The 57671-nt window shown below is 44.7% G+C and carries 53 protein-coding genes and 2 tRNA genes (1 of these 55 running past the window's edge); 38 read left to right on the top strand and 17 right to left on the bottom strand.

Annotation, left to right across the window (positions count from 1 at the left end; genetic code table 11):
* The 5 genes from ICN21_RS06650 to ICN21_RS06630 form a co-directional block, all read left to right on the top strand.
* Positions 1 to 1097: the 3' portion of an NADH:flavin oxidoreductase/NADH oxidase gene (locus ICN21_RS06650; protein WP_216177750.1), read on the top strand. Its footprint begins 25 nt before the window's first position; only the last 1097 of its 1122 coding nucleotides appear in the window; its start codon lies off the left edge, out of view; the stop codon is at positions 1095 to 1097.
* 78 nt (positions 1098 to 1175) lie between these two features.
* Positions 1176 to 2105: a tripartite tricarboxylate transporter substrate binding protein gene (locus ICN21_RS06645; protein ID WP_251370100.1), complete on the top strand. Its 930-nt coding sequence runs from the start codon at positions 1176 to 1178 to the stop codon at positions 2103 to 2105.
* A gap of 167 nt (positions 2106 to 2272) precedes the next feature.
* Positions 2273 to 2935, top strand: coding sequence for a SprT family zinc-dependent metalloprotease (locus ICN21_RS06640; protein WP_216177748.1), 663 nt, complete (start codon positions 2273 to 2275; stop codon positions 2933 to 2935).
* A 75-nt stretch (positions 2936 to 3010) separates the two neighbouring features.
* Complete coding sequence (locus tag ICN21_RS06635) at positions 3011 to 4102, top strand: tartrate dehydrogenase (protein ID WP_216861665.1); 1092 nt, start codon at positions 3011 to 3013, stop codon at positions 4100 to 4102.
* A 19-nt stretch (positions 4103 to 4121) separates the two neighbouring features.
* Positions 4122 to 6185 (top strand): glycosyltransferase family 41 protein, encoded by a 2064-nt coding sequence (locus tag ICN21_RS06630; protein WP_216177746.1) that lies wholly within the window; start codon positions 4122 to 4124, stop codon positions 6183 to 6185.
* Here ICN21_RS06630 and dnaQ read toward each other — a convergent pair.
* The 5 genes from dnaQ to ICN21_RS06605 all read right to left on the bottom strand — a co-directional run bounded on the left by dnaQ (position 6182) and on the right by ICN21_RS06605 (position 12698).
* A complete protein-coding gene (dnaQ, locus tag ICN21_RS06625) occupies positions 6182 to 6892 on the bottom strand; it encodes a DNA polymerase III subunit epsilon (RefSeq protein WP_216177744.1) in 711 nt (236 codons plus the stop codon). The two genes, ICN21_RS06630 and dnaQ, sit on opposite strands and share 4 nt — an antisense overlap.
* A complete protein-coding gene (locus ICN21_RS06620; protein ID WP_216177742.1) occupies positions 6892 to 9990 on the bottom strand; it encodes an efflux RND transporter permease subunit in 3099 nt (1032 codons plus the stop codon). The genes dnaQ and ICN21_RS06620 overlap by 1 nt, the downstream gene beginning before the upstream one ends.
* Entirely contained in the window at positions 9987 to 11294 is a 1308-nt protein-coding gene (locus ICN21_RS06615; RefSeq protein ID WP_216177740.1) for an efflux RND transporter periplasmic adaptor subunit, read from the bottom strand. The genes ICN21_RS06620 and ICN21_RS06615 overlap by 4 nt, the downstream gene beginning before the upstream one ends.
* Positions 11295 to 11405: 111 nt before the next feature.
* Positions 11406 to 11870 carry a ribonuclease HI gene (gene rnhA / locus ICN21_RS06610; RefSeq protein ID WP_216177738.1) on the bottom strand — a complete coding sequence of 155 codons (465 nt, stop codon included), beginning with the start codon at positions 11868 to 11870 and terminating at the stop codon, positions 11406 to 11408.
* A 9-nt stretch (positions 11871 to 11879) separates the two neighbouring features.
* Positions 11880 to 12698 carry a class I SAM-dependent methyltransferase gene (locus ICN21_RS06605; RefSeq protein ID WP_216177735.1) on the bottom strand — a complete coding sequence of 273 codons (819 nt, stop codon included), beginning with the start codon at positions 12696 to 12698 and terminating at the stop codon, positions 11880 to 11882.
* 6 nt (positions 12699 to 12704) lie between these two features.
* On the opposite strand from ICN21_RS06605, the gene gloB reads away from it, so the two are divergent.
* The 7 genes from gloB (at position 12705) to ICN21_RS06570 (ending at position 22593) form a co-directional block, all read left to right on the top strand.
* Positions 12705 to 13514: a hydroxyacylglutathione hydrolase gene (gene gloB / locus ICN21_RS06600; protein WP_216177733.1), complete on the top strand. Its 810-nt coding sequence runs from the start codon at positions 12705 to 12707 to the stop codon at positions 13512 to 13514.
* Positions 13514 to 14947, top strand: coding sequence for a transglycosylase SLT domain-containing protein (locus tag ICN21_RS06595; protein WP_216177731.1), 1434 nt, complete (start codon positions 13514 to 13516; stop codon positions 14945 to 14947). The genes gloB and ICN21_RS06595 overlap by 1 nt, the downstream gene beginning before the upstream one ends.
* Before the next feature lie 28 nt (positions 14948 to 14975).
* Positions 14976 to 16859, top strand: a complete 1884-nt coding sequence (locus ICN21_RS06590) for a propionate--CoA ligase (protein ID WP_216177728.1) — start codon at positions 14976 to 14978, stop codon at positions 16857 to 16859.
* Positions 16860 to 17109: 250 nt separating this feature from the next.
* On the top strand, positions 17110 to 18297 hold the full coding sequence (gene carA / locus ICN21_RS06585) for a glutamine-hydrolyzing carbamoyl-phosphate synthase small subunit (RefSeq protein WP_216177991.1): 1188 nt from the start codon (positions 17110 to 17112) through the stop codon (positions 18295 to 18297).
* A complete protein-coding gene (carB, locus tag ICN21_RS06580; RefSeq protein ID WP_216177726.1) occupies positions 18297 to 21560 on the top strand; it encodes a carbamoyl-phosphate synthase large subunit in 3264 nt (1087 codons plus the stop codon). Before carA ends, carB begins: the two co-directional genes overlap by 1 nt.
* Before the next feature lie 56 nt (positions 21561 to 21616).
* The gene (gene greA / locus ICN21_RS06575; protein ID WP_215297019.1) at positions 21617 to 22093 is read left to right on the top strand and encodes a transcription elongation factor GreA; all 477 of its coding nucleotides are present in this window, start codon (positions 21617 to 21619) and stop codon (positions 22091 to 22093) included.
* Positions 22094 to 22101: 8 nt separating this feature from the next.
* Positions 22102 to 22593, top strand: a complete 492-nt coding sequence (locus ICN21_RS06570; protein WP_216177724.1) for a DUF4149 domain-containing protein — start codon at positions 22102 to 22104, stop codon at positions 22591 to 22593.
* A 52-nt stretch (positions 22594 to 22645) separates the two neighbouring features.
* Here the strand turns inward: ICN21_RS06570 and ICN21_RS06565 are convergent, their stop codons facing one another.
* Complete coding sequence (locus tag ICN21_RS06565) at positions 22646 to 23272, bottom strand: YhbY family RNA-binding protein (protein WP_216177723.1); 627 nt, start codon at positions 23270 to 23272, stop codon at positions 22646 to 22648.
* A gap of 126 nt (positions 23273 to 23398) precedes the next feature.
* Here ICN21_RS06565 and ICN21_RS06560 point away from each other — a divergent pair, with 126 nt between their 5' ends.
* The 4 genes from ICN21_RS06560 (at position 23399) to glmM (ending at position 28391) form a co-directional block, all read left to right on the top strand.
* Positions 23399 to 24073 carry an RlmE family RNA methyltransferase gene (locus ICN21_RS06560; RefSeq protein ID WP_216177722.1) on the top strand — a complete coding sequence of 225 codons (675 nt, stop codon included), beginning with the start codon at positions 23399 to 23401 and terminating at the stop codon, positions 24071 to 24073.
* Between the two features lie 158 nt (positions 24074 to 24231).
* Positions 24232 to 26109 carry an ATP-dependent zinc metalloprotease FtsH gene (gene ftsH, locus ICN21_RS06555; RefSeq protein ID WP_215297025.1) on the top strand — a complete coding sequence of 626 codons (1878 nt, stop codon included), beginning with the start codon at positions 24232 to 24234 and terminating at the stop codon, positions 26107 to 26109.
* A gap of 29 nt (positions 26110 to 26138) precedes the next feature.
* The gene (gene folP, locus ICN21_RS06550; RefSeq protein ID WP_370624069.1) at positions 26139 to 27008 is read left to right on the top strand and encodes a dihydropteroate synthase; all 870 of its coding nucleotides are present in this window, start codon (positions 26139 to 26141) and stop codon (positions 27006 to 27008) included.
* A 39-nt stretch (positions 27009 to 27047) separates the two neighbouring features.
* Positions 27048 to 28391 carry a phosphoglucosamine mutase gene (gene glmM / locus ICN21_RS06545; protein ID WP_216177721.1) on the top strand — a complete coding sequence of 448 codons (1344 nt, stop codon included), beginning with the start codon at positions 27048 to 27050 and terminating at the stop codon, positions 28389 to 28391.
* A gap of 216 nt (positions 28392 to 28607) precedes the next feature.
* Here the strand turns inward: glmM and ICN21_RS06540 are convergent, their stop codons facing one another.
* The 3 genes from ICN21_RS06540 to ICN21_RS06530 form a co-directional block, all read right to left on the bottom strand.
* On the bottom strand, positions 28608 to 29582 hold the full coding sequence (locus ICN21_RS06540; RefSeq protein ID WP_216177720.1) for a hypothetical protein: 975 nt from the start codon (positions 29580 to 29582) through the stop codon (positions 28608 to 28610).
* Between the two features lie 2 nt (positions 29583 to 29584).
* A complete protein-coding gene (locus ICN21_RS06535; protein ID WP_216177719.1) occupies positions 29585 to 30004 on the bottom strand; it encodes a hypothetical protein in 420 nt (139 codons plus the stop codon).
* Positions 30005 to 30097: 93 nt separating this feature from the next.
* Positions 30098 to 30892, bottom strand: coding sequence for a hypothetical protein (locus ICN21_RS06530; RefSeq protein WP_255534243.1), 795 nt, complete (start codon positions 30890 to 30892; stop codon positions 30098 to 30100).
* A 340-nt stretch (positions 30893 to 31232) separates the two neighbouring features.
* On the opposite strand from ICN21_RS06530, the gene pstS reads away from it, so the two are divergent.
* From pstS to phoR, 7 genes are all read left to right on the top strand, one after another.
* Positions 31233 to 32255, top strand: coding sequence for a phosphate ABC transporter substrate-binding protein PstS (pstS, locus tag ICN21_RS06525; protein WP_216177716.1), 1023 nt, complete (start codon positions 31233 to 31235; stop codon positions 32253 to 32255).
* 82 nt (positions 32256 to 32337) lie between these two features.
* Complete coding sequence (gene pstC / locus ICN21_RS06520; protein WP_216177714.1) at positions 32338 to 33327, top strand: phosphate ABC transporter permease subunit PstC; 990 nt, start codon at positions 32338 to 32340, stop codon at positions 33325 to 33327.
* Positions 33324 to 34190 (top strand): phosphate ABC transporter permease PstA, encoded by an 867-nt coding sequence (gene pstA, locus ICN21_RS06515; RefSeq protein WP_216177712.1) that lies wholly within the window; start codon positions 33324 to 33326, stop codon positions 34188 to 34190. Before pstC ends, pstA begins: the two co-directional genes overlap by 4 nt.
* Positions 34191 to 34198: 8 nt before the next feature.
* A complete protein-coding gene (gene pstB / locus ICN21_RS06510) occupies positions 34199 to 35035 on the top strand; it encodes a phosphate ABC transporter ATP-binding protein PstB (protein ID WP_216861664.1) in 837 nt (278 codons plus the stop codon).
* Positions 35036 to 35048: 13 nt separating this feature from the next.
* Positions 35049 to 35759, top strand: coding sequence for a phosphate signaling complex protein PhoU (gene phoU, locus ICN21_RS06505; protein WP_216177710.1), 711 nt, complete (start codon positions 35049 to 35051; stop codon positions 35757 to 35759).
* Between the two features lie 18 nt (positions 35760 to 35777).
* Complete coding sequence (phoB, locus tag ICN21_RS06500; protein ID WP_215320476.1) at positions 35778 to 36491, top strand: phosphate regulon transcriptional regulator PhoB; 714 nt, start codon at positions 35778 to 35780, stop codon at positions 36489 to 36491.
* 66 nt (positions 36492 to 36557) lie between these two features.
* Positions 36558 to 37856, top strand: coding sequence for a phosphate regulon sensor histidine kinase PhoR (gene phoR / locus ICN21_RS06495; protein ID WP_216177708.1), 1299 nt, complete (start codon positions 36558 to 36560; stop codon positions 37854 to 37856).
* A gap of 13 nt (positions 37857 to 37869) precedes the next feature.
* On the opposite strand, the gene ICN21_RS06490 is transcribed toward phoR, so the two are convergent.
* Both ICN21_RS06490 and ICN21_RS06485 read right to left on the bottom strand, forming a co-directional pair.
* On the bottom strand, positions 37870 to 38070 hold the full coding sequence (locus ICN21_RS06490; RefSeq protein ID WP_215297043.1) for a hypothetical protein: 201 nt from the start codon (positions 38068 to 38070) through the stop codon (positions 37870 to 37872).
* 84 nt (positions 38071 to 38154) lie between these two features.
* Positions 38155 to 38628, bottom strand: coding sequence for an MgtC/SapB family protein (locus ICN21_RS06485; RefSeq protein WP_216860792.1), 474 nt, complete (start codon positions 38626 to 38628; stop codon positions 38155 to 38157).
* Between the two features lie 447 nt (positions 38629 to 39075).
* Between ICN21_RS06485 and ICN21_RS06480 the strand changes: the two genes are divergently transcribed.
* The 7 genes from ICN21_RS06480 (at position 39076) to ppx (ending at position 45564) form a co-directional block, all read left to right on the top strand.
* Positions 39076 to 39249, top strand: coding sequence for a hypothetical protein (locus ICN21_RS06480; RefSeq protein WP_216123597.1), 174 nt, complete (start codon positions 39076 to 39078; stop codon positions 39247 to 39249).
* Between the two features lie 26 nt (positions 39250 to 39275).
* Complete coding sequence (locus ICN21_RS06475; RefSeq protein ID WP_216177706.1) at positions 39276 to 39773, top strand: arsenate reductase ArsC; 498 nt, start codon at positions 39276 to 39278, stop codon at positions 39771 to 39773.
* Positions 39774 to 39797: 24 nt separating this feature from the next.
* Entirely contained in the window at positions 39798 to 40238 is a 441-nt protein-coding gene (locus ICN21_RS06470) for a tautomerase family protein (protein ID WP_215320481.1), read from the top strand.
* A gap of 62 nt (positions 40239 to 40300) precedes the next feature.
* Positions 40301 to 41743, top strand: a complete 1443-nt coding sequence (locus ICN21_RS06465; protein ID WP_216177704.1) for a DUF2252 domain-containing protein — start codon at positions 40301 to 40303, stop codon at positions 41741 to 41743.
* Positions 41744 to 41823: 80 nt separating this feature from the next.
* A complete protein-coding gene (locus tag ICN21_RS06460) occupies positions 41824 to 43569 on the top strand; it encodes an alkaline phosphatase (RefSeq protein WP_216177702.1) in 1746 nt (581 codons plus the stop codon).
* Positions 43570 to 43676: 107 nt separating this feature from the next.
* On the top strand, positions 43677 to 43889 hold the full coding sequence (locus ICN21_RS11160; protein ID WP_370624068.1) for a GDCCVxC domain-containing (seleno)protein: 213 nt from the start codon (positions 43677 to 43679) through the stop codon (positions 43887 to 43889).
* 112 nt (positions 43890 to 44001) lie between these two features.
* Positions 44002 to 45564 carry an exopolyphosphatase gene (gene ppx / locus ICN21_RS06455; RefSeq protein WP_216177700.1) on the top strand — a complete coding sequence of 521 codons (1563 nt, stop codon included), beginning with the start codon at positions 44002 to 44004 and terminating at the stop codon, positions 45562 to 45564.
* 69 nt (positions 45565 to 45633) lie between these two features.
* Here ppx and ICN21_RS06450 read toward each other — a convergent pair whose 3' ends face one another.
* The 4 genes from ICN21_RS06450 to ICN21_RS06435 are packed head-to-tail and all read right to left on the bottom strand — an operon-like array spanning position 45634 to position 48855.
* The gene (locus ICN21_RS06450) at positions 45634 to 46560 is read right to left on the bottom strand and encodes a GNAT family N-acetyltransferase (RefSeq protein WP_255534242.1); all 927 of its coding nucleotides are present in this window, start codon (positions 46558 to 46560) and stop codon (positions 45634 to 45636) included.
* Positions 46561 to 46603: 43 nt separating this feature from the next.
* A complete protein-coding gene (locus ICN21_RS06445) occupies positions 46604 to 47008 on the bottom strand; it encodes a diacylglycerol kinase (protein WP_215297053.1) in 405 nt (134 codons plus the stop codon).
* 12 nt (positions 47009 to 47020) lie between these two features.
* Positions 47021 to 48049, bottom strand: coding sequence for a glycosyltransferase family 1 protein (locus tag ICN21_RS06440; protein WP_216177698.1), 1029 nt, complete (start codon positions 48047 to 48049; stop codon positions 47021 to 47023).
* Complete coding sequence (locus tag ICN21_RS06435) at positions 48046 to 48855, bottom strand: UDP-2,3-diacylglucosamine diphosphatase (protein ID WP_370624067.1); 810 nt, start codon at positions 48853 to 48855, stop codon at positions 48046 to 48048. Before ICN21_RS06435 ends, ICN21_RS06440 begins: the two co-directional genes overlap by 4 nt.
* A 93-nt stretch (positions 48856 to 48948) precedes the next feature.
* Between ICN21_RS06435 and ICN21_RS06430 the strand changes: the two genes are divergently transcribed.
* Genes ICN21_RS06430 through ICN21_RS06410 form a run of 5 tightly spaced genes read left to right on the top strand, consistent with a single transcriptional unit; the run spans position 48949 to position 52668 of the window.
* A complete protein-coding gene (locus tag ICN21_RS06430) occupies positions 48949 to 49740 on the top strand; it encodes a 1-acyl-sn-glycerol-3-phosphate acyltransferase (protein ID WP_216177697.1) in 792 nt (263 codons plus the stop codon).
* 59 nt (positions 49741 to 49799) lie between these two features.
* Positions 49800 to 50705: a polyphosphate kinase 2 gene (gene ppk2, locus ICN21_RS06425; RefSeq protein ID WP_215297058.1), complete on the top strand. Its 906-nt coding sequence runs from the start codon at positions 49800 to 49802 to the stop codon at positions 50703 to 50705.
* Between the two features lie 42 nt (positions 50706 to 50747).
* Positions 50748 to 51578, top strand: coding sequence for a hypothetical protein (locus ICN21_RS06420; RefSeq protein ID WP_216177695.1), 831 nt, complete (start codon positions 50748 to 50750; stop codon positions 51576 to 51578).
* The gene (locus ICN21_RS06415; RefSeq protein ID WP_216177693.1) at positions 51575 to 52141 is read left to right on the top strand and encodes a chromate transporter; all 567 of its coding nucleotides are present in this window, start codon (positions 51575 to 51577) and stop codon (positions 52139 to 52141) included. Before ICN21_RS06420 ends, ICN21_RS06415 begins: the two co-directional genes overlap by 4 nt.
* Positions 52138 to 52668: a chromate transporter gene (locus tag ICN21_RS06410; protein ID WP_216177691.1), complete on the top strand. Its 531-nt coding sequence runs from the start codon at positions 52138 to 52140 to the stop codon at positions 52666 to 52668. Before ICN21_RS06415 ends, ICN21_RS06410 begins: the two co-directional genes overlap by 4 nt.
* Before the next feature lies 1 nt (position 52669).
* Here ICN21_RS06410 and ICN21_RS06405 read toward each other — a convergent pair whose 3' ends face one another.
* Both ICN21_RS06405 and ICN21_RS06400 read right to left on the bottom strand, forming a co-directional pair.
* Complete coding sequence (locus ICN21_RS06405) at positions 52670 to 54757, bottom strand: TonB-dependent receptor (RefSeq protein WP_216177689.1); 2088 nt, start codon at positions 54755 to 54757, stop codon at positions 52670 to 52672.
* Positions 54758 to 54831: 74 nt separating this feature from the next.
* Entirely contained in the window at positions 54832 to 55212 is a 381-nt protein-coding gene (locus ICN21_RS06400) for a hypothetical protein (protein ID WP_216177687.1), read from the bottom strand.
* Between the two features lie 60 nt (positions 55213 to 55272).
* Between ICN21_RS06400 and ICN21_RS06395 the strand changes: the two genes are divergently transcribed.
* From ICN21_RS06395 to ICN21_RS06385, 3 genes are all read left to right on the top strand, one after another.
* Positions 55273 to 55349: transfer RNA gene (locus ICN21_RS06395), tRNA-Pro, on the top strand.
* A 36-nt stretch (positions 55350 to 55385) separates the two neighbouring features.
* Positions 55386 to 55462 (top strand) — tRNA-Arg (locus tag ICN21_RS06390).
* A gap of 132 nt (positions 55463 to 55594) precedes the next feature.
* The gene (locus ICN21_RS06385; protein ID WP_216177685.1) at positions 55595 to 57397 is read left to right on the top strand and encodes a sulfatase-like hydrolase/transferase; all 1803 of its coding nucleotides are present in this window, start codon (positions 55595 to 55597) and stop codon (positions 57395 to 57397) included.
* The last annotated feature ends 274 nt before the right edge of the window (positions 57398 to 57671 follow it).

Here is a 57671-nt window from a genome sequence, read left to right as displayed (position 1 = left end):
CCCTTCATTCTCCGCGTGGACCCCTGGCGCTGGCCAATCGCATTGTTGTCGCCCCCATGTGCCAATACTCAGCCTCCAATGGCGAGGCAACCGATTGGCATTTAATGCATTGGGGTAACCTGCTCAATAGCGGGGCAGCATTATTTATTATTGAAGCAACAGCGGTTACCCCAGAGGCTAGGATTACCCCGGCCTGTTTGGGATTGTGGGATGACCGCACTGAAGCAGCTCTAAAAGACAAGCTGAGCCGTGCACGTCAATTGGCCCCAGCAACCCCAGTGTTTATTCAGTTAGCTCATGCTGGCCGCAAAGCCTCGAGTGCAACACCTTGGCATGGTGGTCAGCTATTGCCAGTTGGTCAGGGTGGCTGGGAAACGGTAGCTCCTTCAGCGATCCCTCAGCTAGAGGGCGAGCGTTTGCCGCACGAACTCTCAAAAACAGAGCTTAAAGAATTAATTGATGCATTTGTGGTTGCGTCTAAACGCGCAGATCGCATAGGCCTTGATGGGATTGAGCTCCATGGCGCCCATGGTTATTTGCTCCATCAATTTTTATCGCCGATTGCCAATCAACGAACCGATGAATACGGTGGCTCTTTTGAGAATCGCATCCGTTTTCCCTTGGAATTGTTTGCAGCAGTAAGAGCTGCCTATTCAGGTGTATTGGGTATTCGTATTTCAGCCAGTGACTGGGTGGAGGGCGGCTGGACTCCTGAAGAGACTGCGAACTTTGCAAAGCAACTCAAACCTTTGGGTTGTGACTTTGTTCATATTTCTTCAGGTGGAATTTCGCCTAAACAAAAAATTGCCTTAGGACCAAACTATCAAGTGCCTTTTGCAAAGATCGTCAAAGATCAATCTGGTTTACCAACCATGACGGTTGGTCTAATCACTGACCCTCATCAAGCCGAAGCTATTTTGCAAGCTGGTGATGCTGATTTTATTGCCTTGGCTCGGGCTTTTTTATACAAACCGCGATGGGGCTGGGAAGCTGCAGCAGCTCTAGAAGGCACAGTGAATGCGAATGAGCGTTATTGGCGTTGTTTACCACGAGAGGCTCAAGCAGTTTTTGGTAACGTTAAGGTAGGCCAGAGATAAGCTTATTCAAGAAATGATCAGGAGATAGACATGAACACATACACTCTTACAAAAAAAGTATTGGCAATCTTCAGTTTTATGACGGCCACCAGTATTGCTAGCGCGCAATCCTATCCCGATAGGGCAATCACCTTGGTCGTACCAAATCCTCCAGGTGGTTTGGTTGATACCTCTGCCCGCTTACTTAGTGAGCCGCTTACAAGAGTGATTGGTCAAACTGTTGTAGTAGACAATAAACCAGGTGCCAGTGGAAATATTGCCTATCAATACGTGGCTAATGCAAAACCAGATGGCTACACATTATTAATTTCATACTCTGGTTATCACGTTGGTAATCCAGCCTTGATGGATAAATTGCCCTGGGATCCTGTTAAGGATTTTTCACCAATTGCTTTACTGACTGTGTCGACCAATGTGATCGCAGTTCACCCTTCAGTACCAGTCAATAATTTGAAAGAATTCATTGCCTACGCAAAAGCCAATCCAGGTAAGCTCAATTACGCCTCACAAGGTAACGGTTCTGTTTCTCATATTGGCACCGAAATGTTTAAGCAAACTACTGGTATTGATATGGTTCACGTTCCCTATAAGGGCTCTGGTCCAGCGATTCAGGATGTATTAGCAGGTCAGGTGCAGGTATTTATCTCTACGCCACCGTCAGTCATGCAACACGTTCAGAGCGGCAAGTTGAAGGGCTTAGCGGTTACTGGTAAGAATCGTCACCCTGGTATGCCTAATGTTCCAACGACTGCCGAAGCTGGTTTACCATCATTTCAGTTGGAATCATGGGTTGCATTATTTGCCCCTGCTGGAACTCCTGCTCCAATCGTGACAAAGCTCACTGATTCTGTCAAAAAAAGCTTAGCACTGCCTGAAGTGAAAGAGCGTGCGGATGCAGCAGGCGTGGAATTACGTTATCTCACTCCAGCTCAAACTGAAGCTTTGGTAAAGAAAGAATTGCCTTATTGGAGCAAAGTCATTAAGTCAGCGAATATCACCTTGGACTAAATCTTTAATAAATGAAGTCTGATCTCGTTCTTAGGATCCGGGATCAGGTAATGAAGAGGATTGGGTAACTTGTGATGTGCTTACCCTTTTCAGATCTTCCGCCCATTCTATTTTTGGTGGCGCATAATCGCCGCTTTCCTTTTTTCTTAATCTAAATCTTTATATAAATGAAGCAACATTCTGTTCGTGAAGCATGGTTGGAAGATGCCGTGAGACATCTTGAGCCAGTATTTTCTAAAGCCGGCTATATAATTCCTCCTGTCAGAGTGTCTTGTGGTTTTCCTGCGTCTAGTAGCCCCAGAACGACTTTAGGGCAATGTTGGCCGCGTGAGCGATCTGGTGGAGGAGTAAATGAGATTTTTATTTCCCCTAAAATTGATGATCCAGTTCAACTGCTTGATACCTTGGTGCATGAGCTTTGTCATGCGGTAGACGATTGTCTCAGTGGACATGGAGAAGATTTCAAGGGCATTGCCCAAACCGTTGGCCTTGAGGGTCCTGCCAGAATGGCGCATGCCACTGAAGAACTCACCGTCAAACTCATGATGATTAGCCAGGAGCTCGGTCCGTATCCTCATCAGGCCATCGTTTTCCCACCACCAAGGCCTAGCAATGCCAGTCGTAGCAAAGCGAAATGTGGTCAATGCGGTTACGAGGTCACATTATTAAAAAAATGGGCCAGTTATGGTGCGCCTATCTGCCCAAAAGACAATATTCGGATGCTAGAGGATGCTCCTGAAACAATTGAAAATACCAGTGATTACGACAGTGATTCTGTTGGTAAGAGTGGTAAAGCCCCGCCTGATGAGATCCGCCGCGCTATTAGCTAGTGATAGATAAGTGGGTAAAATTAAGGTTTTATGCCGATTATTCGGCCAACAATCATTACTTGAGACTACTAACAAATGAACGCCAAAAAAATATTTAAGAATCCTAAAATTGCAGTAATCCTGGGTGATGGAATTGGTAAAGAGGTTATACCGGAGGGTGTGCGTGCGCTGGAGGCTGCCAATCGTAAATTTGGTATTGGTATGCAGTTCGATCACTTTGATTTTGCAAGCTGCGATTACTACCTCAAGCACGGCAAGATGATGCCGGATGATTGGTTTGATACCTTAATGAAGTATGACGCTATTTTCTTTGGCGCAGTGGGTATGCCTGATATTTTGCCGGACCATGTTTCATTATGGGGTAGTTTGATTCAGTTCCGTCGCGGTTTCGATCAATACGTCAATTTACGTCCAGTGCGTTTATTGCCAGGAGTACCTTGCCCGCTTGCAAATCGTAAACCTGGGGATATTGATTTCTTCGTAGTACGTGAGAACACGGAGGGAGAGTATTCCAGCGTTGGTGGAAAAATGTTTCCAGATACTGACCGCGAGTTTGTGATTCAAGAATCGGTCTTTACAAGACAGGGCGTCGATCGTATTTTGCAATATGCCTATGATTTAGCCCAGAGTCGTCCTAAGAAACACCTCACTTCAGCTACCAAATCAAATGGTATTGCGATTACGATGCCTTATTGGGATGAGCGCGTGGAGGCGATGTCTAAAAAGTTTTCTGATGTAAGAACGGATAAGTACCATATCGATATCTTGGCAGCGCACTTCGTAATGAATCCTGATCGTTTTGATGTAGTTGTTGCTAGTAATTTATTCGGAGACATCTTGTCAGATTTAGGCCCTGCGTGTACTGGCACTATTGCGGTAGCTCCATCGGGAAGTATTAATCCAGAAGGCAAGTTTCCGTCACTATTTGAGCCGGTACATGGTTCAGCCCCCGATATTTACGGGAAGATGATTGCCAACCCCATTGGACAAATTTGGAGCGGTGCAATGATGCTCGATCACCTGGGATATCCAGAGGCGGGTAAGGCGATTTTTAACGCCATCGAAAAAGTCTTATCAGCAGGCTCAGGCCATGCACCATTAACCCCTGATCTTGGGGGTACTGCTAAAACGGATGATCTTGGTAAAGCGATTGCTGCAGCAATTTAATTGCTTGATGAATTAAGCCATGGCTCAGCCCTACGCGCCATTACTCCAGCAAATGATGCTGGAGTTTCAAAGCCAGCGGCTTGAGTCTGCAGAGAGAATAGCGCGCTCAATATTGCGCATTAATTCTAAAGATATCGTAGCTCTTCAAGTTCAAGGCCTATGCATGGCAATGCAAGGGCGAGTAGCAGAGTCTGTAGAGCCCTTTACTAGAGCTTCAGCATTAGACCCTAAAAATTCTGAGCTACTTACCAATCTAGCGAAGGCCCAGTATGGAGCCAATCTATTTGGTGAATCCGCCAAGACCTATGAGAAGTTGACTCGCCTGATTCCAAATAATGCTCAAATCCTGACGGACATGGGAACTTCCTATGCCAAGCTCAAAGACTATGACAAGGCTTTTTCACTGTATGACAAAGCAATTGAATTGCAGCCCCAATATTATTTGGTCTGGTCAAATCGAGGTAACTTACTTGCAGATTTAAGCTTTAGTTTAGAGGCCATCGACAACTATCAAAAGTCCCTAGAGTTAAATGCAAATTACCCAGAGGCCTGGACTAACTACGGCAATGCATTATTTGACTTGGGGCGTTTTGAGGAAGCAAGATTAGCTCATGAAAAAGCGTTAACGCTGAATCCAAATTATGCCGAAGCGTGGTCAAATCACGGAAACGCTTTGCTTGAGCTTAAATCTGGTGAAAACGCCTACGAGAGTTATAGAAATGCCTATGCGTTAAAGCCCTTGCACCCTTATTTAATTGGACAGCTGCTTTCTACAAAGTTAACGTCGTGTATTTGGGATGATGTTGATCCAACCGTTTCTCAGATGCTATCTTTATTAGCTGACAACAATGCTGTCACCATTCCCTTTGCCTTGTTACAAACTCCGGCAAGTCTTGAGCTCCAAAAACGTTGCGCACAAATTTTTGTTGCTGATCGCTATCCAGGAATTGATTCGCAACAGATTGAAAAACGTAGTAGGACTCCTGATGACATAATCAGAATTGGATACTTCTCTTCAGATTTTAAGAATCACCCGGTCGGTATCCTGATGCAAAATCTGATTCATTTTCATGATCGGTCAAAGTTTGAGGTGTTGGGCTTTTTCTTGAATCCCAAATCCAATGATGAGGTTGAGAGTGGGCTCATCTCAAGCTTTGATAGCGCCTTCGAGTTATTTGGACTGAATGATACTAGTGCAAAAAATCTCATTCTTGAGCAAGAGCTTGATATAGCGATTGATCTCAATGGCCACACTGCAGGTGCTAGAACGGGCTTATTTTCTAAAAAAATTGCACCCTTACAAGTTAATTACCTTGGTTATGCGGGAACATCTGGCTCTGATTTTTATGACTACTTAATTGCAGATGAAGTGTCCATTCCTGAGAGTGACCAAGACTTCTTCACGGAAAAAATAGCGCGTTTGCCGCATTCATTTTTCCCTGTAGATACAAGCATTTCGATTGCTGCACTTGGTGATTTACCAACAAGAGAGAGTCAAGGTTTGCCTGCAGCTGGATTTATCTTCTCATGCTTCAATAATTCTTACAAAATTAATCCAGATATCTTTGATCTGTGGATGAGATTGCTAAAACAGGTTCCAGCTAGCGTCCTTTGGCTATCAAAGACTTCTGAGAAGGCAATGAAGAACTTACAAAATGAGGCTATTGCACGTGGGGTTGATGTACGCAGGCTTGTGTTTGCGACCCGTGTGCCGGCAAGGAAAGACCATTTAAGTCGTCTTCGTTTAGCAGATCTTTTTTTGGATACTCCCAACTACAATGCACACGCTACGGCTGCTGATGCTTTATGGGCTGGAGTGCCTGTCTTAACGCAGTTAGGTCAGACCTTTGCAGGCAGGATAGCAGCTAGTCAGGTGTCTTCATTAGGTATGCCTGAATTGATTGTGAATACCCCAGAAGAGTATTATGCAAAAGCTCTAGAGCTTGCTACTCAACCGCAACTAATAAAAGATTTACGCATGAAACATGAGGCTAATCGCTTAACAGCCCCTTTGTTTAATACCAAAGAATATGTTAGAGATTTAGAAAAACTTTACACGGACTTTCTTGAGCAGAAGTCTTAGTTGCTAACATGAACAGGACTCCAAACGGGGTCTTTTTTGCTTGATTTCGCGATCTCAGCCAAAATCTTTTCATGCTGTTCCAAGTCTTCACTATTAGCTAGCATTAATTTTAAGCTTGTTGGCAGTGCTTTTGTATGGCCGGTTGAGTCAGCGCCTACTGTGTAATCGATTAAGTCAATGGAGAGGTCTTCCTGACCTCGAGTCATTGCGATATAGACTTCAGCTAACAGCTGAGCATCTAATAACGCTCCATGTAGAGTACGATGTTCGTTACTGATTGAGAAGCGATCACATAAGGCATCTAGAGAGTTTCGTTTACCCGGAAACATTTGCCGTGCATCTAGCAAAGTATCAATAATCTTAGAGGCTAGGCCACGAAATGGTGGTCGCTTGAGAAGTGCAAATTCATTATCCAGAAATCCCAAGTCAAAGGCTGCGTTATGAATCACAATCTCAGCACCATCTACAAATTCAATCAACTGTTCAACAATACTGCCAAATAATGGCTTGTCAGATAGAAATTCTCTAGAGAGTCCGTGAACGGCAAAAGCCCCCGCATCAATATCTCGCTCAGGGTTGACGTAATAATGGAAGGTGCGATCCGTCAAGCGACGGTCGATAACTTCAACGCAGCCAATTTCAATAATGCGATCACCAGTTGCTGGATTTAAACCAGTAGTTTCAGTGTCTAAAATCACTTGACGCATTAGGTTCCCTCAAGAACGGATGGTGGAATTTCCATAGGGCCATTACCTGCATATTTATCTAGATAGAGATAAATCACGGGTGTAATGATCAGAGTCACAAACTGAGAGAAGATGAGTCCACCAGCCACACTGATACCTAGCGGTTGTCGTAACTCTGCACCTGCACCAATACCAAAGGCAATCGGAAGGGCGCCCATTAATGCAGCAATTGTAGTCATCATGATGGGGCGAAAGCGCAAGATACAGGCTTCACGAATCGCTTTATCGGGCGTCATGCCTTGATTGCGTTGGGCATCCAAAGCAAAGTCAATCATCAAAATCGCATTTTTCTTCACAATACCAATGAGCAGCAAGATGCCGATCGAGGCAACAACAGTTAGCTCAAATCCGAAGATGCGTAGGGACAAAATTGCACCAATCGCTGCAGAAGGTAGGCCCGCCAGAATGGTGAGGGGGTGAATATAGCTCTCATACAGAACACCAAGCAAGATATAAATAACTCCTAGTGCAGCCAATAGCAAAATAACCTGACCCGATTGATTGTCTTTAAATACGGCTGCATCACCACCATAACTCGTGATGATGGAAGACGGTAAATCAACCGCCTTAACAAAGCCATCTATTGCCTTGGTTGCATCCCCTAAGAAAACATCTGGAGCAAGGTTAAAAGAAATTGTTACTGCTGGAATCTGACCCTGATGGTTTACTGCAGTGGGTCCCACGGTTCTGACAAAGCTTGCCAGGCTGGATAGCGGAATCAATTTATCTGTCGCTCTACCCCGCACGAAGACCTTGTTCAAGTCGGTTTCAAATTGACGATCATTCTCTGCTGTTTCCAAAATAACGTAATAGGTATTGACAGGGGTATAGATGGTGGATACCTGCCTCTCACCGAAAGAAGAGTAGAGGGCTGTACGTATATCGGCGATAGATACTCCCGCACTGGCGGCTTTTTCTCGATCAATTTCAATCTTGACGTTCAAACCTTTTAATTGCGAGTCACTAGTGACATCCTTAAAAATGGGATCAGCGCGCATTTTTTGTAACAATTTTTCAGCCCATTCATTGACACCTTCAAAGCCAACGCTTTGCAGGGTAAATTGATAGCGACTTTTACTGCTTCGACCACCTAGCTGTAAATTTTGTACTGGACTCATGTAGACCTGAATACCAGGAATTTCTTTGAACTTGGATCTAAGACCCTCCATTACCTTGCTCATTTTTTGGCGCTCATCCTTGGGCTTCAAAATGATGAAGAATCTTCCGGTATTGCGACCTGAACTTTGGCCGCCACCAAGAATAGAGATTGAGGTTGCAACATTGGGGTCGCTATCAACTACTTTCGCAGCCTGATCTTGTAGAGCCATCATTGTGCTAAAGGAAGTGTCCTCAGAGGCTTCTACAGTCACGCGTAACTGACCAATATCTTCTTCCGGAAAAAATCCTTTAGGGCTATAAACAAAGAGAGCAATAGTAATGACAAAGCTGGCTAATGCCCCAAATAACACTCTCTTTCTGTTTGCCAAGGCTAAATCTAAAAAGTGAATATATTTTTTTAAGGTCCATTCATAGGCGCGATCGAACTGCTTTGTAATTTCATATTCTTTTGGATGCTCACCAGGTTTAGGCAAAAAGCGGCTGCATAACATGGGTACTACTGTTAATGAGACAACCGCTGAGACCAATATAGACAGTGTTACCACAACGGCAAATTCTCTAAAGAGAAGGCCGATTGGACCTACCATGAAAAATAGCGGAATAAATACAGCAACCAAGGAAATAGAAATGGAGATGATGGTAAAGCCAACCTCTTTGCTACCTTTTAATGCTGCTTTTAAGGGGTCCATACCTTCTTCAACATAACGCATGATGTTTTCTAGTACTACGATTGCGTCATCTACCACTAAGCCAACAGCAAGAGTGATGCCCAGTAAGGAAATGTTATTCAGGCTGTAGCCTAAAAAGTAGAAAACAAAGAACGCGCCGATCAGAGAAATCGGTAAGCTAATGGATGGAATGACAGTTGCAGACAAATGCTTTAGGAACAAGAAGATGACTAAGACAACGAGTGCGATAGTGAGAAGCAATGTCAGATTGACATCATGAATTGACTCAATAATCGAAAGGGAGCGGTCATTAACCAGTGTTAACTGAATAGATTCCGGCATTTGCGCTTTGAGAGAAGGCAACAGTTTTTTGATTGAATCAACAACTTCAACCGTATTGGCATTTGGTTGGCGCAGTACGGCAATCGCTATTGATCGTTCACCATTTGCTGAGGCAAAGGTCTTTACATCTTCAAAGCTTTCTTGAACATCGGCAACATCTTTGAGATAAATTGGAAGTCCATTGCGCTGTGCAACGATCAAGTTGCCAAATTCCTCAGCTGTCACTAACTGTGGATTGGCATAGATGGTGATCAGTTGGCGGGGGCCATCGAGAGTTCCAATGGGGCTATTGGTATTGGCTTTATTGACTGCAGCAGCAACCTCATCCATGGTGATATTGCGATTGCCTAAGGCATCTGGTCTCACACTTACTCGGACTGCATACCGCTTTGCTCCGTACACTAATACTTGTGACACCCCAGTGATAGTGGATAAGTTTGGAGACATCAAATTCTCTGCATAAGCATTCATTTCAGAGAGGCTGATTGACGGGGAGCTCATACGCACAATTAATACGGGGGTATCGGCAGGATTGATCTTTCGATATGAAGGAGGCACCGTCATTTCAATTGGTAAGCGGCGTTGCGCCCGTAAGAGGGCTGCCTGAACATCAACAGCTGCTTTATCAATATCACGATCGCTTGTAAATTCAAGAGTCACGCTCGTTGAACCAAGTGAATTCGTAGAGCTGATGACTTTGATGCCATCAATCGTTGAAAATTCTTTTTCAAGCGGTAGCGCAACAGCCGAAGCCATGATTTCAGGTGATGCACCAGGTAAGGTGGCCGTTACAGAAATCACTGGTGTATTGAAGCTAGGAAGTGCGGCTACCGGAATCTTAAAATAGGCAACCCCTCCAGCAACGACAGTTGCAATAGACAGCAATATCGTCATTACAGGGCGTCTAATGCATAGCTCAGAAAGCGTCATTTTGGTTCAGCAGGAGTGGTTTTATTAGCAGGGGGCTGCTCTGATTTGGAGGATTTTGCTTCACGCACTTTGCTGCCAGTACGTAAATTCTGCTTACCTTCAACCACAATGCGATCACCAGCATTAATTCCAGTAATTACTGAAGTGCCAAGGTATTCATAGGTCGCCTTTACCGGTTTTGCAGTGACCTTGTCATCCTTGTCAACAACATACACTAGGCGCCCATTGGGGCCAATGACAATGGCCTGAGTAGGCACAGCAATCACATCTTTTAGAGTGTTGGCGTTCAGTGAAACGCGAGCAAATTGCCCAGGAAGCACTTCTAACTTATCGTTCGGAATTTGTGCCTTAACACGAACAGCGGCAATCAGAGGGTCTACTTGATTGTCGATCACCAGAACCTGACCCTCATAAGTATTTTTTCCAGTATCACCAATAGTGACTTTTACAGTTAAAGGTGCATCACCCTTCTTATTTTCCAGGATGATGGGAATATCCTTTTCTGGAATAACAAACTGAACATTAATCGGATTGAGTTGCGTAATTGTCACCATCGAACCTACGCTCGAGGTGGCAGTAGAGCTTGTTGCAGTAGATACAATATTGCTTGCTTGGACTAGAGAGCCAGGGAAGACATTAATAATTCCTGCTCTTCCATTAATAGGTGAGCGAATAGAATCAAAGGAGAGTTGCACCTCCGCAGAGCGAGCAGCAGCTTGTGCAGACTTGGCATTGGCTAAGGATGTCTCCAAGCCAGCCCTAGATATAAAGTTTTTCTCTACCAACTCTTTTGCACGTTGATATTGTTTCTGAGCATCATCAGCCAATGCTTTAAGCCGTTCGTAATTAGCCTTGTCATTGCGATCATCAAGAGTAAAAAGAAGCTGTCCCTCTTTAACTTCTTCGCCATCCTTAATATGAATTTTAGAGACTGTATTGGTTACCATTGGACGGATATCTACAATGCTGTTAGAAACCGTCGTGCCGGTAGCTTCAATAACCAGGGGGATATCTTTCTTCTGTACGACTACGCTAGTAATAACTTGCGGACCACCAGCTTTTTTTCCTGCTGGTAAAAAGTAATCAAAAGCCTTCGATCCTGCGTACAAAATGATGATGACTATTAGGATGCGCCATTTGTATCGAATCGCAAAGGATTTGACAGTAGCAAAATCGAGCTGCTTTAACTTGCCAGTAATGGGTGATAGTTTTTGCCAAACAGCACACAAACGGGCTTTGCCAACATTTTTAAGCTGGCCTAACTTGGCGACTAACTGATCGAGAGAAGATTCTATTTTTGACACAGTCTCGTTTTTCTAAGTTTTTTGTAGTTTAAATGCGGTTTCTGGCTAAATGATGCCTGCCCATTCTCTCATAAGCGGGCTTTAATCGCGCTGGGCGAGGGCTAATCTAACCTAGGGTAAAAACTCTTCAACACCCTTATTAGCTAGCTGATCAGCCAGCTCGTTTCCGGGGTGGCCATTGTGACCCCTGACCCAGTGCCAAGAAATATCGTGGTCAGGGAGCAAGGCGTCCAATTCTTGCCATAAATCAGCGTTTTTGACTGGATCTTTGTTGGCGGTCTTCCATCCACGCTTTTTCCAGCCCTCAAGCCATTCAGTGACCCCTTTTTGCACATATTGGGAGTCCGTCCAAAGCTCAACGGAGCTTCGTTGTTTCAAGGCGCGAAGGGCAAAGATCACAGCACAGATTTCCATGCGATTGTTGGTGGTGAGTTTTTCGCCGCCATGGATCTGCTTCTCATGATTACCTGAACGCAGGACCGCACCCCATCCTCCTGGCCCGGGGTTACCTTTGCAGGCACCATCGGTATAGATGACGATATGAGGAGGGTGATGTGCTGGTTTGGTATGAGGCATATTGCTAATTTAATTGACCTCAGTCTTGTTCAAGGAATCGCATAATTGATTACGTTCGGCAGCAGGGGCTAACTGGTTGATTGCTGGAAGGCGAACAGATGCCACTTGTCCTATCAGCCTCATGCCTTTGTGACGCTTGATTGCCGAGACGATGAACACTGCACCAAAGATAGGCCACCAACGGTTGCCCATCGGTTCGAGAAAGTCCATGCGGTTCATGGCAGGTTCGCCGTGTAAAGGAAATTTGTAACACCCAAAGTGACCACGGTCGAGTGAATAATTCAATAGTTGCAGCCAATCTTTAATACGTAAGAGGCCAATAAATTGGCCATCCCGCGGTAGATAGGGATTGCCAATCAGCCTACTGAGATATTGTCTGGCACCCCATAAGCTGGCAGGATTAAAACCAGAAATGACCAAGCGACCCTCAGGGAGCAATACTCGATCCACTTCACGCAAAATTTGATGGGGATCGGCTGCAAACTCGAGGACGTGAGGCAAAACAATGAGGTCAATACTTTCATTGGCAAAGGGGAGCTCATTCGCGTTACCTTCTATGACACGCCAACTAAAACGGTGCGCATCTTTTCGACTATCTTGTGAGTTCACCAAGAGGGCATGCAAGGGCATGCGGTTTTCGCTTAGGGCATTGATTTGGGGTAGGCCAATCTGGACTGCATGAAAGCCAAAAACATCCGCAACAATGCGATCAAAGCACTTTTGCTCCCAGCCAAGCACATACTGCCCAGGAGGCGACTGGAGCCACTTCTCCCATGAACTCCAAGGGGGTGCGGGCATCTGCGAAGGAATAGGTGGGGTTGGTATCATCGGTTTATGGATAAGAATACTTTATTGCAAGTTTGGCCGATCCCGGCCTTTGATGACAACTACATCTGGTGCATCCATGATGGAAAGTCAGCCTTGGTGGTTGATCCGGGCGATTCTGCTCCTGTTCTGGATTACCTCTCACAGTCTGAGCTGACGCTAAAAGGCATTCTGATTACCCATCATCATGCGGACCATACTGGTGGCATTCTCAATTTATTGAATGCATTGGGCCCCCAGATTCCGGTATATGGCCCTGCCGGTAACAATATTCCTGGGCGAACTCAAGTGGCAAAAGAGGGCGATCAGTTTGAGATCGATTCCCCGCGTATTAGTCTAAAAGTTTATGAGGTGCCAGGCCATACCTTAAGTCACATCGCTTATTTTGCGAATATGCAAGCTAATGTTATCGAGCCTATGTTGTTTTGTGGCGATACCCTATTTGCTTCTGGGTGCGGACGCTTGTTTGAGGGTACACCAACTCAGATGACAGAGTCTTTAGCCAAGTTTGCTGCACTCCCTAAAAATACATTGGTGTACTGTACCCATGAATACACTTTATCCAATATTCGATTTGCACTTGCAGTCGAGCCAAATAATGCGAACTTAATCTCTTGGTCAGAGCGTGCGCAGAAAATTCGTCAACAAGGTTTGCCAACACTACCGACAACAATTGGACAAGAGCTACAAGTAAATCCGTTTATGCGCAGTGATCAGGCGGAGGTGATTGCGTCTGCAAAAGCGGCTTCTCATCAAGCAGATCTTCCGAGTCCAGCGCATGTGCTAGCAGTGATTCGTGCTTGGAAAGATCGATTCTGATGCGTTTGATCTATGCGGCAATCGCGGTTGCCGTTTTTTTATCAGGCTGTTCCAGCACGGGTGTTTGGTCATCGGATACGCCAGCTAAAGCAGGCTCTAAAGCATCCAAGGCTACTTCCGTTAATCTGAAGAATCAGTCTGTTAGTAAGGTGTATGCACCTTCTGATAATTTATGGATACGGATTCGGGATGGCTTTCAAATGGAGCCGATGAATACCCCATTAGAGATTGAGCAAGTTCGCTGGTTAAGTGCTCGACCTGATTATGTCAACCGCTCTATGGCACGTTCATCGCGTTACCTTTTTTATATTGTGCAAGAAGTCAATGCGCGCAATATGCCAACCGAAATAGCCTTGCTTCCCTTTGTGGAGAGTGCATTTGTTACCCATGCTAAATCGAGTGCAAAAGCGGTAGGCCTGTGGCAATTTATGCCAGCAACTGGAAAAGATTTTCAATTAACGCAAAACGTCTTTCGCGATGAGCGTAGAGACGTTTTGCAATCCACCGATGCTGCTTTGGATTATTTACAGCGTCTCTATAATCAATTTGGTAGTTGGGAGTTGGCTCTTGCTGCTTATAACTGGGGTGCCGGCAATGTTGCTAAAGCCCAAAAACGCAATCTCGCTGCAGGCCTATCAACGGATTATGAGAGTTTGAACATGCCTCGCGAAACCCGCATGTATGTTCCTAAATTGATGGCCTATCGACAGATTGTTTTAGATCCATCGGCTTATGGCATCGTCTTACCAGAATTAGAAAACCACCCTTACTTTGTTGCGCTAGATGTTGGTAATGATATTGATGTTGCCTTGGCGATTAAGTTGGCGGAAATTCCTGAGGATGAATTTCATAGTCTGAACCCCTCTTTTAATAAGCCTGTAATTCTGAGTAATGCTAACCAACAAATCTTGTTGCCGTTCGGCCATGCAGAAATCTTTCAAGAAAATCTCAAGAAGTACACGAAACCCCTGTCTTCTTGGACCGCAGTGAGGATTAGTAAAACTGAAAGTGTTGATCAAGCTGCCAAAACATTGGGCGTCAGTCCAGAGGCGCTAAGACAAGTGAATGCCATTCCGAGTGGTATGCGTATCAAGGCGGGATCTACCGTGATCATTCCTAAGGTTGGTAATCGTTCAGGAGATGTTTCTTCGGCGATGGCAGACAATGCCAGCCTGAGTCTAGTCAAGCCACCGCCACCCACACCGAATTGCCCTAAACCCGCTAAAGGGGTGAAGAATGCCAAAGCAGTGAAATGCGCCCCAGTCAAGCCAAACAAAGGTGTTGAAACGGTTGCTAAGGCTAAATCTCCACAAAAAAATGCTGCATCTCAGCATAAATCCGCATCGACAGGACTTGCAAAATCTGCGAAAAATGTAACTTCAGCGTCCTCAAGCGGTAACCCTAGTGCCAAGGGGGCGAGCAAAAACCCGTAATTTCAGAAACTTTTAGATTAGGTTGACCATGTCTTATAAAGCACATCACGAACGCTCGATCAAAGACCCAGACGGATTTTGGGCTGAGCAGGCTAATTTGATTCACTGGGAAAAGCCCTTCGATCAGGTTCTGAACTACGACAACCCGCCATTTGCAAAATGGTTTGAAGGTGGCCTAACGAATCTTTGCTACAACGCAGTGGATCGTCACTACCAAGTCAACCCAAATCAAATTGCATTAGTAGCGGTTTCTACAGAAACCGATCAAGAGAAGGCGTACACATTTAAAGAGCTCTACGAAGAAGTGAATCGTATGGCTGCTATTTATAAAGCCAATGGCATTAAAAAAGGTGATCGTGTACTGATTTATATGCCGATGATTGCCCAAGCCTGCTTCGCAATGTTGGCTTGTGCCCGTATTGGGGCGATTCACTCAGTAGTATTTGGTGGCTTTGCTTCCCATAGCCTTGCTTCTCGCATTGATGATGCAAAACCAAAAATGGTGGTGACTTCTGAAGCAGGTATGCGTGGCGGTAAAGCCGTGCCTTATAAGCCATTATTGGATGAGGCAATTACTCTCGCCAGCTACAAACCAGAAAAAGTATTGATAGTAAATCGTGGACTGTCTGAGTTCACTACTGTGGCTGGAAGAGATTTGGACTATGGGTCTGAGCGTCAACAACACCTCAACGATATTGTTCCAATTGAATGGGTAGATGCAACGCATCCTTCCTACATTCTGTATACCTCAGGAACGACCGGTAAACCTAAGGGTGTTCAACGTGACACCGGTGGTTACGCAGTGGCATTGATGTCCACCATGAACCATATTTTCTGTGGCAAAGCTGGTGAAACGATGTTCACCACCTCAGACATTGGTTGGGTAGTGGGGCATAGCTACATCATTTATGGCCCATTGCTCAATGGCATGGCAACCATCATGTATGAAGGCACGCCATTACGTCCTGATGCTGGCATTTGGTGGGAGTTGGTTGCCAGATACAAAGTATCGGTGATGTTCTCTGCACCTACTGCGGTGCGTGTTCTCAAAAAACAAGATCCTGCATTCTTAACCAAGCATGATCTTTCCACATTACGTGCTTTATTCTTGGCTGGTGAGCCACTCGATGAACCAACAGCAAGTTGGATTCATGATGCGATTAAAAAACCAATTGTCGATAATTACTGGCAGACTGAAACTGGTTGGCCAATGTTGGCGATTCAACGCGGCGTAGAAGTGATGCCCCATAAGTTCGGTTCACCAGGCGTGCCATCCTTTGGTTACAACATGAAACTTCTAGATGATGCTAGCTCCGCCGAGTTAGGCCCTGATCAAAAGGGTGTCATCGCGATTGAAGGTCCGCTACCTCCAGGTTGTATGCAAACTGTTTGGGGCGATGACAAGCGTTTCGTGAGCACCTATTGGGAAACGATTCCTGGGAAGTTAATTTATTCCACCTTCGACTGGGGTATTAAAGATAAAGATGGTTACTTCTTTATCTTGGGTCGTACTGATGATGTGATTAACGTTGCTGGCCACCGCCTTGGTACACGGGAAATTGAAGAAAGCATCTCTAGTCATCCCAATATTTCTGAAGTTGCGGTGGTTGGTATTGAAGACAAGCTAAAAGGTCAGGCAGCCATTGCCTTTGTGATTCCTAAAGATTCAGCCAAAGCGGAGAATTTAGAAAAAGAGTGCATGAAGACAGTAGATAGCCAGCTAGGAGCGATTGCTCGTCCTGGTCGTGTTTATGTCGTGACCGCATTACCGAAAACCCGTTCTGGCAAGATCGTGCGCCGCGCATTGCAAGCGGTTGCTGAAGGGCGCGATCCGGGTGATATTAGCACTATGGAAGACCAGACTGTGTTGGCTCAGATTAAGACCATTATTGAGCAAGGTGCAGCAACTTAAACTTCGGCAGCAAAAAACACTTTTTTGCATCTCCCCAGATTTCGGATTTGGGGAGGAGCCACCTCTAAAGCCCATTAGGCTGGGGATTCAAGGGTTTATGGACCAAAACTGGTATGATTGAAAGGTTCGAAACTTATTAAATACCCTAGCGCTTAAAGACACTCACCTCCCGCATAAACAAGCCTCGGGTTAGTCTTTTTAGGGGTTTTGAGCGTCGGATGGAGCAGGGACTGGAGATGGTTTGTCACCCTTGCTTCCTTCTTTTCCTCCTGCCGTGTTGGCTCTAGCCGACGGCACCATATTCCCCGGTTTTAGTATTGGCGCTCCTGGCGAAACTACCGGTGAAGTTGTTTTCAATACCGCCTTAACGGGTTATCAAGAGATCATTACCGATCCAAGTTATTCACGCCAAATCGTGACCTTGACGTACCCTCATATTGGGAATGTCGGCGTAAATCCACAAGATGCTGAATCAGATCAAATTCATGCTGCTGGTCTCGTGATTAAAGATCTACCAAAACGGGTTTCTAATTTCCGCTCTGAGGGGAGTTTAGATAGCTACCTCACTAAAGCCGGAGTTGTTGGGATCTCTGGAATCGATACCCGTAAACTCACCCGTATCTTGCGTGATCAAGGCGCCCAATCTGGCGCTATTGTGGCGGGTAAGTTGGGCGAGGATTACGAGGTCTTGTCTAAAAAGGCGCTTGAGCTAGCTAAAGCCTTTACTGGAATGTCTGGACTGGACTTAGCCAAAGTAGTGACAACTCCAAAAGCGTATGAATGGCGTGAAGCTGAGTGGGAATTACATGGTCCCGATGACAAACCAGTTTATAGAACTCTGGATAAAACCAAACCCACCAAAAAAGTGGTTGCTTATGACTTTGGCGTGAAGCGCAATATTTTGCGCATGCTCACTGAACGTGGATGCGAGTTGACAGTGGTACCTGCACAAACCTCTGCTGCTGAAGTTTTAGCAATGAATCCCGACGGCGTATTTTTCTCAAACGGTCCTGGAGATCCTGGTCCTTGTGATTACGCAATCGCTGCTGCAAAAGAAATCATTGAAAAAGGCGTACCCACTTTTGGTATCTGCTTAGGCCATCAAATCATGGGCTTGGCAGCAGGCGCTAAAACCCTGAAGATGAAGTTCGGTCACCATGGTGCAAATCATCCAGTGAAGGATTTGGATACTGGCCGTGTTGCTATTACTTCTCAGAATCATGGCTTTGCTGTTGATGCCAATACCTTGCCAGACAATATTCGCGTGACACACGTTTCCTTATTTGATGGATCGTTGCAAGGTTTGGCTTGGAAAGATAAGCCAGCGCTTTGTTTCCAGGGCCACCCTGAAGCATCACCTGGACCGCATGACATCGCCTATTTATTTGATCGATTTGTGGAGCTTATGAATGCTGCCAGCAAGAAGGAGGGCAAATAATGCCTAAGCGTAGCGACATTCAGAGTATCTTGATTATTGGTGCTGGTCCGATTGTGATCGGACAGGCGTGTGAGTTTGACTACTCCGGTGCACAAGCTTGTAAAGCACTACGAGATGAAGGTTACAAAGTCATTCTAGTAAACAGTAATCCTGCAACTATCATGACCGACCCTGAGATGGCTGATGTAACTTATATTGAGCCAATCACTTGGGAGGTAGTAGAGCGCATCATTGCAACCGAAAAACCAGATGCCATCTTGCCAACCATGGGCGGTCAAACTGCTTTGAACTGTGCATTAGATTTGCATCGCCATGGTGTATTAGAAAAATATGGCTGTGAATTAATTGGTGCTTCACCAGAAGCTATTGATAAAGCAGAAGATCGTCAGAAATTTAAAGATGCAATGACCAAGATTGGTCTTGGCTCTGCAAAATCTGGCATTGCTCACTCCATGGATGAAGCATTAGATGTCCAGCAGCGCATTCAACAGGAAACTGGCAGTTCTGGTTTCCCGGTAGTAATACGTCCTTCCTTCACCATGGGCGGTTCAGGTGGCGGTATTGCATATAACCGTGAGGAGTTCGAAGAGATATGCAAACGTGGCCTTGATTTATCCCCAACTCGTGAACTCTTAATTGAAGAGTCGCTGCTTGGTTGGAAAGAGTTTGAGATGGAAGTGGTGCGTGACCGTAACGATAACTGCATCATTGTTTGCTCAATTGAAAACTTAGATCCAATGGGTGTCCACACGGGTGACTCCATTACTGTTGCGCCCGCCCAAACATTGACCGATAAAGAATATCAAATCATGCGCAATGCATCGATTGCGGTTCTCCGTGAAATCGGTGTGGATACTGGTGGCTCAAACGTTCAGTTCTCGATCAATCCAGTGGATGGTCGCATGATTGTGATTGAGATGAACCCTCGAGTTTCCCGCTCATCAGCTTTAGCCTCCAAAGCCACTGGCTTCCCGATTGCCAAGATCGCAGCCAAATTAGCGGTGGGTTACACACTGGATGAGCTGAAGAACGACATTACTGGTGGTGCTACTCCAGCATCATTCGAGCCATCGATTGACTACGTAGTCACCAAGATTCCCCGTTTTGCGTTTGAAAAATTCCCGCAGGCCGATTCCCGTTTGACAACCCAAATGAAGTCGGTTGGAGAAGTAATGGCTATTGGCCGTACTTTCCAAGAGTCTTTTCAAAAAGCCTTACGTGGCTTAGAGGTTGGTGTGGATGGTTTAGATGAGTTCTCGACAGATCTAGATGACATCATCAATGAAATCAATGAGCCCGGACCTGATCGTATTTGGTACCTTGCTGATGCCTTCCGCATGGGCATGGGTTTAGATGAAATCTATAACGAAACCAAAGTAGACCCTTGGTTCTTAGAACAAATTGAAGAGCTCATTACGATTGAGACTGAACTGAAGCTACGTAAGATTGATAGTCTCTCAGCTGCAGAACTGCGTTTTGTAAAGCAAAAAGGCTTCTCTGATCGTCGCTTGGCAAAGTTACTGGGAGTTGATGCATCTTCCGTGCGTGCTGCACGTCATCGCTTAAAAGTAGTACCAGTCTACAAGCGGGTAGATACCTGTGCCGCTGAGTTCTCGACCAATACAGCCTATATGTATTCGACATACGAGGCTGAACATGGTGAATGCGAATCTCGTCCCACAAGTAAAGAGAAAATTATGGTCTTGGGCGGCGGCCCTAACCGTATTGGTCAAGGTATCGAATTTGACTATTGCTGTGTGCACGCTGCCTTAGCGATGCGGGATGATGGTTATGAAACCATTATGGTCAACTGTAATCCAGAAACTGTTTCTACTGACTACGATACTTCGGACCGCTTGTATTTTGAGCCCCTCACGCTTGAAGACGTATTAGAAATTGTTGCGAAAGAAAAACCCAAAGGGGTAATTGTCCAATACGGTGGCCAAACGCCTCTGAAACTCGCTTTAGACCTAGAGCGCAATGGTGTACCGATTATTGGTACATCGCCCGACATGATTGACGCAGCGGAAGATCGCGAGCGCTTCCAAAAACTCTTGCAAGACCTAGGTTTGCGTCAACCGCCTAACCGGACTGCACGGGCTGAAGAAGAGGCATTGAAACTTGCCGAAGAAATCGGCTATCCCTTGGTAGTGCGTCCCTCCTATGTATTAGGCGGTCGCGCCATGGAAATCGTTCACGATGGCCGTGATCTTGAGCGATACATGCGTGAAGCAGTCAAAGTCTCTCATGACTCTCCAGTTTTACTTGATCGCTTCCTCAATGATGCAATAGAGTGCGATGTGGATTGCATCAGCGATGGTCAGAAGGTTTTTATTGGTGGCGTGATGGAGCACATTGAGCAGGCCGGTGTTCACTCAGGTGACTCAGCATGTTCATTACCTGCTTACTCACTCTCCGATGAAACAGTTCAAGAGATCAAGCGTCAAACTGCAGCGATGGCTAAAGGTCTCAATGTTATTGGTCTCATGAATGTTCAGTTTGCGATTCAGAACGTAGATTGTAAAGATGTGATTTACGTTTTGGAAGTAAACCCACGGGCATCTCGCACCGTACCGTTTGTCTCTAAGGCAACGGGTTTACAGCTAGCGAAGATTGCTGCTCGTTGCATGGTGGGCCAATCTTTGGAGCAGCAAGGTATCAAGTCTGAAGTAAAGCCTCCATACTTCTCTGTCAAAGAGGCAGTATTTCCATTTAATAAGTTCCCGGGCATTGATCCTATTCTGGGACCGGAAATGCGCTCTACTGGTGAAGTGATGGGTGTGGGTAAAACCTTTGGTGAAGCGCTCTTCAAATCGCAATTGGGTGCTGGCATTAAATTGCCGAAGAGCGGTACTGTGCTCCTGACAGTGAAAGATAGTGATAAGCCCAAGGCAGTTGAGGTGGCTAAGTTATTGCACCAGCTCGGTTTCCCAATGGTGGCTACCAAAGGAACGGCTGCTGCCATTGAGGCTGCTGGGTTACCGGTGCGCGTTGTGAATAAGGTCAAAGACGGTCGTCCTCATATTGTGGATTTCATTAAAAATGGTGAAATCTCCTTGGTGTTCACGACGGTGGATGAGACCCGGACTGCCATTGCTGACTCTAGGTCTATTCGAACTAGTGCTCAAGCAAATGGCGTGACCTACTACACCACCATTAGTGCAGCTCGTGCAGTCATGGATGGCTTGCTGGCATCCCAAAACGGTAGCAAAGAGTCCCTCGAGGTGTATTCATTACAAAACTTACATCGGACGCTCATTTAATCTAAAATCCAATTTATAGGCGCGTTTTGCGCCTGTTTTTAAGTTAGGTTAGCAGCATGAGCACAATTCCCATTACTAAGCGTGGTGCAGAACTCCTGAAAGAGGAGTTGCACCGCCTCAAGCATGTCGAACGTCCAGCAGTGATTAATGCCATTTCTGAAGCGCGCGCTCAAGGTGATCTTTCAGAAAATGCTGAGTACGATGCAGCCAAAGAAAAGCAAGGTTTTATTGAGGGCCGCATTCAAGAACTAGAGGGCAAACTCTCTGCTGCTCAAATTATCGATCCTGCAGCATTAGATGTTTCTGGCCGGGTCGTTTTTGGTGCCACAGTTGATCTTGAGGATCTCGAAGACGGCACAAAGTTCACTTATCAAATCGTAGGTGATGATGAAGCAGATATTGCATCAAACAAAATCTCCATTAGCTCTCCGATTGCCCGTGCCTTAATTAGTAAAGAAGAGGGTGATGTGGTTGCTGTGCAAGCTCCTGGCGGCAATCGCGAAGTTGAGATCTTGTCAGTACGCTATATCTAATTAACATCATGAGCGCTGCTCACTATTTTGGAGCGCAAAGACTTTTTACGCTAATAGCATCATTTTGGGTAGGTAGCCTTCTAACCGTTGGGTATTTAGTGGCACCAGCTATCTTTAGTACTTTGACAGATCGTCAAGTTGCCGGAATGGTAGCGGGAGCCATTTTTAGAATTGAAGCGTACTTGAGCATTACCATTGCCATTGCATTATTGGTACTGGCCAATCTCTTGGTTAGACGTGGCCTGAATGCTTATCGCTTGGCTCGTTGGCTTTTGCTAGCAATGTTGCTGTGTTCTTTGCTGGGTATGCTGGTCTTGATACCTTGGATGAATACTCTTCGCGATCAAGCTTTAATGCAAGGTATGCCGGTAATGCTTTCGCCCTCTGCCGAACTCTTTGGCAAACTCCATGGAGCCTCTAGTGCGTTGTACTTAATACAGAGCGCGCTTGGCATCTATTTAGTCTGGCGCTTAATCGGTTCATATACCAAGCAGCATTAGATTGGTAATAAAAAACGCCGACTAGCGGCGTTCTTTAAGAAAAAATTAAGCTCTAGGAGCCAAGAGATTTTTTCTTATTGCTACTCATACGAACCTTGCGTCTCTTAATCGGGGCAGGTGCTGCAGCTGCCTTGCGATAGCCAGGTGAGGACCAGCCAATCTTAGACTCAGCAGCTTCTGAGCGAAGAACGCGCTTCTTAGGTGTTGAGGATTTGACGGCCGCCGCACGTTCAAATGGCGATTTATTGGACGCTGAACGACGGTCTGATCTTTCAGAGCTGCTGGTGCGAATACCCGATTTTGCTGGTACACGATTGGGTTGACGTTTGGTGCGGGGTGCTTGCAAAGTTTTTTTAGTTTGTTTGCTGGAGCGACCTAAATTGGCATAAGCTTCATCAACGATATCTTTTGGTTTCCAAAGCACCAGTAATTTGCCAATGTGCTGTACTGGTGCGGCATCTAATTGCTCGCATAGCTCTTCATAGATTGCGATGCGAGCTTCACGATCATCACCAAATACGCGGACCTTAATTAAGCCATGATGATTGATGGCTAACTTTGCTTCCTTAATGACTGCTGGGGTAAGGCCGTCTCCGCCAATCATCACCACAGGACTTAAATCGTGTGCATCAGCTTTGAGGGATTTGCGTTGGGCAGGGGTAATAGTCAGTGCTGTCATGGACTTGATGATAGAGCATTGATTGGTAAAAGCGCCTATTTAGACTGGATTTGCTTGGTTTTCAGTCGATTCCTTTTGCTTTAGGGGGCAGAAACTAGGAAAATGTAGGGCGAAAGTGGGTAAGTTGTGGCGAAGAATAAATTTAATAAAAGTTGGTTGCAGGATCATCTGACTGATCCTTATGTGAAGATGGCTCAAAAAGAGGGCTATCGCGCAAGAGCGGTTTATAAGCTCAGTGAAATCGATGAGCAAGATCACCTGATTAAGGCAGGGATGACGATTGTTGACTTGGGTAGCGCCCCTGGCAGCTGGTCTCAATATGCCCGTAACCGTTTGACTGAATTGGGCAAAGGCAATCCCAAGATTGAGTCAGGCAAGCCGGATGGCCAAATTATTGCGATTGATATCTTGCCAATGGAAGATATTGCTGATGTGAGCTTTATCCAGGGCGATTTTCGTGAGGAAGAGGGTCTTGCAGCGCTAGAAGCTTTATTGCCAAAAAATGCAGAAGGCAAGGTTGATCTTGTTCTCTCGGATATGGCCCCTAATCTTTCGGGGGTCGGCGTAGCTGATGCTGCCCGCATGGCCTTTTTGGCAGAGATTGCGCTCGACTTTGCAGTTGATCACCTTAAGCCTGAGGGTGCCCTACTGATTAAATGCTTCAATGGCAGCGGCTATAGCCAGATCGTGGAATTGTTCAAAAAGGTCTTCAAAACCGTCGCCTCTAGAAAGCCCAAGGCCTCTAGAGCCAAGTCTTCAGAAATCTTTCTCTTGGGAAGAAACCTAAAATCTCCTAAATAAGGGAGCAATTCGTCCTAGAATAGTCCAATAACCCCCTGAAATGCATGGGTTTATCAAATAAACATCCCATTAGCTCTTAAAAAATGCTGGTAGTAGAATCAAATACTTATGTAGCGATTCGCTTTAACTCCTGGTTCACTCCAGAAAAGGACTCAATTTTGAACAGCAATATGTTCCAAAAAATCGGTGTGTGGCTCATTGTGGGCTTGGTGCTTTTTACTGTTTTTAAACAGTTTGATAAGCCTAAGGACCAGAATCAGGTTACCTATTCCCAATTTATGGATGACGCCAAATCCGGCAAGGTGAAGCGCGTTGATGTACAAGGTCGCACATTGCAGGTAACTCCTGCGGATGGTAATAAATATTCCATCATCTCTCCAGGTGATATTTGGATGGTGGGTGACTTAATGAAGTATGGCGTACAAGTGACTGGTAAAGCAGAAGATGAACCGAATATGCTGGTTTCTGCTTTGTACTATCTTGGACCTACTTTATTAATTATTGGTTTCTGGTTTTTCATGATGCGCCAAATGCAAGGTGGCGGTAAAGGTGGTGCATTCTCCTTCGGTAAGTCGAAGGCTCGTCTTATTGATGAGAACAGCAACACCGTTACCTTCGCCGATGTAGCGGGTTGCGATGAAGCAAAAGAAGAAGTATTTGAGTTGGTCGACTTCTTAAAAGATCCGCAGAAGTTCCAAAAGCTTGGTGGACGTATTCCCCATGGCGTCTTGCTTGTTGGCCCTCCTGGTACTGGTAAGACCTTATTAGCGCGAGCGATTGCGGGTGAAGCGAAAGTTCCTTTTTTCTCGATTTCAGGATCTGATTTCGTAGAAATGTTTGTGGGCGTTGGTGCATCTCGCGTGCGTGATATGTTTGAAAACGCCAAGAAGAATTCTCCATGCATCATCTTTATTGACGAGATCGATGCAGTAGGTCGTCATCGTGGTGCTGGTATGGGCGGTGGTAATGACGAGCGCGAACAAACCTTGAATCAAATGCTGGTTGAGATGGATGGCTTCGAAAGCAATAGCGGCGTGATTGTGGTTGCCGCAACTAACCGTTCAGACGTGTTGGATAAAGCCTTATTGCGTCCGGGACGTTTTGATCGTCAAGTGCATGTTGGCTTGCCAGATATTCGTGGCCGTGAACAAATCTTGCAAGTACATATGCGTAAGGTTCCGATTGACCCAGATGTGAATGCTGCAGTATTGGCTCGTGGCACTCCCGGTTTCTCAGGTGCTGACTTAGCGAATCTAGTAAATGAAGCTGCTTTGTTTGCTGCACGCCGTAATAAGCGTTCAGTCGATATGAAAGATTTTGAAGACGCTAAAGACAAGATCTATATGGGTCCTGAGCGTAAGTCTGCTGTGATGCGCGAAGAAGAGCGTCGCAATACGGCGTATCACGAGTCTGGTCATGCGGTAGTTGCTAAAGTGCTGCCTAAGGCTGACCCTGTGCACAAAGTGACCATCATGCCGCGTGGTATGGCATTAGGCGTGACCTGGCAGTTACCTGAATTTGATCGTGTAAATCTTTATAAAGATCGCATGTTGGAAGAGTTGGCAATTTTGTTCGGCGGTCGTGCTGCTGAAGAAATATTTTTGCATTCCATGAGTACTGGTGCTTCTAATGACTTTGAGCGTGCCACCAAAATGGCTCGCGATATGGTTACTCGTTACGGCATGAGTGATAGCCTCGGTACGATGGTGTATGTCGATACTGAATCAGAAAGTATTTTTGGTCGCAACAGTACTAAAACGGTTTCTGAGTTGACACAGCAAAAAGTGGATGCAGAAATTCGGATGCTGATTGATAGCCAATATGCTTTAGCAAGATCAATCCTCGAGCAAAACCGCGATAAAGTTGAAGCGATGGTAGCCGCATTGCTTGAATGGGAAACCATTGATGCTGAACAAATCAACGACATCATGGAAGGTCGTCCACCACGGACGCCTAAGCCACCACCTGCAACCCAGTTCGGTAACTCTGCTGGTACACCAGGTCCAGCAACGGGTAGCGCCCCAGCAACAGCATAAATATCAGTCTTACTTAACAGGCTGTCTTTATGGACAAACAAGGCATGCAATTAATGCCCATAACATGGCGTTGTGGGCGTTTTCTTTTTAACTTTCATCAACGCAAGCGTCCCCTCGTTATGGGGATTCTGAATACCACACCGGATTCGTTTTCTGATGGTGGGAAATTTAGAACGGTAAAAGATGCATTGGCCCAAGCAGAGCTAATGATCACGAATGGCGTTGATCTGATTGATATTGGTGGTGAGTCGACTAGACCGGGTGCTGAACCTGTTTCTCTTCAAGAGGAATTAGATCGCGTATTGCCTGTTATCGAGGGTTTAAAGGATTGCGGCGTGCCGCTATCAATTGATACCTACAAAGCCGAGACGATGCGTCAAGCGTTAAGGGCTGGCGTAGATTGCGTTAATGATATTTGGGCATTGAGGCAAGAAGGTGCAATAGATGCCGTGCTAGAGCATGCTAATTGCGGCATCGTCTTAATGCATATGCAACGCGACCCTCTCACAATGCAATTTAATCCGGAATATCAAGATGTGATTGCAGAGGTGAAGCAATTTCTTCAAGAGCGGGCTGAATTATTGCAAGCAAATGGTGTCGAGCGAAACAGAATAGCTATAGACCCAGGCTTTGGCTTTGGTAAAAGTTTTGAACATAATCTACATATGCTTTCTCAATTTCAAGCATTCTCAACACTGGGCTATCCCGTCCTTGCGGGGATATCCCGCAAATCAATGATTGGCAAAATTACTGGTAAAGATGCAAACGATCGGGTTGCCCCTAGTATTGCAGCAGCGATCATGGCTGCTGATCGAGGCGCCAATATTATTCGTGTGCATGATGTTGCCGAATCGGTTGACGCCTTAAAGCTTTGGGAGGCCATAAACACCCAGATTTAGATCTAAAAATCTAAAGTTCTGAGTTTTATAATGATATTTATGAAAAAACAATACTTTGGCACTGATGGTATTCGCGGTGAAGTAGGTAGCTTTCCGATAGTTCCAGAATTCATGACCCGCCTAGGCTATGCCGCTGGCATGGTATTGAATCAGGATGTCAAAGCAGGTGAGCGTTGCAAAGTGCTGATCGGCAAAGATACCCGCGTATCGGGTTACTTGCTTGAAGCGGCCCTAGAGGCTGGCTTTGCTGCTGCAGGTGTTGACGTTCTGTTATGCGGCCCCATTCCAACTCCGGGCGTTGCCTATCTCACGAAAGCTTTGCGTCTTTCTGCAGGCATTGTGATTTCTGCATCACACAACCCCTATCAAGATAATGGGATTAAATTCTTTTCCGCTAATGGCGATAAGTTATCGGATGAGTTTGAACTATTAATTGAGGCTGAGCTAGAAAAAACCATGGGGTGCGTAAACTCCAAAGAATTAGGAAAAGCCTATCGCTTGGATGATGCAGCAGGGCGCTATATTGAGTTTTGTAAATCTACTTTTCCAGGTGAATTAAATCTTAAAGGTTTGAAGCTGGTAGTGGACTGCGCCAATGGCGCTGCGTATCACACCGCACCTCATGTATTTCATGAGCTTGGTGCCGAAGTCATCTCTATTGGCGTTAACCCAGATGGACGCAATATTAATGATGGATGTGGAGCTACAGCACCAGCAGCCTTGATTGCTAAAGTTAAAGAAGTGAATGCTGATATCGGTATCGCCCTTGATGGTGACGCAGACCGCCTGCAAATGGTAGACGCTACAGGTCGCCTCTTCAATGGCGATGAGTTGCTCTATGTCTTGGCAAAAGATCGCCTAGATCGAGGCCAAAAGCTGGGCGGGGCAGTAGGCACCCTCATGACGAATTTAGCCGTTGAGAATGCTATTAAAGGACTTGGCATTCACTTTGAGCGTGCCAATGTTGGCGATCGTTATGTTTTGGAATTACTCAAGCAAAGAGGCTGGATCATTGGTGGTGAGGGATCTGGACACTTACTTTGTTTAGATCAACACTCCACAGGTGATGGCACGATTGCAGCATTACAAGTCTTAGCGGCCATGAGTCAGAACAAGAAGAGTCTTGCCCAACTGCTGGAAACAGTGAAGATTTTCCCTCAAGTACTCTTGAATGTGAAATTCAAACCAGGGTACAACTGGAAGTCGGATGAATCTCTACAGCAGCAGATTGCTAAAGTAGAAAATGATCTCAAAGATACTGGCAGGGTATTGATTCGGGCATCTGGCACTGAGCCTCTCTTGAGGGTCATGGTCGAAACCAAAGATGCTGATGTTGCCATGACTGCTGCAAAGAGTATTGCAGATCTAGTGCCTACAATTTAGTCATACATCATCATCGCTAATTCTGAATTTGGTTACCTATGGGCTGTTAGTGCAAACTTATCGTAACCAGTAACGAGAGAATTGCACCACATCTCCCATAAGTAGATCTCCACTCTACAAACGAAATATGACACGTGTGTGTGGATTGCATGACATTTCACGTAGTGATACAAATCTGATGCAAGATATCAAAAAATATGACTTAGGTCTTAGGTCTTAGGGCCTGGGAAGACTCATATTTTGCCTTAACAGAATTGGCGTGAAACTAAATGGTTGCTCAGACTTAGGATTGACTTGGACTTTAACTGCTTGGACTTGTTCGGCACCCATTACCTCTAGGCGCAGAACATTTTCGACTACGTGTTTTTGGTCTATGGTTTTTAATGGCTGGTCTATGATAAGTCGATGGCTATCGCCATGGATTAAGAGAACGGGCTTCTTAAACTCCTGCGTATGTTTGCTGAGTGTGTGCAAGGTATCTCGATAGCCGCTTTCCGCATGAGTTGCTTGCGTAGGGGTATAAAACATATCGGCCTGATAGCCAAAGACAATGCCTAAATAGCCCTTCATCGAGGCAAGTGCAAAAGCACTTTGTATCCAATCTAGATTAGCTTGGTTTCGTTCATAGTATTCCGCTTTGGATCGTTCATCTCGCTCAAAATTATTATTGGATCCAGGGATATGGAGATTGACAAAGAGAAAATGATTTTTAACCCAGTAAGCATTCTCAACGAACTTTTTATTTTTAGGATCTACATCGGCTTGTCTGGTGAGATCAAGCGTTTGTTTGCCCAGACTTTTAGAGGTATTGAAGAAGATGTTTCTGAGCTTATCTAGTCGCTCAATGGGATCATAAGAACCAGCGAGCGGTCTATGACAATCAGTCCATTCATTATCACCAAGGCTGTAAATAAGAGGGGAGGTAAATTGATTGAAATAGGCCTTAACTTTCTGATTGTATTCATCGCTACATGGAGTAGAGCCCGATTTTGTATCACCGATAAAGATGCTAAAGCTCGGTTTGGTTTTATTTATCTCAGAAATCAATCTCTCATAGCGAACATCATCTTCCGGAAGAGAGTAGGGCATGTCACCTAAAGCGACAAATTGAAAAGGTTCAAATGATTGGGCAGAGATAATCCCCGAGCAGGCGATGAACAGCCCAACTAAAAACGCTTTAAATAATTGCATATTTATTTGTGAGAGATAGGTGCATCAGTTAACTCCTTAATTTCCAGTTCGCCAAATATATAGGACTCTAAGCTACAGTGTTTCCAGCCGAGATCGTGAAAGACATCCGCATAATTCTTGGAATATTTGCGGTTACTTTGGTAAAAGATATCCGTGAGCTCATCTTGCTCATCTTCCCCGACAGTATCGGAAAAGTAAATCACTTTCTCTCCACCATAAGTCTTGCTGATTGTGCCACCAGGAATATCATCGACGCAAATCCCAATATTAGGATCGTAAGCCTTGATGAAGGATGGCTTGATGCTGGTTAAAACGGAGCCTAATTTCCAAACTGTTCCACACTTAATCTCTTTATTTTCTTGCTGGAAGATATTGCGTTCTACTAAGGAGCCCATCTCTAGGGGAATGATTTGATAGTACATGGCAGACTCCAATTCAATGCATTAATGGTTAGGGTGATTTTGCTATGCGATTGTGACAATTTTGTAGCTGTTAAAAATAGATGTCGAGCTTACTCAGAATCTCCAAGTGATTCCGACTTCGCTGCGCGTGGCACTAGCTTGTTGCGATGCAAAAGTTTGACTGTAATTCATGCCGGTACGCATATAAGAAAGTCCTAAATCCAGGCTCTCAGTAAGTGAGTAAATTCCTGCGATCAGGGCGTAATGGCTGACATATTGTTCAACTGTCGGTGGGTTTGTTGTTACTCCAAGATCCAGTGCAATTTTCAAATCTTTGCTCATGGACCAAACAGGCGCTACTGAAACTAGAAATATGTTCGTGCGATTATTATCGGTAGCAAACCCTACGCTGTAATTGATGTTGTAGGGCGATCGCATATACATCGCATTCATATGAACTTCTATGTCATGCCAGTATTTTGAGGCGATAAAGTTAATTCCATAATTGAATGCTGCTAAACCTAGTCCAGCCACTTGTTGCTGTTTGCCGGCCGGCAATACGACTGTGGGCTTAACGGCAAAGGCATAACCTAGTTGCTCGTCCTCATAAAACCGCCATTTACTTGCAAGGACATAGTTGGCAAACTTTGCGTAATATCCACTAGGTTGGTTGTAGTAGGTGGTAGAAACTGAGGCCTCAAATTGATCGCTTAAGCCACGTGTATAGGTAAAAGGAAAGGCTTTTGCATCTGTTCTGCCCGTATATTCCTCACCAGGCGTGGTCACGTCTGCTTGTTGATTGCCGCCATTACGATTAATCGAGAAAAAATACTGCTCTATTTGATTGCCACCAGCTTTTACCGTACCTGCATCATCCGTATTCAATGGTTCAAATCCATGGGACAGCATTGGGAGAAGCAGAAGAGCAAAGCAAAGGCGTTTCATGAGAATCTTGCAGGACGTACTAATGAATTTAAGTTTTTTTATAGTCCAATTCCATGTCATTTAGATGTCTGATGCTTAGGGAGTTCTTTTGCCTCTCTTTGCTTGAAAAACATGCATAAAACAAGGTGCTTCAAGTCATTCATGATCATTTTCTGACCGAGTAATGAGTTTAATCAATATTCTGCAAGATATTGATTAATATAGATATTATCTGTAAAAGTTGGCTTGTCACTAAATCGTCATAGTGAAAACGTATCGTCAATCCATCGCAATGTTGCGTTATTTCAATATCAGGACTAATCACATGAAATCTTTCTTGAAAAAAGCACTAGTTGTTAGCGCTATTTCATTGGCCCCAGTTGCATTTGCTGCAGATATGACAGGTGCAGGCGCAACATTCCCATATCCAATGTATGCAAAGTGGGCTGAAGCTTACAAAGCAAAAACCGGCTCTAATTTGAATTACCAGTCTATTGGCTCTTCTGGCGGTATCAAGCAAATTAAAGCCAAAACGGTTGACTTCGGCGCCTCTGATGCTCCCGTTAAGTTTGAAGATTTAGAAAAAGATGGCTTAGTACAGTTTCCAGCAATTATTGGCGGCGTTGTTCCGGTCATGAACGTTGATGGTGTTAAGCCGGGTGAGCTCAAATTAGACGGCCCAACCTTAGCAGATATTTTCCAGGGCATTATCTCTGACTGGGGTGATAAGCGTATTGCAATCATGAACCCAGGCGTGAAGATCCCTTCCGGCCCAATTACTGTCATTCATCGCGCAGACGGATCTGGTACGACCGCTATTTTTACTGACTATTTAGCAAAAGTAAGCACCTTGTGGAAAGATGCTGTTGGTGCTGGCGCCGCAGTGAAATGGCCGGCCGCTTCTTCAGTTGGCGGTAAAGGCAATGAAGGTGTTGCTGCAAACGTGTCTCGTGTTAAGAACTCCGTTGGCTACGTTGAGTATGCATACGCCAAGAAAAATAAGATGACAACTATTTCCATGAAGAACAAAGATGGTAACTATGTCATGCCTGATGACCTCACATTTGCAGCTGCTGCCGCAGGTACTGATTGGTCTAAAATTCCAGGTATGGGCACTTACATCACTAACGCTCCCGGTGCTAAATCATGGCCAATCACCGGCGCCTCTTTCATCTTGATGTATAAGAATCCTGAGAAGAAAGCAAATTCAGCTGAAGTATTAAAGTTTTTTGACTTCGCTTTCAAAGAAGGCAAGCAGATGACTACTGAATTAGATTACGTTCCAATGCCTGATGCCACTGCAGACTTTATCCGTAAAAACGTATGGACAAGTATTGCTACTAAGTAATTTTGTTAGATTGATAATTTAACGTCAACACATGAACAGCTCCACGCAGGTGGAGCTGTTTCAATATTTATTGAAGCTTAAAATGATTGATACAAACCAGTCGCACTCAGCACCAACGCCGCAGGCGCTGCGAATTGCTAAGTTGCAACGTATACAAGATTTCTTGTTTCATGGAATCACTCAATTTTTTGCACTATCAGTGCTCATTGCACTTTTAGGCATCATCATTTCTTTGGTGATTAATGCCTTGCCAGCTCTTGATAAATTTGGAATTGGATTCTTCTTCACCAAAGAGTGGGACATTATTAATGGTGAATTTGGCGGCTTAATTGCTATCTACGGAACGATTGTTACCTCTCTGATTGCTTTACTCATTGCGGTTCCTTTAAGTTTTGGTATTGCAGTATTTCTAACTGAGCTATGCCCGGGCCCACTAAAAAGGCCCTTAGGTACTGCAGTTGAATTACTTGCCGCTGTGCCATCGATTATTTACGGTATGTTTGGTCTGTTCATATTCGCACCACTATTTGGTGAATATATTCAGCCCGCATTAGCGGCGACATTGGGGCAAGTTCCTGGTTTAGGAATCTTGTTCTCAGGCGCATTTAACGGTATCGGTATTCTCTGCGCAGGTTTGATCCTTGCGATGATGATTCTGCCGTTCATCGCCTCAGTAATGCGCGATGTATTTGAAATCGTTCCGCCTGTTCTCAAAGAATCTGCTTATGGTATTGGATGTACGACTTGGGAAGTTGTTAAGAATGTTGTGCTTCCCTATACAAAAGCTGGTGTGATTGGCGGCGTGATGCTTGGGTTGGGTAGGGCACTTGGTGAAACCATGGCTGTTACCTTTGTGATTGGTAACGCCCACCGCTTATCCCCCTCATTATTTGCTCCTGGAAACTCAATTGCATCGACCTTAGCAAACGAGTTTGGCGAAGCTGAGCTTGGAGCGCATTATTCCTCCTTATTCGCCCTGGGTCTTGCGCTATTTGTTATCACATTCATTGTTTTAGCTGTTGCTAAGTGGATGTTGATGAATATGGAGAAAAAGCAAGGACTCAAAACATGAACGGCCTCTCAAATATTAATCCTGCAATTTTTGCCAAGCGTAAGCGTGCAAACAAAATTGGCTTAGTCCTCTCTATGATGGCGATGGTCCTGGGTATGGTTTTTCTGCTCTGGATTTTGAGCGTTTTATTTATCAAAGGTTTTTCATCAATTAATTTAGATGTCTTTACGCACAGTACACCTGCACCGGGATCGGAGGGCGGTGGTTTGGCTAATGCGATTATTGGCAGTCTCATGATTGTGGCTAGCTGTACCTTAATCAGCACTCCTGTTGGCGTGTTGGCTGGTTTATATCTATCAGAGTATGGCGATAGAAGTAAGGTTGCCTCAACTACTCGTTTCGTTACTGACATCATGTTGTCTGCCCCCTCAATTGTGATTGGTCTATTCGTGTATGCATTGGTAGTGGCACAAGTTCGTCACTTCTCTGGTTGGGCTGGTACGATTGCATTGGCTCTTATCGCAATTCCGGTTGTTGTGAGAACAACAGAAAATATGCTGCGCTTAGTTCCAGGAAGTTTGCGCGAAGCTGCCTATGCTTTAGGTACTCCGAAGTGGAAGGTAGCCTTTATGATTACCTTACGAGCTGCGCAAAGTGGTGTCATGACTGGTATCTTGCTGGCCTTAGCACGTGTAAGTGGTGAAACAGCCCCATTGCTCTTCACAGCACTGAATAATCAATTTTTCTCAACTAATATGAATGCACCTATGGCCAATTTGCCAGTGGTAATTTTCCAATTTGCCATGAGTCCTTATGACAACTGGGTTGAGCTTGCCTGGGGTGGTGCCTTGCTGATCACGTTTGCCGTTCTCGGCTTAAATATTTTGGCACGCGTTGTATTCCGTGAGAAGGTCCAAGGATGATGAGTAATATGAAATCAATGTTTGACTTAAATAAGATTGATAGTCAAGGGGGTAGTGTGGAAACAACAAATCAACAATCAGGCCAAGCTGCGATTAATGCGCTTGAAGTGAGAGATCTTAACTTTTATTATGGCTCTTTCCAAGGTCTGAAGAATATCAATCTTGATATTGAGCAAGGTAAAGTTACTGCCTTTATTGGCCCATCAGGTTGCGGTAAATCTACTCTGTTGCGCACACTAAATCGTATGTATGACCTCTATCCAGGCCAACGTGCTGAAGGTCAAATCAACTTCTATGGTCAAAACATTCTTGAGCCAGGCCAAGATTTGAATTTATTGCGTTCACGTATTGGCATGGTTTTCCAAAAACCGACTCCATTTCCAATGTCTATTTATGAAAACATTGCCTTTGGTGTTCGCTTATATGAAAAACTCTCACGCTCTGAAATGGATGAGCGGGTAGAGTGGGCGCTCAATAAGGCTGCATTATGGACTGAAGCAAAAGATAAATTGAATCAAAGTGGTTTATCTTTATCTGGTGGTCAGCAACAGCGTTTGTGTATCGCCCGTGGGGTTGCCGTGAAGCCCTCCGTCATCTTGCTTGATGAACCTACTTCTGCTTTAGATCCAATTTCTACAGGTAAAATTGAAGAGTTGATTAATGAGCTTAAGCATGAGTACACGATTGCAATCGTTACTCACAACATGCAACAAGCTGCCCGTGTTTCGGATTACACAGCTTATATGTACCTTGGTAGTTTGGTGGAGTATGGTAAAACAGATGAAATCTTTATCAAGCCTAAGCGTAAAGAAACAGAAGACTATATTACCGGTCGCTTCGGTTAATTGGAGACATTAAATGCCAGATAAACACCTTTCATCCCAATTTGATGCTGACCTCAATTCGCTTTCAAGCCGTTTGCTTGAAATGGGCGGATTGGTTGAATCTCAAATTGCTACCGCTATGCGTGCCTTTACGCAAATGGATCTTGATACCTGCAATATCGTCATTGAAAATGAAAAGCTGGTAAATGACCTAGAGATTCAAATTGATTTAGCTTGTACAGAAGTTATTGCTCGCCGCCAACCTACTGCTCGTGATCTTCGTTTAGTAATGGCAGTATCCAAAGCGATTACGAATTTGGAGCGCGCAGGTGATGAGGCAGAGCGTGTAGCTAAGAGAACCAAGCGTTTAATTGAGGCTAGTGCACCACATAACATCAACGTTGCAGAGATTCGTCTTTCAGGACAGATGGCTATTAATCTCTTGCGCTGTAGCTTAGACGCCTTTGCAAGGCTTGATACCACAGCTGCTGCTGAAGTTGTTGCTGAAGATCGCCAGATTGATGAAGAATTTAGAGGCTTCGTCCGCAAGTTGATTACGTATATGTCTGAAGATCCCCATACCATTTCTACAGGTCTCGATATGCTGACGATTGCTAAGGCGATTGAGCGTATTGGTGATCATGCCAAGAATATTGCTGAGTTTGTGATTTATATCGCAAAAGGCTCTGATGTACGCCATATTCCGCACGAAGATTTAGTGCGCGAAGCGAACAAAAGCGACTAAATAAGCCCAACTATTCGCATGACTCACCGCATACTAGTTGTTGAAGATGAGCCATCGATTGCAGAGTTGATTGCAATCAACTTATCCCATGCTGGCTTTGAGGTAGAGAAGGCGATGCAAACTGATATCGCCCAAGGTCTCATGAAGGAGCGACTGCCAAGCCTTATCATCTTAGACTGGATGCTCCCTGGAAAATCCGGTGTGCAGTTTGCAAAAGAACTGAGAGCAAATGAGCGCACCAGAGGTTTACCAATTTTGATGCTCACTGCTAAAAGCGAAGAGGCCGATAAGGTCTTAGGATTAGATTCGGGTGCAGATGATTATGTGACCAAGCCTTTTTCTCCTAAAGAGCTGATTGCCAGGGTTAGAGCCCTTTTACGCAGACAAACTCCAATTGAAGATACTGGCCCGCTGACCGTGGGTCCTTTGAGGCTCGACCCAAGTTCCCACCGGGTTTTAGCTATTTGGCCCAATACTGATCCAAGACCGATTTCTTTAGGACCTACTGAATACAGACTCCTTCAGTTCTTTATGAGCAATCCTGAAAGAGTCCATTCACGTACCAATTTACTTGATAACGTATGGGGCAATGAGGTCTACATTGAAGAACGTACGGTTGATGTTCATATTAAGCGTTTGAGGGCTGCACTAGCCCCGGTCGATTGCGATCGTTATATTGAAACGGTCAGGGGTAGCGGTTACCGGATTACCAAGACTCCTACAGAGTCTTAAATCCATCAATTTTTGTCCTTTTCGCTCATTTCCGTGGTGTTTCTGGAGATGATCTAAGATGGCAGCATGATTTCCGCCTTAACCCGCTTTTTTTTCATTGTTGGTCTTGCAATCATTGCCGCCTTCATCACCCTATTTAATCTAGGTGTTGAGTGGGCTATTGTTGTTGGGATTGCGCTCTTGGCGGTACCGCTCATCTATACCTATATCAACTTAGCGCGACTAGGTAAATATGTACAAGATGACTCTATTGAGTCCATGCCTTTGCCAAGCGGACTTTGGGTAGAGGTGCTTTATAAGTTGCAGCGTTTAGTGAAGAACTTAAAGCTAAGAATGCGCAATATTGAACAGCAACACGAGAATTTTATCGAGGCTTTTCAGGCTTCACCTAACGGCATTGTGATGCTAGATGAAAATGATCAGATTGAATGGTGCAACTCCATCGCTGAAAGTTTCTTTGGTTTGAACTTTAGGCGCGATGCGATGCAAAGGATTAATTTTCTGATCCGTCGCCCTGAGTTTATTCAATATTTAATGAGACGAGATTTTGAGGAACCTTTGCTATTAGAGCGAATGGGGCCTCAGAGTAGTCTGAGCTTAATATTGCAACCATTTCCGTTTGGTAATCAACGACACTTGCTACTGGTACAAAACGTCACCGATCTGCAAAAAGCAGATGCGATGCGTCGCGATTTCGTAGCCAATGTTTCGCATGAGATGAGAACCCCGATTACTGTTTTAATGGGGTTTCTTGAAACAGTCCAAACATTGGATCTTGAGAAGAGTCAACGTGATCAGTATTTCGACATGATGATGTCTCAAGCGCAGCGTATGAAAAGCCTCGTTGAAGATCTATTAACACTTGCTAATCTAGAATCTAATTCGCTGCCTGCCACTACAAATAAGGTGAATGTCGAAACAATCATGGCATTACTTAGGAATGATGCGGAAGCTTTGTCTCAAGGAAAACATAGTTTTAGTTTTGAGGTGCTTGCTAAGGAAAATATCTTGGGAGATGAGCGCGAGATACTGTCTGCATTTAGCAATTTAGTATCCAATGCTATTCGGTACACACCAGATGCTGGGGAAATTCAGGTGAGATGGGATGTGAACGCACAAGGTCAGGGTGAATTTTCTGTAACAGATACAGGCCCTGGAATAGCGTCAGAACACTTATCAAGATTAACAGAACGTTTTTATCGGGTAGACCGGAGCAGATCTCGTGATACTGGAGGGACTGGCTTAGGCTTGGCCATCGTTAAGCATATTGCCAACAGGCATCAAGCTCTATTAAACATTGAAAGTACTTCAGGAAAAGGGAGTACTTTTACCTTGCAGTTTCCAAAAAACCGCTTAACTGCTTAAGCCTTTTAGAAAATCAATCCTTCTTTTTCTTTTTCTTTTTCTTGGATTCTTTTGGCAATTTATCGGCTTTGCCGCTGGCGTATAAACACCAAACCTTGATTTCTTCAAATAACTCGACAAGGTCCTCATGTGGGAGACTTTTTAAGTCAACTAGCCCAATTGCGCCAGTTTCTTGCAGTTGTTTAACTGCATCTTCATATCGATAATCACTCATGGCTTCAACTTGTCATTGTTAGGGATAGGCAATCCTACCAAACTAATATGACAAATTCCCCTTTTTGACTGTTTTAATGGGTTTTTAGTCCGGATCGTCAGAAACTTCTGACTCTCTTTTAACTCCGGTTAGCCCTGCCATCAGTCGCTCTAGAGGGCCGCCGATGATCAGGGTTAGCAAAATTGCTCCCAAGGATAATCCCCCCAAAACAAATTGCCCAGCCCCAAAAGACGCGCCAATCAGAGCGCATGCCCAAAGACTGGCTGCCGTAGTCAGGCCATGAACCTTTTGGGAGCGTTGCTCACGAATGATGACTCCAGCACCTAAAAATCCTAGACCAGTGATCAGTCCTTGGAGTACGCGACTGACAGCCTGTGCATCATCTTGGACAAAGTCACTAATCAGCATGACCGCTGTTGCCGAGCCAATGGCAACTAAAGAGTGAGTCCGAATGCCAGCAGATTTGTGATGAAGCCAACGGTTAAGGCCAAGAATAGCGCCAACTATCAAGGCTAGAGCTAGTCTTAATGCGATAGTGCTGTAAAGGCTCCAATCCATGATTCGAATTCCTTAATGAATGATTAACAAATCAGTGTATCCCAGTCACTTCAATCTGTCATAAAAACGCCTCTCCCTTGTCATTTCATTATTGAATAATCTGAATGAGGTTGTTACTGCATTTCCACACAATGGAAATGCCGAGATTAATCTTTCATCACAAGGATGCAATATGAAAAAATTGATTTTACGTTTATGGAACGCTTGGAATGAAGCAAGAGTAGGGTATGCAAATCGATATGCGAATCACCGAATTGGTAGCTAGTCATCAGCATGTCATGTATCAACGCTATATTCAATTGTCGGATATTTTCTGACCAAGATAAAGTGGTAGCACTCTCCCTTAGACCCAGTTTCGACTGGGTTTTTTCTTTGATTGATATTAATAAAACTGAAATAAAGACGCACTAGGATGGTGTCATCTTCTCTTTAGAAAGTGAAATCGACATGAACACAAATCTTACTCAATATTTGTCTGATGTATTTCGCAACGAAGTCCAAGAAAAACCTCCACTAGACTCCGGTGAAGTTAAGCCTAAAATTGCCTACTTAAATGATCGAAAAACAAATCAATTTCTAATAGACGGAAAGTATGCATTGCGTCTCGATGAAATTATTTGAACTCAAAATTTATCTATTCATTTCTGATGACTCGCCCCTATAACATTCTCTTTCTGTGTACTGGCAACTCTGCTCGCTCTATTCTTGGAGAAGCCCTAGCTATGACCCTTAGTCATGGCCGCTTTATTGGCTATTCGGCTGGTTCTAAGCCAAAAGCCTATGTACATCCTATTGCTTTAAAACTTGCTAGGGAGATGGGTTATCCACTGGAATTACTGAGAAGTAAAACCTGGGACGAGTTTGGTAAAGAGGATTCACCTCAAATGGATTTCATCATTACCGTTTGTGATTCTGCGGCTGGGGAAGAATGTCCTTATTGGCCCGGTCATCCTACTACTGCCCATTGGGGCTTTATGGATCCTGCTGCTGTAACTGGTAGCGAGCATGATATGTGGGGAGCCTTTAGAAAAGTGGAAATGGGATTGCGTAATCGGATTGAATTATTAATTGATCTTCCAATAGATAAGTTGGATCACTTGCAGATCAAAGATGAACTGCATGCTATTCATCATCAATGCAAATAAGACGGATTAATAACAGATCTTAATATGGCGACCTATAGTGTTTATTACGCCGGCTTATCGCTGACAACCCATCAAAAATTCACCCTTGCCAAAGCGATCACCAAAATTCATGCAGATGTGACTGGTGCAGAGGCCTATTTTGCTCAGGTGATCTTTAAGCAATTAGATCAACATGATTGTTTTATTGGCGGCGTTCTGCTTGATGAACCACATATTTTTCTAAATGGTCAAATCCGCATCGGTAGAAGCGAGCAAATGAAGAAACAATTGTTAGTTGAGCTCGAGATTGCTATACAAAGCACTACTAAATTAGCAGGGCACCAAATTTGGGCCTATATTGACGAAATTGTCCCCGGTCAAATGATTGAATACGGCCAAATCTTGCCTGCGGTAGGTGACGATAGTGTTTGGTTCTCGACTCTGCCGGCAAGTATTCAGAAAAAGCTGATTTACCTCAATTCTTAATCAACCCTCCTTATTTGTATAAGCATTAAGATGTGCAGGTAAGTTCATTGCCTAGGTAGCCCATGTCTTCTGAGAAGAAACCCCTATTTGCCGTTCTGAGGTCAGTAGAGTCCTTTAAAAATCCTCGCCCAAGTATCAAAAAGCGAATGGCCGATGGCAAGGCCTTACGTAAGCAGGTGAGCATTGCCGAGCAAGGGGTATATACAGCGCCAAAAAGCCGCATTGATCCTGTCACGATCTTGGAAGAGCAGGCCAAGCAACGCATTCAATCTTTAATTCCGATTCGCTATGAACGGATGCTGCAGTCTCCCTTCGCTTTTTACCGTGGTGGCGCTGCCATCATGGCGCAAGATTTAGCCAATCAACCCACAACTAATATCATTGTCCAGCTCTGTGGAGATATGCATGTTTCCAACTTTGGTTTATTTGGAACAGCAGAACATCGATTGGTATTTGGTATCAATGATTTTGATGAAACGCTACCTGGCAGCTGGGAGTGGGATATCAAACGTTTAGTTTCTAGTGCTCTGATCGCATCAGAGAGTTTGGGTGGCGATAAGGCCTTGGGTAAAAAGTTGGTTTACCACATTGCATCAGAGTATCAAAAGCGGATTGAGCAATACGCCAAAATGCCTTATTTGGATTTGGCGCAAGAATTTATTGGTGAGAAAGATATTCGCAAGCACTTTAGTAAGGAGCATCAGAAAAAATTAGATGCCTACCTGAAGGAGACCAAGGGGCAGGGTAATATTCAGGTGCTGCAAAGTTTGACAACACTGGTGGGCAAGAATCGACGCATTATCAATAGACCTCCATTAATTGAACATTTTAAGAAAGATGCCTATGGCGTCTCCTTAGAATCCATGATTGATAAAGCCTTGTTGAATTACTCCAGCACATTATTGGTAGATCGACAAATCTTGTTTCAGCGTTACTCACTCAAAGATTTCGCCAGAAAAGTAGTCGGTGTTGGTAGCGTTGGAACCAATTGCATGGTCTTATATTTCGAGGGTGATAGCGAAAACGACCCCTTATTTCTGCAATACAAGGAAGCGCAAAAATCGGTCTTAACACCATATCTTGGCGAATCTATCTATCGCGATATGGGTCACCGTGTTGTAGCTGGCCAGAGATTGCTTCAGGGTGCCCCCGATATCTTCTTAAATTATGGCGCCGTTCAATATGATATCCATAGGAGTCAGGGTTTCTATTTGCGTCAATTGCGCGATATGAAAGGCGGTATCGGAGTTGGTACTGGTGGAGTGACTTTAAAAAACTTTCCTGATTATGCAAAGTTATTCGGTTGGGCCTTAGCCTTAGGTCATGCACGTTCGGGTGATGCTGCCATGATTGCGGGATACTGCGGTCAATCAGCAGTGCTCAATGAAGCGCTATATTCTTTTGCCAAGTCGTATTCAAAGCAAAATATGAAGGACTATGAGCAATTCTGTAAGGCGGTTAAATCTGGAAAATTACAGACGGCAAAGAAAAAAATCGCCCTTTGAGACATATTACCGTTTAGTCATCAGACTGTCATTTTCTGGGTGGATATTGTAGTTTACCCAACTTTTTTTTGCTTGATTCTATGAAAATATCCTATCTCATTAAAGCCGTACTCCCGATTTTGTTTACTTCCTTTGCGGGATTCATTGAGGCGGCTGCGATCTATCCAATTGATCAAGCTAGTATTTTGGCCAGCTCTAAATTCGATATCAAAGTAGAGTTCAATCAAGTAATTGATCCCAGTAATCTCTCCATCACTATCAACGGAGCACCTGTCAATCAACTGATCACTAGCAAATCAGAATTTATCTCTGACGAAAACGGTAAGGGTAGCTCAGTGATCTATCGGGATGTGCAACTGCCTAAGGCCGGAAAATATGAGTTAGTAGCTCGTACACCACAAGAAAAGTTACAAGTGACTTGGGATGTTTATGCAAGCGATCCACGTAAAGTAAAAAATGTCATTTTGTTCGTGGGTGATGGCATGACCATTGCCAACCGAACTGCTGCCCGTGTTTTATCCAAAGGCATCACAGAGGGTAAATATCAAGGTAGGCTGGCATTCGATGACATGCCTAGTACGGCGATGATTGGAACTTCGGGCTCTGATTCTTTGATTACCGATTCTGCCAATTCCATGAGTGCTTACACAACAGGACACAAGACTGCTGTTAATGCCATGGGCGTTTACGTTTCTCGTGCCAGTGATAATTTATCTCACCCTAAGGTAGAGACGATCACTGAGTTGCTCAAGCGCAAGACCAAGATGTCAGTAGGCATTGTGTCTGATGCTGAATTACAAGATGCCACCCCAGGGGCTATGGTAGCCCATACAAGACGTCGCGCTGATAAGCAATACATTGCTGATCAATTATTAGCCAGTGGGGCTGAGGTTATTTTGGGTGGTGGTGCTGCTTACTTTTATCCTCAATCGGCAAAAGCATCTAAGCGTAGGGATGAAAAAAATCTCATTGAAGCATTTAAAACCGATGGCTATCAACTGGCATTTACTAAGCAAGAGTTAATGTCTGCTGCAGATAATAAAAACACGAAAAAATTATTTGGCGTGTTTCATCCAGACAATATGGACGGCTCTTTAGATCGCCTTTTTCTCAAAAAGAATACTGTTGCCCAATACCCGAATCAACCTGATCTCACAGAGATGACTCAGTCGGCGATAGAGGTCTTATCTAGAAATCCAAATGGGTTCTTTTTGATGGTAGAGGCTGCTCTAATTGACAAGTTCAACCACCCATTAGATTGGGAGAGAGCGGCTTTTGACACCATCATGCTGAGCAATGCTGTACAAATTGCTAAAGATTTTGCCAAAAAGAATCCGGACACACTGATTATTGTGACGCCGGATCATACCCATAGTGGTTCGATCAGTGGCGTAGTTCATGACGATATACCGGGCCCACTGCGCGAGAAGGTGGGCACCTATGCATCGGCTGGATTCCCTAATTACCCTAAGGCAGATGTGCAGGGTTATCCCAATCAAATTGATGTGACTAAACGTCTGGCATTCTTCTATGGCAATTACCCAGATCACTATGAAACCATGCATCCCAAGCTAGATGGGACGTTTGTCCCAGCTGTCAAGAATGATTCTGGAAAATTCGTAGCTAATCCGAAATATATTCAACTACAAGAAGATGCCATTCATGTGGGTGGCAATTTACCATCTCATCAGGATGTTGGTGTGCATACTGCAGACGATGCCTTGCTCAATGCAATGGGCCCAGGTTCAGAGAAATTCAAAGGCTTTATGGATAACACAGAGGTATTTAAAGTTATGGTTCAGTCTTTGGGTCTTGGCTCAAAATAAATTCCCTGCTTATGAGGTTTGTTACTCATATTAATTAGCTGTCATTGACTGAAACTGCATTCAGTCAATGACACAATACTGAAACATTCCTGGTTCAGTATTGCGCTGTGAATACTAAGCCTGAACTTCTAAAATCAATCCTTACCTGTCCTCATTGCCAAGCCTCTGAGGTCATCAGCATTGAAGTGGGTAGCTCTTACCACCTCTATCGTTGCCATTCTTGTAGCACGATTCTGAAGCCCAAGTCGGGTGATTGCTGCATTTTGTGTAGTTTTGCTAATCGCGATTGCTCAAGCTCTGAGCAAAACTTGGCTGACTAAACGAGTCCTGCCAAGCCCAGCCCATTAGGCCTGCTGTCATTTTCATCAATGTGTCACGGTTTTTACATAAAATAGACATATTCGATACAGCATTCCATTTTTGGGGAATATTTTGGCAAGTCATCCCGTAGATCCTTTATCTAATCCTGCAGACCTCATTGCTGCAGTGGATTTGGGATCTAATAGTTTCCGGATGCTCATTGCACAGGCAGTCAATACACCCTCAGGCACCCAACTAAGACCTATAGATACCTTGCGTGAGTCGGTGCGTCTTGCTGCCGGCCTTACAGAGAATAAATTACTTGGTAATGATGCGTACCAAAGAGGCTTAACCGCTATTCGCCGCTTTGGCGAGCGTATTAGAGGATTTGATCCTGCCAACGTGCGCGCGGTTGCGACAAATACCCTACGAGTTGCAAAAAATGCACAGCAATTTGTAGATGACGCTCAAATAGCTTTAGGCTTTCCAATCGAAGTGATTGCAGGGGTTGAAGAGGCGCGTTTGATCTATATCGGTGCCGCCCATGAAGTCCAAGCCGTGCAAGGCAATCGTTTGGTGGTTGATATCGGCGGCGGCTCGACGGAGTTTATCATCGGCAAAGGCTATGAACCCAAGCTCTTGGAAAGTCTCTACATAGGCTGCGTTTCTCATAGTATGCGTTTTTTCCCCAAAGGCAATATCGATGCACATGAATTTAAAGAGGCAGAGTTAGCTGCCAGACGGGAAATTCAAGTCATTGCCGGGGCTTACCTCAATTCTGGCTGGAAACAGGCAATTGGGTCTTCAGGTACGGCGAGAGCTCTGGCGGAGCTGATTTCCGCAAATGACCTCAATGGTCACGGGGATGGCCTGAGCATGGGTCGCGCGAATCCCAGCAGCGGTCTGATTACGCGTGAAGGCTTAAAAGCCCTTAAGAAACATTTGCTTAAATATGAGAATGTCAATCAAGTTGAGTTGGTAGGTCTTAAGGATGACAGAAGGTCTGTTTGGCCTGGTGGCTTAGCCATCATGCTGGCGGTATTTGATGAGTTGGGCATCGAAGAGATGGAAGTCACTGATGCGGCTTTAAGAAGCGGCGTCTTATACGATTTACTGGGACGCTCACAACATCATGACATGCGCTACGTAACAGTTGAACAGTTCATGCAGCGTTATGCGGCAGATCGTGAGCAGGCTAATCGGGTTGGCAAACTAGCGGTTGATTTTTTACAGCAGCTACCAAAGCCTGAGGCAGAGAATAGAGCAGATAATGTGGCTTTGTTGCAGTGGGCGGCTAATTTGCATGAAATCGGCCTTTCAATCTCGCATAATGGTTATCACAAGCATTCAGCCTATATCGCAGCGAATGCCGATATGCCTGGTTTTTCGAAGAATGATCAAGCTAGATTAGCGGCCTTATTGATTGGCCATACTGGCAAGCTTGGAAAGCTTGCAAACAACCATAGCTTCTATGATTGGCGCATGTTGTTTTGCTTGCGCTTAGCTCAAGTGCTGTGCCGTGGTCGCAATGACACCAATTTACCGCGTATTAAAGTTTCTGAACACGATGGATCTTATCTAGTCAGTCTTTCTAAAGAGTGGGCCGCTGAACACCCTCTAACAGAATTTAGTCTAATTAAAGAGGCGGCTGAATGGGAGAGAGTGGGCCGCTCTTATCAAGTCAGCCTGAAGTAATCTGCTGCAGAATAAAAAAAGCCGCTTCACGTGGAAGCGGCCAATTCACCTGAAAATATTTTCTTAGAATTACATCCCCAAGAAATGCTTTGCATAACGTGGATTGATATCTGACAAACGCAGCATGGTCAGTAAGTCTGCAGTATTGAAGTCAGGATCCCATGCTGGAGCGCTACAAATCTTGGCACCCAATTTAAGGTAACCCTTAATCAATGGAGGAGCGTCAACTTCTAGACCACCATTGAGCTTATCTAAGGGCAATGGTAAGCGGGGGAAGGCATGAAACTCAGTTGGCGCCATTTGATCGCTGCCAAGTGAGTTATAGAGACTGGCTGCAAAGTGACCACCGTCTGCCATCGGAATGCTTGCGCAACCGAGCATGATTTCGTAGCCATTTTTCAGCATGTACTGGGCTAAACCACTCCACAGAGCCATGATGACAGCACCAGAGCGATAGTCCTGGTGAACACACGATCTGCCAAGCTCGACTAATTTAGGGCGCAAGTGATCTAAACGGGTGAGGTCAAACTCAGAGTCAGAATACAAGCGACCAATTTCCTTAGCCTTGTGTGGTGGCAGAACGCGATAGGTGCCAACCACCTTAAGTGTATCTTGATCGCGAATTAATAGGTGGTCACAATAAGCATCAAACTCATCGACATCTAAACCCTCTGGGTTTTGAGAGAGATTTGCGCCCATTTCTTCTGCGAAGACTTTATAACGTAAACGTTGTGCTTCTTTGACCTCACTTGCACTACTAGCCCATTGAATCTGAAAAGCAGGGCGTTTTGCTTTTGCTGCCTGAGGTACAACGGCAACTGCTTCAGCTGCCGCTAATTCAGCGCGGGCTTTGGTGGCAAATTTTTTCCCAAATAGCTTCTTGGCCAGCTTTTTAGAGAGCTTTTTAATGGGATTTAACTTAGATTGGCTTGGATCCTTTTTCTTCCTAGGAGAAAAGATCTCAAAGGCGCCAATTGGGTTTGGTATATCAGACATAGTTAGCCTTGTGTATGATTTATATGATCGTAGAGCGCATTTATTACGGTTTTAAGACAATCGGAATACAGACGGCAGACCACATCAGAACGGCAATAAACAGGGCTAACATGACCGCAGCAGAGCCAAAATCCTTGGCGCGCTTAGAGAGGTCGTGATGTTCAAAGGAGATGCGATCTATGGCCGCTTCAACGCTGGAATTGAGCAACTCAACGACCAATACCATGAGCAAAGAGGCAACTAGTAAAGCCTTTTCCAAATAACTAATTGGCAAAAGGAAGGCGACTGGCGTTAATAAAACGAATAGCGTCAATTCTTGTCTAAAAGCACTTTCTTCTTGAAAGGCATAAACCAAGCCACACCAAGAATTCTTAGCTGCATGCCATGCTCTAGCAAGTCCACGATTCCCTTTGTGGGGGTTTTGATCTATGTGATAGGGGGAGGTCAAAACAAGCCCTTATTAAGCAATGGCAGTAACATGCACATCAGTCGTTGGTACCGGCTTGAGATGTTTTGCAAACTCTTCAGAAGCGGCTCTCCATGAAAATTTCTCAGCGTGCGCACGGGCAACTTCACGAGGAATTTTTAATGCTTCGATACAAGCCACACGTAAATCTTCATTCATGGCGCCCGCTTTGGAGCTCCCAAGAACATCAATGGGGCCGGTAACGGGATAAGCCGCCACAGGAGTACCGCAAGCCATTGCTTCTAGTAAAACAAGTCCAAACGTATCAGTCTTACTAGGAAACACGAATACATCAGCTGCTGCATAGACTTTGGCAAGCTCATGCTGTTGCAGAACACCAAGATAGTTCACTTCAGGATATTTTTCTTTAATGCCCGCCATCGCTGGACCATCGCCAACTACCCATTTAGACCCAGGTAAATCGATCTCTAAAAATGCATTGATGTTCTTTTCAATCGCCACTCGGCCAACATACAAAAATATAGGGTGTGCAGTATTAAGAGTCTTGGATTCTTGCATTTTGAAAATATCCAAATCAACACCGCGTGACCACAGAACCACATTATTAAGGCCGTATTTCTCAAGGTCATCTTTCACAACAATCGTTGGTGCCATCACTGCCATTGAAGGGCCATGGAACCAGCGAATAAAGGTATAAGTGATTGCCAGTGGAATACCAGTACGTGCTTTTACATACTCTGGGAAACGGGTGTGATAGGCAGTAGAGAAGGGTAGATTGTTCTTAACAGCATATGAGCGGGCAGATAAACCTAAAGGACCTTCTGTAGCAATATGCATGGCATCGGGTGCAAACTCTTTGATACGACGGGCTACTTCTTTGCCTGGAAATAAGGAGAGCGCGATATCTGGATAAGTCGGGCAAGGGATGGATTTAAATCCATTAGGTGTAATCATTTCAACCTCATGACCCATGGCAGTCAATTCAGCGCGGGTTTGCTTGAGGGTGCGAACAACGCCATTTACCTGTGGATCCCATGCGTCAGTGATGATCATAATTTTCATAGCACAGCCTCTTTCAGAAGTGATTCAACAGCAGGTTGGAAGGCAATTTCAGGAGTTTCAACAGGTTCACCTTTGATATAGGGCCAGTGAACAATTTTTAGCTCACCCGTATGGGTTTCAACTAAGGCGGTTAAACTTTCGACCCAGTCGCCATCGTTGCAGTAGAGCAAACCATCAATCTCACGGATTTCTGCTTTATGGATGTGGCCACAGACAACTCCGTCGCATCCGCGCAGACGGGCTTCTCTAGCCATAATATGTTCGAAGTCAGCGATGTAACTCACTGCATTCTTAACTTGATGCTTTAAGTATTGAGAGAGTGACCAATACTGCAAGCCCATTTTGACTCGCAGCATATTGAAGTAACGATTAATATAGAGAATGAAGGAGTAGAGCGTATCGCCAACATAGGCAAGCCATTTGGCGTACTGCATCACTCCATCAAAAAGATCGCCATGGGTAACCCAGAGCTTCTTGCCATCTAAGGTAGTGTGAATTACTTCCTCAACAACCTTCACATCGCCGAAAGAGAGTCCAAAAAATTGACGGGCGCTTTCATCATGGTTGCCGGGTACGTAAATCACTTCAGCTCCCTTACGAGCCTTACGTAATAGTTTTTGTACGACGTCGTTATGAGCCTGTGGCCAATAGAATGACTTCTTTAAACGCCAGCCATCAATGATGTCACCAACGAGATAAAACTTATCGGCTTCGTTATGCTTTAAAAAATCGAGGAGGTAGTTTGCCTGACACCCTGATGTTCCTAGGTGTACGTCTGAAATCCAGATGGCTCTGTAATGCATCATGAAACCGTATTAAGCCAAGCCACTATGTAAGCATCATGACATTTTTAAGTCAGTTTGATGACGCAAGGTATTTGCTTTATATTGAAGCCGAATATGAGTATTCCTCCAGCATTCATTGAGAAAGAAACCCCTTTTATTACCCGTTTTGGTCTATGGATGGCCATTTGGGCTCATGTTCTTTCTGGGGTAGCAACCCTCTTCATGGTGTTTCCATTCGCTAATCTGAAAACCAGACACTTTCATATTCAGCAGTGGTCAATAAAGCTGCTGAAGATTTTTGGCATTCAATTGCGGATGATGAACCCAGGTATTCTGCCGAGCAATTCCTATTTACTGGCGTCCAATCATATTTCCTGGCTAGATATTCATGCTATCAACGCCTTCAAACCCATTCGGTTTGTGGCTAAGTCTGAAGTTGAAAAGTGGCCCATATTTGGATGGATGGCAAAACAGTTAGGTACGGTTTTTATCAAACGGGATAGCTCAAGACATGCTCATCTGGTAGTGGGGGAGATGAGTGCCGTACTGAAATCTGAGTCAGTCTGTATTTTTCCCGAGGGCACATCCACCATCGGTGAAGCCGTGCGTCCTTTTAAGCCAAACTTATTCGAGGCAGCTGTGATGGCAGATTTGCCGGTCTACACCCTAGCAATTCGCTATTTATCCAAGGCAACTGGTCAACGCTCAGATGTGCCTGCTTTTGTAGGGGATATGGGGCTTTTGGAATCAATGAGCAAGATTCTCAAAAACCGGAATTTGATTGCGGAGCTCACCTTTTTTCCACCCCCTGCGGCAACGCCTCAGCAGCCAAGTGATCGAAAATGGCTGGCTCTGCATAGCCATGAGCAAATTGCCAAGTACCTAAGCTCGTCAAATACCTTGTAGTCTGTAACAATAATGTCATAAGTTAGGGCGTAAACTTCACATTATTCAGTGGAAATAAGATGACTTCAAAGCATACAGAGATGGCAGAGTGGTATCAACGTGCTCAAGAAGAGATTCTTGATAGCATGGATGAAGAGCTCGAAATGGAGCTTGATGACGATCGTCTCTCGCCTGATGGTGAAGCTGGTTCCCAAGTCCCTCGCAATGTTTACTTTAAAGAGCTCTTCAGATTGCAGGGAGAACTTGTAAAGCTCCAAGATTGGGTCGTAGCGAATAATGTAAAAGTAGCTGTGCTATTTGAAGGTCGCGACTCAGCCGGTAAGGGTGGGGCTATCAAGCGGATTACCCAGCGCCTGAATCCGCGCGTTTGTAAGGTGGTGGCTTTGCCTGCGCCAAATGAACGTGAAAAGACGCAGTGGTATTTCCAAAGATATATTTCTCACTTGCCAGCTGGCGGTGAAATAGTGTTGTTCGATCGCAGTTGGTATAACCGCGCTGGCGTTGAAAAAGTGATGGGCTTTTGTACCGACGCAGAGTATGAAGAGTTCTTGAGAACTGTTCCCGATTTAGAGCGCATGATGATTCGCTCTGGAGTGATTTTGATTAAATACTGGTTCTCAATCTCTGATGATGAGCAGTACAACCGATTCATGATGCGTATTCACGATCCATTGAAGCAATGGAAACTCAGCCCAATGGACTTAGAGGCTCGTCGCTTATGGGAGCAATACACCAAAGCAAAGGAAACGATGCTGGAACGCACGCATATTCCGGAAGCCCCTTGGTGGGTAGTAGCGGCCAATGATAAGAAAAAAGCCCGCTTAAATTGCATTACGCATTTGCTAAACCAGATCCCTTATAAAGAGATCGATCACCCTGTGATTACGCTACCGGCCCGCGTTCACAACCCTGATTACCTCCGTGGACCGGTGCCACCAGAGATGTACGTCCCTCAAGTCTATTAATCCTCGCGGTATAGTGATAATCTCTTGCAAACAGAGGTTATTGTGAAAAAACTCCACCCGTCGATTACCAATAGAGAATTTAAGTTGCTTATCAAGCCCAAAGGCTTAGATCGTCGCAGCAAAATCACCGCCCTTAGCGAACAGCTGATCAAGTTTTGCAAGAAAAACAAGGTTGATTTTTTTCATCTTGATAATGCCAATACTGGTTTGCGTAACATTTATTTTTATGACACACCGGGCGAAGATTTTCGCCTGAACAATATTATTTTACGTGTCAGAGAATCACGCCAAAATATTTGGGTGGATGATTACGCGGAGGTCACGCTGAAATGTCGTGCGCATGAGATGGATCATGCCTCAAACTTTGACCCGACACCACAGAAAAAGATCAAATCACGGATTCGCTTCAAAGAAGAAATTCTCCGTGGGGATGGACTGGGTACACAACGTCAAATATATTCAAATAATGCTATCTTAGATGCTGTTCCGATTGATGATCTTTTTGATAGAACGCTCAGCAGCGCTAATAAATTCTTTCCTGGCCTTGCTAAACTCGCCATTGATAAAAAATCACCGCTACGTATTGTGGGCGGATCAACCAATAAAATATTAGAGGCCTGCTTGCCATTGGGTAATTTCGTCTTTGGTGATGGCGTTCAGGCACATTGTGATATTGCTATTTGGATGAAAAGTGCGGGAGACCCTATTGTTGGAGAGCTGGCTTTTTCATATCGAGTCAACGATGAAAACCGAGCACAAGCTAAAGCCCATAAGCGAGCAGATAAATTCTTCAAACAACTTCAAATTGATCTTGCCGATTGGCTAGAAATAGGGAGCACTAAAACTGCCTTGATCTATGGAAAGCCTGAATGAGCCTTGAAGACCCTGGTGGGAAGATAGGCAAAGTCACTCTGAGTGATTTATTTATACAGTTTTTGATTATTGGTGCAGTGAGTTTTGGTGGTGGAATCATTGCTTACGAGCGGATTCTTCTCATCGGAAAACGAAAATGGCTCAGCGCTGATGAATTCATGGGTTACTTGGCGATTAGTCAAACCATGCCTGGTTTAAATTCAGTGAACTTAGCAGTGCTCGCTGGCGATCATTTGCGGGGAATATGGGGTGCAGTGATTGCTGCATTAGGATTAATTCTTCCGGGATCTCTTTTTGTCTTAATCATTGGCATTGCTTATACCAATAACAATAATCATCCACTCGCAAATCTGCTTTTAACTGGGATTGCCGCTGGCGCATGCGGTTTATTGGCTGCGATTACATACCGTATTGGCGATGAGCACTGGAAGCATTTGAAATCCGTCATCATCATTGCTTGTACCTTCGGACTTATGAGCATTGCAAAACTTTCTTTGCCTTTGGTTCTGTTAATCATGGCGCCGATTTCTATCTATCTATATAGGCCAAAACTACAGTCATGAGTTTGCTAGTTCAACTCGTACTCACCTTTAGTCTTTTATCGATCCTGGCTGTTGGGGGAGGTACTGCTGTCTTGCCAGAGATGCAAACTCTTTTGGCTCATCAATTTGATATTACTCATGCACAATTTGTTCATATCTATAGTATTGGTCAGGTAGCGCCTGGCCCCAATATGTTGATGGTGCTTATTATTGGTTTCAAAGTTGCAGGAATAGTGGGTTCGGGTATTGTGCTGCTGGCCTTTTTTCTACCTTCTAGTATTTTGTGTTTTTATGCAGGTCGCCTATGGAGTCATTTTGCTCATAATCCCTGGCGACGCACTATCCAGAGTGCTTTAGAGCCTATCTCTATTGGATTGATGGCATCTGGCGTGTATGCTGTTGCTAAGGCATCAATCGTCAGTCCAGTGACTCTGATCTTGGCGTTGTTTACGCTTTACTTGATTCTGAGAACCAAGATCAATCCCGTTTTTGTGATCTTAGGATCAGGCATGCTGGGTTTTATTTATCTGCGATTTTTTTTAAGTTAGTTCAAAACGCTGCTCTGACTCCAAGCATTAAGCTTCTTCCTGGTTGAGGCGCGTAGAGTCTTACTGCCATAGGTGATGTTGCATAGCGAATTTCCTCATTGAGAAGATTCTTTAGTGCCATATATCCAGTCCAATTGACTTTACCAATTCGCTCCGTGTAGGAGAGATTGGCATTTAAGAGCTTATAACTCGGGGTAGGACCAATTTCCCAGCTTGCTAGCCTGTTCTGTTGATAGCTGTAAATATAGGTAGTACTGGTAAGCCAACCATCACGTTGATAAGCGAGTTCACTACCGAGTCTAGGTGCTGGCTGCAAAGGTAAATTGCCACCAGCATTGAAGCTTCCTTGCGATACATCACCAAATAGCCGTCCACCAATACCTGTTTGATTCCAGTTATAGGTCAATTCTCCTTCGGCACCGCGGATATTGGCATTTGCTTGCGAAGTTTGTACCACTGAGAAGTTGTCATTCGTACTGCTATAAGAGCCAGTATAAAAACCATAGATGTAATTACTAAATTGATTGCGATAGACGCTCACCTTGCTCCGCATGAGCCCTAAGGTTTTCTGAAAACTCAATTCAAGATTATGTGACGTTTCTGTACCTAAATTGGAATTACCGATGTCAAAAGTAGCAGTGGAATCATGCGGACCATAGGAGTAAAGCTCTTGTGGTGTTGGTGCCCTCTGTGAAACGGTATAGGCCAATCCCACACCATAACCGCGAGCTACATCAAGCATGCCACCAGCAGAGTAAGACATCAGATTGAACTGTCGGTTTTGAATGGTTGGTGGTCCATAGGTATTTGGAGTAAATCCTTGTGAACTCGTACTCGGAAATTGTGTGGCTGAATTGGGATTTTGGGCAGCATAGTTATAGCGCGCTCCTAGACTGCTCTTAAGGGGTCCGTAACGACCTTCCTCAACCCAAAATAGTGCGGTGGAGTTCGATTTTGTCTGCGGCACGATGGCATAGTTATTGGTATTTAAATCCATCGCATTCAGAGTAGCTCCGATTACTTGTGCGCCAATCACTCCTTTCGACCCTAGCAGTTCTTTGTGGGTAAGCTCTAAACGCGCTTCCGATGCAGTGTTATTCCACTGCGTTGATGCCACACCATTGTTAGTAAATTCAGTATGTTGATAATTGGTGTTAGCTGCACTAATCTTGATCGATGAAAAACCGTCAAAGGGATCATTGGCTTGATGGGCAAAGTCATAACGATTTTGTGACTGCTGAATAAATCCACCCTCAGCAGTGGGTATGCCGTAGTTATGATTCATACGTTCTAAGGAGACACCGGTATAACCGTCTGACCTTAAATAGGATGCACCTAATCCCAAACTATTTTGATTGCTAAATGAGAATGGAAGCTTTCCACTATAGGGTACGTTCACGGTTTGCCCAGGATTGATTGACCAATTGGCATTGGGACCCCCTTGTTCAGCAAACCCCGGAATACGGTAATTATTTGAATTGCTAATCGTCGAATCAAAATGTAATGCTAATGGACCAGCAGGTGCATCTAATTCAATATTTGCGATTTTACCTTGGTTGACTGTTTCATAGCTGGTATTCATGGCTCCAGACAGGGCATCTGGCATTGAGGTGACGATGCGATCATTCACCACATTCACTAGACCACCACTAGAACCCGATCCATATAGAAGGGCAGATGCACCCCGCAAGATTTCAATTTGATGCGTGTTTTGCATCGGATTAGCTACTGCGTGATCAGTGGAGATGCTAGATACATCTCCAACGGATAAACCATTTTGCAAAATCTGCACTCGAGCACCTTCAAGTCCTCGTATTACCGGTCTAGATGCACCCGAACCATAACCCGTTGCTGAAACACCTAGCTCATTTGCCAGAGTTGCTCCAAGCGTGCCACTCAGTTTGTTTTGTAAATCATCACCTGAAAGCACCTTGTTAGGCGATAAAAACCCTTGACCATCATCACGCACGCCGCTGACATTGAGTTGCAATGATGGTTCGGCATTGCCTTGCGGCCATGCCGAAAAGCTAGCAATCGAAGTAGCTAGTAATAATGCATATCGAAATGTGGAGTAATGCCTGTAATTCATATTTCATCCAAGATCACCAAAAAGTGGTGATGATTAAAACGGGAGGTATCCAACCTTATTAGTTGGTACGGGTTTTAAAGGATGTCAGCAGGGGGAGCGCGCGATTGGTAAGCCGATTGGGCAGCTTGCGCAAAGTGAAATTCTAGGGGGGTTGCTAGAGCAGAACTAGTAGCTTGAGATACTAGCGCTCCGATGAATACTTCTGGTATGAAACCAGCTAAAGTTAAGGCATCAAGAAGATGGCAAATATCTGAGCTGTGAACCGATGTGGGAGCAAATTCATCTGCGGATGATGGGCTAATACTTTGTTGCTGAATACTTGCGTGGCTAATACTGTGAGCAAAGCCAATCCAATGGGTTCCCATCATGCAAGCCATAAGCAAAGCCATAAGCAAAGCCACTGCAATAGCAGCGTGAACTTGCTTAGTTAATTTGCTGTAAAAATAGGCAACCATACTCCGAATCTTACAGGATTTGCCTGTAATAGCTCTGCCGGTGTAGAATAATGGTTCCGTCGGAGTGTAGCGCAGCCTGGTAGCGCACCTGCTTTGGGAGCAGGGGGTCCAAGGTTCGAATCCTTGTACTCCGACCACTTTCCTGATTGTTCTAGATACAGACCCAGCATATTCTGCCCATAGCTCAGCTGGATAGAGCAACGCCCTTCTAAGGCGTAGGTCGCACGTTCGAATCGTGCTGGGCAGACCAAAGGCCTGACTGGCCGATGAGATCTAGTGAAAAACCTGATATTCACTGCCCTAAAGGAGTGCAAGCAACTAGGCAAACTTTCATATGGACCTGATAATGTTACTTCCAATAGTAAAACAATGAAGAATCAATATGACATCTCAATCTAACAATGAACCAAAAAACCAGTCTCGCCGTGATTTATTAACGTCAGGAGCTGTAGCATTAGGGGCTACTTTGTTACCTGCTGGTGTACAAAATGCAGAGGCTCAATCTAATTCTAATAAGCCTTCTCCAATTGCACCGAATACTCCACCTGCTGGCTACAACATTCTTTTTGTTCTGGTTGACCAAGAGCATTTTTTTCCCAAGTGGCCGATGCCTGTTCCTGCTCGTGAAGCGATTAAAAAGAAAGCCATTACTTTTACGAATCACCAAGCTGCATCGATGCAATGCTCTTCAGCTCGTTCAGTGATTTACACAGGTCAGCATATTCAGCATTCAGGCATTTTTGATAACCTCAATTTTTTATGGCAGCCTGATTTATCGCTAAAGGTTAAAACAATTGGACATCGCCTTCAAGAGCTGGGCTATCACTCTGCCTACCAAGGTAAATGGCACTTATCGGCCAATATGGATACAGTCAAGTATGCCTATGACGCTCCGATGGATAAGTATCGAAAGATTATTAAATCCTATGGCTTTGATGACTTCCTAGGCGTTGGTGATATCGTCGATCAACAGCAAGGTGGCTATACCTTTGACAAACTCACACTCTCATCAGCGATTGGTTGGTTGCGTAATGAAGGGCAAGAGCTCAGAGCTAAGAAGCAGCCTTGGTATTTGGCGGTCAATATCGTTAACCCTCATGATGTGACCTACGTGAACTCGGATTCGCCCGGTAAACCTGTGCAAGGCGCTAAGCATGCGATGACCATCTTACCTCCGCCTACAACTGAGCTATATCAAGCGACATGGGATAACTACCCACTGCCAGAAAGTCGTAAGCAAGCTCTAGATGCTCCCGGCAGACCAAAGGCGCACAAGCTGTATCAAGAGATTTGGGACTTGCTAATGGGCTCATGGCCTAATGAAGATCGACGCTGGAGGTTGTTGCTTGACTACTATTTTAACTGCATGCGCGATAGTGATGAGAATGTTGCAGCAGTCATGCAAGGCTTAAAAGATAGTGGCATGGAAGACAATACTATTGTGATCTTTACGGCTGACCATGGTGAGTTGGGGGGCACCCACCAAATGAGAGGTAAAGGTACTACTGCTTATAAAGAGCAGAATCATATTCCACTCATGATCATTCATCCTGCTTATCCTGGCGGCAAAGAGTGCCAAGCGATTACTTCACAAATTGACCTAGCCACTACTATATTAGCGATGACTGGCAAGGATCCCAAGACTGTTGCAAAAGCAGCGGAAGGACTCAAGGGCAAAGATCTCACGCCATTATTTAAAGAGCCTGAAAAGGCTAAGGTCGACTCAGCAAGACCAGCTTCCTTGTTCAACTTCAATATGTTGATGTTTACCAGCTGGTTTTGGGCTGAGAAGACCTATTCTTGGTTGATGTCTGGTAAATATGACTACAAAGAGTCGGCTAAGATTTTGAATGCACATCAACCCAACTTTGTTAACCGGGTTGGTATTCGTAGTGTGTTTGATGGAAGATACCGTTTCTCACGATATTTCTCACCGCTGCAGTTCAACACCCCAACCACGATGGAAGAAATGTTAGCGAAGAACGATTTAGAGCTTTTTGATCTTCAAAACGATCCGAATGAAATGAATAACATGGCTATGGATCCTAAGAAGAATGGCGATTTGATCATGGCCATGAATAAAGTTATGAACGAACGCATTGCTCAAGAAGTTGGAATTGATGATGGTAGCTTTTTACCAATCCGAAATGGTAGATGGCATGTGGCAAAACAAGGCCAGAGGTAGTTTTTGGGTTTGAGTGAATGAGGGCTTTGGGTCGCCAGTTGCCTCTGATCTTAGAATATGTTTTGTCGGTTAACCCGACAAATTAGACATCTGACCATCAGACCACCTGTGAATGCCATTCAAGATCCACGGCATTCCACCCAACACTGAACTGACCTGATTTTTAGTACCACTCCAAAAGAGAGGATTTTTGATAATCTTCACCTTAAAGGAGTGCTAAATATGGCAAAAGGCCAACGTCTTAAACCCGAGCAAATCGTCACCTTATTGCGTC

The organism is Polynucleobacter sp. AP-Feld-500C-C5, assembly GCF_018882265.1.
GTDB lineage: Bacteria > Pseudomonadota > Gammaproteobacteria > Burkholderiales > Burkholderiaceae > Polynucleobacter.
This window is presented reverse-complemented; position numbering and strand designations above follow the sequence as displayed.

Bases quoted from the DNA above. Each gene is read 5' to 3' on its own strand.
- ICN21_RS06385 (WP_216177685.1), top strand. From the start codon at position 55,595: ATGACATCTCAATCTAACAATGAACCAAAAAACCAGTCTCGCCGTGAT.
- pstC (WP_216177714.1), top strand. From the start codon at position 32,338: ATGATTGATACAAACCAGTCGCACTCAGCACCAACGCCGCAGGCGCTG.
- ICN21_RS06570 (WP_216177724.1), top strand. From the start codon at position 22,102: ATGAGCGCTGCTCACTATTTTGGAGCGCAAAGACTTTTTACGCTAATA.
- pstB (WP_216861664.1), top strand. From the start codon at position 34,199: ATGAAATCAATGTTTGACTTAAATAAGATTGATAGTCAAGGGGGTAGT.
- ICN21_RS06415 (WP_216177693.1), top strand. From the start codon at position 51,575: ATGAGCCTTGAAGACCCTGGTGGGAAGATAGGCAAAGTCACTCTGAGT.
- ICN21_RS06400 (WP_216177687.1), bottom strand. From the start codon at position 55,212: ATGGTTGCCTATTTTTACAGCAAATTAACTAAGCAAGTTCACGCTGCT.
- pstA (WP_216177712.1), top strand. From the start codon at position 33,324: ATGAACGGCCTCTCAAATATTAATCCTGCAATTTTTGCCAAGCGTAAG.
- ICN21_RS06595 (WP_216177731.1), top strand. From the start codon at position 13,514: ATGCGTTTGATCTATGCGGCAATCGCGGTTGCCGTTTTTTTATCAGGC.
- folP (WP_370624069.1), top strand. From the start codon at position 26,139: ATGGACAAACAAGGCATGCAATTAATGCCCATAACATGGCGTTGTGGG.
- phoR (WP_216177708.1), top strand. From the start codon at position 36,558: ATGATTTCCGCCTTAACCCGCTTTTTTTTCATTGTTGGTCTTGCAATC.
- ICN21_RS06470 (WP_215320481.1), top strand. From the start codon at position 39,798: ATGGCGACCTATAGTGTTTATTACGCCGGCTTATCGCTGACAACCCAT.
- pstS (WP_216177716.1), top strand. From the start codon at position 31,233: ATGAAATCTTTCTTGAAAAAAGCACTAGTTGTTAGCGCTATTTCATTG.
- ICN21_RS06535 (WP_216177719.1), bottom strand. From the start codon at position 30,004: ATGTACTATCAAATCATTCCCCTAGAGATGGGCTCCTTAGTAGAACGC.
- ICN21_RS06410 (WP_216177691.1), top strand. From the start codon at position 52,138: ATGAGTTTGCTAGTTCAACTCGTACTCACCTTTAGTCTTTTATCGATC.
- ICN21_RS06635 (WP_216861665.1), top strand. From the start codon at position 3,011: ATGAACGCCAAAAAAATATTTAAGAATCCTAAAATTGCAGTAATCCTG.
- ICN21_RS06530 (WP_255534243.1), bottom strand. From the start codon at position 30,892: ATGCTGTCCCATGGATTTGAACCATTGAATACGGATGATGCAGGTACG.
- ICN21_RS06430 (WP_216177697.1), top strand. From the start codon at position 48,949: ATGAGTATTCCTCCAGCATTCATTGAGAAAGAAACCCCTTTTATTACC.
- ICN21_RS06590 (WP_216177728.1), top strand. From the start codon at position 14,976: ATGTCTTATAAAGCACATCACGAACGCTCGATCAAAGACCCAGACGGA.
- ICN21_RS06640 (WP_216177748.1), top strand. From the start codon at position 2,273: ATGAAGCAACATTCTGTTCGTGAAGCATGGTTGGAAGATGCCGTGAGA.
- gloB (WP_216177733.1), top strand. From the start codon at position 12,705: ATGGATAAGAATACTTTATTGCAAGTTTGGCCGATCCCGGCCTTTGAT.
- ICN21_RS06565 (WP_216177723.1), bottom strand. From the start codon at position 23,272: ATGACAGCACTGACTATTACCCCTGCCCAACGCAAATCCCTCAAAGCT.
- ICN21_RS06450 (WP_255534242.1), bottom strand. From the start codon at position 46,560: ATGTCTGATATACCAAACCCAATTGGCGCCTTTGAGATCTTTTCTCCT.
- ICN21_RS06620 (WP_216177742.1), bottom strand. From the start codon at position 9,990: ATGACGCTTTCTGAGCTATGCATTAGACGCCCTGTAATGACGATATTG.
- ICN21_RS06490 (WP_215297043.1), bottom strand. From the start codon at position 38,070: ATGAGTGATTATCGATATGAAGATGCAGTTAAACAACTGCAAGAAACT.
- ICN21_RS06630 (WP_216177746.1), top strand. From the start codon at position 4,122: ATGGCTCAGCCCTACGCGCCATTACTCCAGCAAATGATGCTGGAGTTT.
- ICN21_RS06480 (WP_216123597.1), top strand. From the start codon at position 39,076: ATGAACACAAATCTTACTCAATATTTGTCTGATGTATTTCGCAACGAA.
- ICN21_RS06460 (WP_216177702.1), top strand. From the start codon at position 41,824: ATGAAAATATCCTATCTCATTAAAGCCGTACTCCCGATTTTGTTTACT.
- phoB (WP_215320476.1), top strand. From the start codon at position 35,778: ATGACTCACCGCATACTAGTTGTTGAAGATGAGCCATCGATTGCAGAG.
- rnhA (WP_216177738.1), bottom strand. From the start codon at position 11,870: ATGCCTCATACCAAACCAGCACATCACCCTCCTCATATCGTCATCTAT.
- ICN21_RS06465 (WP_216177704.1), top strand. From the start codon at position 40,301: ATGTCTTCTGAGAAGAAACCCCTATTTGCCGTTCTGAGGTCAGTAGAG.
- dnaQ (WP_216177744.1), bottom strand. From the start codon at position 6,892: ATGCGTCAAGTGATTTTAGACACTGAAACTACTGGTTTAAATCCAGCA.
- ICN21_RS06440 (WP_216177698.1), bottom strand. From the start codon at position 48,049: ATGAAAATTATGATCATCACTGACGCATGGGATCCACAGGTAAATGGC.
- ppk2 (WP_215297058.1), top strand. From the start codon at position 49,800: ATGACTTCAAAGCATACAGAGATGGCAGAGTGGTATCAACGTGCTCAA.
- ICN21_RS06475 (WP_216177706.1), top strand. From the start codon at position 39,276: ATGACTCGCCCCTATAACATTCTCTTTCTGTGTACTGGCAACTCTGCT.
- ICN21_RS06605 (WP_216177735.1), bottom strand. From the start codon at position 12,698: ATGATACCAACCCCACCTATTCCTTCGCAGATGCCCGCACCCCCTTGG.
- ICN21_RS06405 (WP_216177689.1), bottom strand. From the start codon at position 54,757: ATGAATTACAGGCATTACTCCACATTTCGATATGCATTATTACTAGCT.
- phoU (WP_216177710.1), top strand. From the start codon at position 35,049: ATGCCAGATAAACACCTTTCATCCCAATTTGATGCTGACCTCAATTCG.
- carB (WP_216177726.1), top strand. From the start codon at position 18,297: ATGCCTAAGCGTAGCGACATTCAGAGTATCTTGATTATTGGTGCTGGT.
- ICN21_RS06485 (WP_216860792.1), bottom strand. From the start codon at position 38,628: ATGGATTGGAGCCTTTACAGCACTATCGCATTAAGACTAGCTCTAGCC.
- ICN21_RS06645 (WP_251370100.1), top strand. From the start codon at position 1,176: ATGACGGCCACCAGTATTGCTAGCGCGCAATCCTATCCCGATAGGGCA.
- ICN21_RS06540 (WP_216177720.1), bottom strand. From the start codon at position 29,582: ATGCAATTATTTAAAGCGTTTTTAGTTGGGCTGTTCATCGCCTGCTCG.
- greA (WP_215297019.1), top strand. From the start codon at position 21,617: ATGAGCACAATTCCCATTACTAAGCGTGGTGCAGAACTCCTGAAAGAG.
- glmM (WP_216177721.1), top strand. From the start codon at position 27,048: ATGAAAAAACAATACTTTGGCACTGATGGTATTCGCGGTGAAGTAGGT.
- ICN21_RS06435 (WP_370624067.1), bottom strand. From the start codon at position 48,855: ATGATGCATTACAGAGCCATCTGGATTTCAGACGTACACCTAGGAACA.